Annotated in this window: 88 protein-coding genes (1 of these 88 only partly in view); 4 read left to right on the forward strand and 84 right to left on the reverse strand. The window is 67.6% G+C overall.

Annotated features, from left to right (window positions below):
* The 18 genes from ACZ6S0_RS47315 to ACZ6S0_RS47400 form a co-directional block, all read right to left on the reverse strand.
* The coding region (locus ACZ6S0_RS47315; RefSeq protein ID WP_465926660.1) for a hypothetical protein at positions 1–353 on the reverse strand (353 nt) is incomplete at its 3' end.
* On the reverse strand, positions 353–802 hold the full coding sequence (locus tag ACZ6S0_RS47320) for a hypothetical protein (protein WP_465926662.1): 450 nt from the start codon (positions 800–802) through the stop codon (positions 353–355). The genes ACZ6S0_RS47320 and ACZ6S0_RS47315, both read right to left, overlap by 1 nt.
* Before the next feature lie 86 nt (positions 803–888).
* On the reverse strand, positions 889–1629 hold the full coding sequence (locus ACZ6S0_RS47325) for a head-tail connector protein (RefSeq protein ID WP_465926664.1): 741 nt from the start codon (positions 1627–1629) through the stop codon (positions 889–891).
* 77 nt (positions 1630–1706) lie between these two features.
* Positions 1707–3260: a hypothetical protein gene (locus ACZ6S0_RS47330; protein WP_465926666.1), complete on the reverse strand. Its 1554-nt coding sequence runs from the start codon at positions 3258–3260 to the stop codon at positions 1707–1709.
* A 1-nt stretch (position 3261) separates the two neighbouring features.
* Complete coding sequence (locus ACZ6S0_RS47335; protein WP_465926668.1) at positions 3262–3558, reverse strand: hypothetical protein; 297 nt, start codon at positions 3556–3558, stop codon at positions 3262–3264.
* Positions 3558–4226: a hypothetical protein gene (locus tag ACZ6S0_RS47340; protein ID WP_465926670.1), complete on the reverse strand. Its 669-nt coding sequence runs from the start codon at positions 4224–4226 to the stop codon at positions 3558–3560. Before ACZ6S0_RS47340 ends, ACZ6S0_RS47335 begins: the two co-directional genes overlap by 1 nt.
* Positions 4227–4283: 57 nt before the next feature.
* A complete protein-coding gene (locus ACZ6S0_RS47345) occupies positions 4284–4592 on the reverse strand; it encodes a hypothetical protein (protein WP_465926672.1) in 309 nt (102 codons plus the stop codon).
* A 9-nt stretch (positions 4593–4601) separates the two neighbouring features.
* On the reverse strand, positions 4602–5018 hold the full coding sequence (locus ACZ6S0_RS47350; RefSeq protein ID WP_465926674.1) for a hypothetical protein: 417 nt from the start codon (positions 5016–5018) through the stop codon (positions 4602–4604).
* A 135-nt stretch (positions 5019–5153) separates the two neighbouring features.
* Complete coding sequence (locus ACZ6S0_RS47355) at positions 5154–6422, reverse strand: phage major capsid protein (protein WP_465926676.1); 1269 nt, start codon at positions 6420–6422, stop codon at positions 5154–5156.
* Positions 6423–6436: 14 nt separating this feature from the next.
* The gene (locus ACZ6S0_RS47360) at positions 6437–7537 is read right to left on the reverse strand and encodes an HK97 family phage prohead protease (RefSeq protein ID WP_465926678.1); all 1101 of its coding nucleotides are present in this window, start codon (positions 7535–7537) and stop codon (positions 6437–6439) included.
* Positions 7538–7540: 3 nt separating this feature from the next.
* Positions 7541–8833, reverse strand: a complete 1293-nt coding sequence (locus ACZ6S0_RS47365) for a phage portal protein (RefSeq protein WP_465926680.1) — start codon at positions 8831–8833, stop codon at positions 7541–7543.
* A 98-nt stretch (positions 8834–8931) separates the two neighbouring features.
* The gene (locus tag ACZ6S0_RS47370) at positions 8932–9168 is read right to left on the reverse strand and encodes a hypothetical protein (protein ID WP_465926682.1); all 237 of its coding nucleotides are present in this window, start codon (positions 9166–9168) and stop codon (positions 8932–8934) included.
* An 8-nt stretch (positions 9169–9176) separates the two neighbouring features.
* On the reverse strand, positions 9177–10670 hold the full coding sequence (locus ACZ6S0_RS47375; RefSeq protein ID WP_465926684.1) for a hypothetical protein: 1494 nt from the start codon (positions 10668–10670) through the stop codon (positions 9177–9179).
* Between the two features lie 119 nt (positions 10671–10789).
* Positions 10790–10981: a hypothetical protein gene (locus tag ACZ6S0_RS47380; RefSeq protein ID WP_465926686.1), complete on the reverse strand. Its 192-nt coding sequence runs from the start codon at positions 10979–10981 to the stop codon at positions 10790–10792.
* 234 nt (positions 10982–11215) lie between these two features.
* The gene (locus ACZ6S0_RS47385; protein ID WP_465926688.1) at positions 11216–12256 is read right to left on the reverse strand and encodes an HNH endonuclease; all 1041 of its coding nucleotides are present in this window, start codon (positions 12254–12256) and stop codon (positions 11216–11218) included.
* A 402-nt stretch (positions 12257–12658) separates the two neighbouring features.
* Positions 12659–12997 (reverse strand): HNH endonuclease, encoded by a 339-nt coding sequence (locus ACZ6S0_RS47390; RefSeq protein WP_465926690.1) that lies wholly within the window; start codon positions 12995–12997, stop codon positions 12659–12661.
* A 55-nt stretch (positions 12998–13052) separates the two neighbouring features.
* Positions 13053–13541, reverse strand: coding sequence for a hypothetical protein (locus tag ACZ6S0_RS47395; RefSeq protein ID WP_465926692.1), 489 nt, complete (start codon positions 13539–13541; stop codon positions 13053–13055).
* Between the two features lie 25 nt (positions 13542–13566).
* Positions 13567–13878, reverse strand: a complete 312-nt coding sequence (locus ACZ6S0_RS47400) for a hypothetical protein (protein WP_465926694.1) — start codon at positions 13876–13878, stop codon at positions 13567–13569.
* A gap of 134 nt (positions 13879–14012) precedes the next feature.
* Between ACZ6S0_RS47400 and ACZ6S0_RS47405 the strand changes: the two genes are divergently transcribed.
* Positions 14013–14492 carry a hypothetical protein gene (locus tag ACZ6S0_RS47405; RefSeq protein ID WP_465926696.1) on the forward strand — a complete coding sequence of 160 codons (480 nt, stop codon included), beginning with the start codon at positions 14013–14015 and terminating at the stop codon, positions 14490–14492.
* Positions 14493–14517: 25 nt separating this feature from the next.
* Here ACZ6S0_RS47405 and ACZ6S0_RS47410 read toward each other — a convergent pair whose 3' ends face one another.
* Complete coding sequence (locus tag ACZ6S0_RS47410) at positions 14518–14745, reverse strand: hypothetical protein (RefSeq protein ID WP_465926698.1); 228 nt, start codon at positions 14743–14745, stop codon at positions 14518–14520.
* Positions 14746–15116: 371 nt separating this feature from the next.
* On the reverse strand, positions 15117–15971 hold the full coding sequence (locus tag ACZ6S0_RS47415) for a hypothetical protein (protein ID WP_465926700.1): 855 nt from the start codon (positions 15969–15971) through the stop codon (positions 15117–15119).
* 135 nt (positions 15972–16106) lie between these two features.
* On the opposite strand from ACZ6S0_RS47415, the gene ACZ6S0_RS47420 reads away from it, so the two are divergent.
* Positions 16107–16256, forward strand: coding sequence for a hypothetical protein (locus ACZ6S0_RS47420; RefSeq protein ID WP_465926702.1), 150 nt, complete (start codon positions 16107–16109; stop codon positions 16254–16256).
* A gap of 379 nt (positions 16257–16635) precedes the next feature.
* Here the strand turns inward: ACZ6S0_RS47420 and ACZ6S0_RS47425 are convergent, their stop codons facing one another.
* The 25 genes from ACZ6S0_RS47425 to ACZ6S0_RS47545 all read right to left on the reverse strand — a co-directional run bounded on the left by ACZ6S0_RS47425 (position 16636) and on the right by ACZ6S0_RS47545 (position 25202).
* Positions 16636–16848 carry a DUF6011 domain-containing protein gene (locus tag ACZ6S0_RS47425; RefSeq protein WP_465926704.1) on the reverse strand — a complete coding sequence of 71 codons (213 nt, stop codon included), beginning with the start codon at positions 16846–16848 and terminating at the stop codon, positions 16636–16638.
* Entirely contained in the window at positions 16845–17243 is a 399-nt protein-coding gene (locus tag ACZ6S0_RS47430; protein WP_465926705.1) for a DUF6221 family protein, read from the reverse strand. The genes ACZ6S0_RS47425 and ACZ6S0_RS47430 overlap by 4 nt, the downstream gene beginning before the upstream one ends.
* On the reverse strand, positions 17236–17463 hold the full coding sequence (locus ACZ6S0_RS47435; protein ID WP_465926707.1) for a DUF2283 domain-containing protein: 228 nt from the start codon (positions 17461–17463) through the stop codon (positions 17236–17238). Before ACZ6S0_RS47435 ends, ACZ6S0_RS47430 begins: the two co-directional genes overlap by 8 nt.
* Entirely contained in the window at positions 17460–17885 is a 426-nt protein-coding gene (locus tag ACZ6S0_RS47440; RefSeq protein WP_465926709.1) for a hypothetical protein, read from the reverse strand. The genes ACZ6S0_RS47435 and ACZ6S0_RS47440 overlap by 4 nt, the downstream gene beginning before the upstream one ends.
* Positions 17878–18195, reverse strand: coding sequence for a hypothetical protein (locus ACZ6S0_RS47445; RefSeq protein WP_465926711.1), 318 nt, complete (start codon positions 18193–18195; stop codon positions 17878–17880). Before ACZ6S0_RS47445 ends, ACZ6S0_RS47440 begins: the two co-directional genes overlap by 8 nt.
* Positions 18188–18475 (reverse strand): hypothetical protein, encoded by a 288-nt coding sequence (locus ACZ6S0_RS47450; protein WP_465926713.1) that lies wholly within the window; start codon positions 18473–18475, stop codon positions 18188–18190. The genes ACZ6S0_RS47445 and ACZ6S0_RS47450 overlap by 8 nt, the downstream gene beginning before the upstream one ends.
* 28 nt (positions 18476–18503) lie before the next feature.
* Entirely contained in the window at positions 18504–18758 is a 255-nt protein-coding gene (locus tag ACZ6S0_RS47455) for a hypothetical protein (protein ID WP_465926715.1), read from the reverse strand.
* Complete coding sequence (locus ACZ6S0_RS47460; RefSeq protein ID WP_465926717.1) at positions 18745–19146, reverse strand: hypothetical protein; 402 nt, start codon at positions 19144–19146, stop codon at positions 18745–18747. The genes ACZ6S0_RS47455 and ACZ6S0_RS47460 overlap by 14 nt, the downstream gene beginning before the upstream one ends.
* Positions 19139–19378 (reverse strand): hypothetical protein, encoded by a 240-nt coding sequence (locus ACZ6S0_RS47465; protein WP_465926719.1) that lies wholly within the window; start codon positions 19376–19378, stop codon positions 19139–19141. Before ACZ6S0_RS47465 ends, ACZ6S0_RS47460 begins: the two co-directional genes overlap by 8 nt.
* A complete protein-coding gene (locus ACZ6S0_RS47470) occupies positions 19371–19790 on the reverse strand; it encodes a DUF4326 domain-containing protein (RefSeq protein ID WP_465926720.1) in 420 nt (139 codons plus the stop codon). The genes ACZ6S0_RS47465 and ACZ6S0_RS47470 overlap by 8 nt, the downstream gene beginning before the upstream one ends.
* The gene (locus ACZ6S0_RS47475) at positions 19783–20064 is read right to left on the reverse strand and encodes a MazG-like family protein (RefSeq protein ID WP_465926722.1); all 282 of its coding nucleotides are present in this window, start codon (positions 20062–20064) and stop codon (positions 19783–19785) included. Before ACZ6S0_RS47475 ends, ACZ6S0_RS47470 begins: the two co-directional genes overlap by 8 nt.
* Complete coding sequence (locus ACZ6S0_RS47480) at positions 20057–20296, reverse strand: hypothetical protein (RefSeq protein ID WP_465926724.1); 240 nt, start codon at positions 20294–20296, stop codon at positions 20057–20059. The genes ACZ6S0_RS47475 and ACZ6S0_RS47480 overlap by 8 nt, the downstream gene beginning before the upstream one ends.
* Positions 20289–20573 (reverse strand): hypothetical protein, encoded by a 285-nt coding sequence (locus ACZ6S0_RS47485; protein ID WP_465926726.1) that lies wholly within the window; start codon positions 20571–20573, stop codon positions 20289–20291. Before ACZ6S0_RS47485 ends, ACZ6S0_RS47480 begins: the two co-directional genes overlap by 8 nt.
* A gap of 103 nt (positions 20574–20676) precedes the next feature.
* Positions 20677–20910: a hypothetical protein gene (locus ACZ6S0_RS47490; protein WP_465926728.1), complete on the reverse strand. Its 234-nt coding sequence runs from the start codon at positions 20908–20910 to the stop codon at positions 20677–20679.
* Positions 20911–20981: 71 nt separating this feature from the next.
* Positions 20982–21431 (reverse strand): DUF6283 family protein, encoded by a 450-nt coding sequence (locus ACZ6S0_RS47495; protein WP_465926730.1) that lies wholly within the window; start codon positions 21429–21431, stop codon positions 20982–20984.
* Positions 21432–21434: 3 nt separating this feature from the next.
* Positions 21435–21587, reverse strand: coding sequence for a hypothetical protein (locus ACZ6S0_RS47500; protein ID WP_465926732.1), 153 nt, complete (start codon positions 21585–21587; stop codon positions 21435–21437).
* A gap of 3 nt (positions 21588–21590) precedes the next feature.
* Entirely contained in the window at positions 21591–21950 is a 360-nt protein-coding gene (locus ACZ6S0_RS47505) for a hypothetical protein (RefSeq protein ID WP_465926734.1), read from the reverse strand.
* 72 nt (positions 21951–22022) lie between these two features.
* Entirely contained in the window at positions 22023–22481 is a 459-nt protein-coding gene (locus tag ACZ6S0_RS47510) for a hypothetical protein (RefSeq protein ID WP_465926736.1), read from the reverse strand.
* A 274-nt stretch (positions 22482–22755) separates the two neighbouring features.
* Entirely contained in the window at positions 22756–23256 is a 501-nt protein-coding gene (locus tag ACZ6S0_RS47515; protein ID WP_465926738.1) for a hypothetical protein, read from the reverse strand.
* Positions 23257–23318: 62 nt separating this feature from the next.
* A complete protein-coding gene (locus ACZ6S0_RS47520; RefSeq protein ID WP_465926740.1) occupies positions 23319–23513 on the reverse strand; it encodes a hypothetical protein in 195 nt (64 codons plus the stop codon).
* A gap of 73 nt (positions 23514–23586) precedes the next feature.
* Positions 23587–23811, reverse strand: coding sequence for a hypothetical protein (locus ACZ6S0_RS47525; RefSeq protein ID WP_465926742.1), 225 nt, complete (start codon positions 23809–23811; stop codon positions 23587–23589).
* A 22-nt stretch (positions 23812–23833) separates the two neighbouring features.
* A complete protein-coding gene (locus ACZ6S0_RS47530; RefSeq protein WP_465926745.1) occupies positions 23834–24115 on the reverse strand; it encodes a hypothetical protein in 282 nt (93 codons plus the stop codon).
* Positions 24116–24160: 45 nt separating this feature from the next.
* Positions 24161–24451: a hypothetical protein gene (locus ACZ6S0_RS47535; protein WP_465926747.1), complete on the reverse strand. Its 291-nt coding sequence runs from the start codon at positions 24449–24451 to the stop codon at positions 24161–24163.
* 55 nt (positions 24452–24506) lie between these two features.
* Positions 24507–24728, reverse strand: a complete 222-nt coding sequence (locus tag ACZ6S0_RS47540) for a hypothetical protein (RefSeq protein ID WP_465926749.1) — start codon at positions 24726–24728, stop codon at positions 24507–24509.
* Positions 24729–24803: 75 nt separating this feature from the next.
* Entirely contained in the window at positions 24804–25202 is a 399-nt protein-coding gene (locus ACZ6S0_RS47545; protein WP_465926750.1) for a hypothetical protein, read from the reverse strand.
* A 155-nt stretch (positions 25203–25357) separates the two neighbouring features.
* Here ACZ6S0_RS47545 and ACZ6S0_RS47550 point away from each other — a divergent pair, with 155 nt between their 5' ends.
* Entirely contained in the window at positions 25358–25630 is a 273-nt protein-coding gene (locus tag ACZ6S0_RS47550; protein WP_465926752.1) for a hypothetical protein, read from the forward strand.
* Between the two features lie 4 nt (positions 25631–25634).
* On the opposite strand, the gene ACZ6S0_RS47555 is transcribed toward ACZ6S0_RS47550, so the two are convergent.
* From ACZ6S0_RS47555 to ACZ6S0_RS47630, 16 genes are all read right to left on the reverse strand, one after another.
* Positions 25635–26057 carry a hypothetical protein gene (locus tag ACZ6S0_RS47555; RefSeq protein ID WP_465926754.1) on the reverse strand — a complete coding sequence of 141 codons (423 nt, stop codon included), beginning with the start codon at positions 26055–26057 and terminating at the stop codon, positions 25635–25637.
* A complete protein-coding gene (locus tag ACZ6S0_RS47560) occupies positions 26054–26650 on the reverse strand; it encodes a hypothetical protein (RefSeq protein ID WP_465926756.1) in 597 nt (198 codons plus the stop codon). Before ACZ6S0_RS47560 ends, ACZ6S0_RS47555 begins: the two co-directional genes overlap by 4 nt.
* Positions 26647–27300 carry a hypothetical protein gene (locus ACZ6S0_RS47565; protein WP_465926758.1) on the reverse strand — a complete coding sequence of 218 codons (654 nt, stop codon included), beginning with the start codon at positions 27298–27300 and terminating at the stop codon, positions 26647–26649. Before ACZ6S0_RS47565 ends, ACZ6S0_RS47560 begins: the two co-directional genes overlap by 4 nt.
* Positions 27297–28151 carry an HNH endonuclease gene (locus tag ACZ6S0_RS47570; RefSeq protein ID WP_465926760.1) on the reverse strand — a complete coding sequence of 285 codons (855 nt, stop codon included), beginning with the start codon at positions 28149–28151 and terminating at the stop codon, positions 27297–27299. The genes ACZ6S0_RS47565 and ACZ6S0_RS47570 overlap by 4 nt, the downstream gene beginning before the upstream one ends.
* Position 28152: 1 nt before the next feature.
* Entirely contained in the window at positions 28153–28560 is a 408-nt protein-coding gene (locus ACZ6S0_RS47575) for a hypothetical protein (RefSeq protein WP_465926762.1), read from the reverse strand.
* Between the two features lie 132 nt (positions 28561–28692).
* Positions 28693–28974, reverse strand: coding sequence for a DUF397 domain-containing protein (locus tag ACZ6S0_RS47580; RefSeq protein WP_465926764.1), 282 nt, complete (start codon positions 28972–28974; stop codon positions 28693–28695).
* Positions 28964–29242 (reverse strand): hypothetical protein, encoded by a 279-nt coding sequence (locus tag ACZ6S0_RS47585; protein ID WP_465926766.1) that lies wholly within the window; start codon positions 29240–29242, stop codon positions 28964–28966. Before ACZ6S0_RS47585 ends, ACZ6S0_RS47580 begins: the two co-directional genes overlap by 11 nt.
* Complete coding sequence (locus ACZ6S0_RS47590; protein ID WP_465926768.1) at positions 29239–29637, reverse strand: hypothetical protein; 399 nt, start codon at positions 29635–29637, stop codon at positions 29239–29241. The genes ACZ6S0_RS47585 and ACZ6S0_RS47590 overlap by 4 nt, the downstream gene beginning before the upstream one ends.
* Complete coding sequence (locus tag ACZ6S0_RS47595; RefSeq protein ID WP_465926770.1) at positions 29630–29917, reverse strand: hypothetical protein; 288 nt, start codon at positions 29915–29917, stop codon at positions 29630–29632. The genes ACZ6S0_RS47590 and ACZ6S0_RS47595 overlap by 8 nt, the downstream gene beginning before the upstream one ends.
* Positions 29910–30122 (reverse strand): hypothetical protein, encoded by a 213-nt coding sequence (locus ACZ6S0_RS47600; protein ID WP_465926772.1) that lies wholly within the window; start codon positions 30120–30122, stop codon positions 29910–29912. Before ACZ6S0_RS47600 ends, ACZ6S0_RS47595 begins: the two co-directional genes overlap by 8 nt.
* Positions 30119–31129: a DNA-methyltransferase gene (locus ACZ6S0_RS47605; protein ID WP_465926774.1), complete on the reverse strand. Its 1011-nt coding sequence runs from the start codon at positions 31127–31129 to the stop codon at positions 30119–30121. The genes ACZ6S0_RS47600 and ACZ6S0_RS47605 overlap by 4 nt, the downstream gene beginning before the upstream one ends.
* An 82-nt stretch (positions 31130–31211) precedes the next feature.
* Positions 31212–31475: a hypothetical protein gene (locus ACZ6S0_RS47610; RefSeq protein ID WP_465926776.1), complete on the reverse strand. Its 264-nt coding sequence runs from the start codon at positions 31473–31475 to the stop codon at positions 31212–31214.
* Positions 31472–31807: a CHC2 zinc finger domain-containing protein gene (locus tag ACZ6S0_RS47615; RefSeq protein WP_465926778.1), complete on the reverse strand. Its 336-nt coding sequence runs from the start codon at positions 31805–31807 to the stop codon at positions 31472–31474. Before ACZ6S0_RS47615 ends, ACZ6S0_RS47610 begins: the two co-directional genes overlap by 4 nt.
* 30 nt (positions 31808–31837) lie before the next feature.
* Complete coding sequence (locus ACZ6S0_RS47620) at positions 31838–33181, reverse strand: replicative DNA helicase (RefSeq protein WP_465926780.1); 1344 nt, start codon at positions 33179–33181, stop codon at positions 31838–31840.
* Positions 33178–33768 (reverse strand): P-loop NTPase family protein, encoded by a 591-nt coding sequence (locus tag ACZ6S0_RS47625; RefSeq protein WP_465926782.1) that lies wholly within the window; start codon positions 33766–33768, stop codon positions 33178–33180. Before ACZ6S0_RS47625 ends, ACZ6S0_RS47620 begins: the two co-directional genes overlap by 4 nt.
* Positions 33765–34811 carry a hypothetical protein gene (locus tag ACZ6S0_RS47630; RefSeq protein WP_465926783.1) on the reverse strand — a complete coding sequence of 349 codons (1047 nt, stop codon included), beginning with the start codon at positions 34809–34811 and terminating at the stop codon, positions 33765–33767. Before ACZ6S0_RS47630 ends, ACZ6S0_RS47625 begins: the two co-directional genes overlap by 4 nt.
* A 172-nt stretch (positions 34812–34983) precedes the next feature.
* Between ACZ6S0_RS47630 and ACZ6S0_RS47635 the strand changes: the two genes are divergently transcribed.
* Positions 34984–35220 (forward strand): hypothetical protein, encoded by a 237-nt coding sequence (locus ACZ6S0_RS47635; RefSeq protein ID WP_465926785.1) that lies wholly within the window; start codon positions 34984–34986, stop codon positions 35218–35220.
* Between the two features lie 214 nt (positions 35221–35434).
* Here the strand turns inward: ACZ6S0_RS47635 and ACZ6S0_RS47640 are convergent, their stop codons facing one another.
* The 23 genes from ACZ6S0_RS47640 to ACZ6S0_RS47750 all read right to left on the reverse strand — a co-directional run.
* Positions 35435–36259: a hypothetical protein gene (locus ACZ6S0_RS47640; RefSeq protein WP_465926787.1), complete on the reverse strand. Its 825-nt coding sequence runs from the start codon at positions 36257–36259 to the stop codon at positions 35435–35437.
* On the reverse strand, positions 36256–36681 hold the full coding sequence (locus tag ACZ6S0_RS47645; protein WP_465926789.1) for a WhiB family transcriptional regulator: 426 nt from the start codon (positions 36679–36681) through the stop codon (positions 36256–36258). Before ACZ6S0_RS47645 ends, ACZ6S0_RS47640 begins: the two co-directional genes overlap by 4 nt.
* A gap of 147 nt (positions 36682–36828) precedes the next feature.
* A complete protein-coding gene (locus ACZ6S0_RS47650) occupies positions 36829–37311 on the reverse strand; it encodes a hypothetical protein (RefSeq protein WP_465926791.1) in 483 nt (160 codons plus the stop codon).
* Between the two features lie 312 nt (positions 37312–37623).
* On the reverse strand, positions 37624–37785 hold the full coding sequence (locus tag ACZ6S0_RS47655) for a hypothetical protein (protein WP_465926793.1): 162 nt from the start codon (positions 37783–37785) through the stop codon (positions 37624–37626).
* Entirely contained in the window at positions 37785–38147 is a 363-nt protein-coding gene (locus ACZ6S0_RS47660; protein WP_465926795.1) for a DUF6248 family natural product biosynthesis protein, read from the reverse strand. The genes ACZ6S0_RS47655 and ACZ6S0_RS47660 overlap by 1 nt, the downstream gene beginning before the upstream one ends.
* Positions 38144–38581, reverse strand: a complete 438-nt coding sequence (locus ACZ6S0_RS47665; protein WP_465926797.1) for a hypothetical protein — start codon at positions 38579–38581, stop codon at positions 38144–38146. Before ACZ6S0_RS47665 ends, ACZ6S0_RS47660 begins: the two co-directional genes overlap by 4 nt.
* Positions 38578–39408, reverse strand: coding sequence for a hypothetical protein (locus tag ACZ6S0_RS47670; protein ID WP_465926799.1), 831 nt, complete (start codon positions 39406–39408; stop codon positions 38578–38580). The genes ACZ6S0_RS47665 and ACZ6S0_RS47670 overlap by 4 nt, the downstream gene beginning before the upstream one ends.
* A complete protein-coding gene (locus tag ACZ6S0_RS47675) occupies positions 39401–39694 on the reverse strand; it encodes a hypothetical protein (protein ID WP_465926801.1) in 294 nt (97 codons plus the stop codon). The genes ACZ6S0_RS47670 and ACZ6S0_RS47675 overlap by 8 nt, the downstream gene beginning before the upstream one ends.
* The gene (locus ACZ6S0_RS47680) at positions 39687–40007 is read right to left on the reverse strand and encodes a hypothetical protein (RefSeq protein ID WP_465926802.1); all 321 of its coding nucleotides are present in this window, start codon (positions 40005–40007) and stop codon (positions 39687–39689) included. The genes ACZ6S0_RS47675 and ACZ6S0_RS47680 overlap by 8 nt, the downstream gene beginning before the upstream one ends.
* Positions 40004–40216: a hypothetical protein gene (locus tag ACZ6S0_RS47685; protein WP_465926803.1), complete on the reverse strand. Its 213-nt coding sequence runs from the start codon at positions 40214–40216 to the stop codon at positions 40004–40006. The genes ACZ6S0_RS47680 and ACZ6S0_RS47685 overlap by 4 nt, the downstream gene beginning before the upstream one ends.
* A 154-nt stretch (positions 40217–40370) precedes the next feature.
* Positions 40371–40574 (reverse strand): hypothetical protein, encoded by a 204-nt coding sequence (locus ACZ6S0_RS47690; protein WP_465926804.1) that lies wholly within the window; start codon positions 40572–40574, stop codon positions 40371–40373.
* A complete protein-coding gene (locus ACZ6S0_RS47695) occupies positions 40571–41533 on the reverse strand; it encodes a hypothetical protein (RefSeq protein ID WP_465926805.1) in 963 nt (320 codons plus the stop codon). Before ACZ6S0_RS47695 ends, ACZ6S0_RS47690 begins: the two co-directional genes overlap by 4 nt.
* Positions 41530–41790 carry a hypothetical protein gene (locus ACZ6S0_RS47700; RefSeq protein ID WP_465926807.1) on the reverse strand — a complete coding sequence of 87 codons (261 nt, stop codon included), beginning with the start codon at positions 41788–41790 and terminating at the stop codon, positions 41530–41532. Before ACZ6S0_RS47700 ends, ACZ6S0_RS47695 begins: the two co-directional genes overlap by 4 nt.
* Complete coding sequence (locus ACZ6S0_RS47705; RefSeq protein ID WP_465926809.1) at positions 41787–42191, reverse strand: hypothetical protein; 405 nt, start codon at positions 42189–42191, stop codon at positions 41787–41789. The genes ACZ6S0_RS47700 and ACZ6S0_RS47705 overlap by 4 nt, the downstream gene beginning before the upstream one ends.
* A 205-nt stretch (positions 42192–42396) precedes the next feature.
* Positions 42397–42756, reverse strand: coding sequence for a hypothetical protein (locus ACZ6S0_RS47710; protein WP_465926811.1), 360 nt, complete (start codon positions 42754–42756; stop codon positions 42397–42399).
* 79 nt (positions 42757–42835) lie between these two features.
* Positions 42836–43579 carry a hypothetical protein gene (locus ACZ6S0_RS47715; RefSeq protein WP_465926813.1) on the reverse strand — a complete coding sequence of 248 codons (744 nt, stop codon included), beginning with the start codon at positions 43577–43579 and terminating at the stop codon, positions 42836–42838.
* 83 nt (positions 43580–43662) lie between these two features.
* The gene (locus tag ACZ6S0_RS47720; protein WP_465926815.1) at positions 43663–43812 is read right to left on the reverse strand and encodes a hypothetical protein; all 150 of its coding nucleotides are present in this window, start codon (positions 43810–43812) and stop codon (positions 43663–43665) included.
* Positions 43813–43814: 2 nt separating this feature from the next.
* On the reverse strand, positions 43815–44336 hold the full coding sequence (locus ACZ6S0_RS47725; protein WP_465926817.1) for a hypothetical protein: 522 nt from the start codon (positions 44334–44336) through the stop codon (positions 43815–43817).
* Positions 44337–44354: 18 nt separating this feature from the next.
* Positions 44355–44789 carry a hypothetical protein gene (locus ACZ6S0_RS47730; protein WP_465926819.1) on the reverse strand — a complete coding sequence of 145 codons (435 nt, stop codon included), beginning with the start codon at positions 44787–44789 and terminating at the stop codon, positions 44355–44357.
* Between the two features lie 14 nt (positions 44790–44803).
* A complete protein-coding gene (locus ACZ6S0_RS47735; RefSeq protein WP_465926821.1) occupies positions 44804–45151 on the reverse strand; it encodes a hypothetical protein in 348 nt (115 codons plus the stop codon).
* Complete coding sequence (locus tag ACZ6S0_RS47740) at positions 45151–45813, reverse strand: hypothetical protein (RefSeq protein WP_465926823.1); 663 nt, start codon at positions 45811–45813, stop codon at positions 45151–45153. Before ACZ6S0_RS47740 ends, ACZ6S0_RS47735 begins: the two co-directional genes overlap by 1 nt.
* Before the next feature lie 113 nt (positions 45814–45926).
* On the reverse strand, positions 45927–46535 hold the full coding sequence (locus ACZ6S0_RS47745; protein WP_465926825.1) for a hypothetical protein: 609 nt from the start codon (positions 46533–46535) through the stop codon (positions 45927–45929).
* A protein-coding gene (locus ACZ6S0_RS47750) for a hypothetical protein (protein ID WP_465926827.1) crosses the window boundary here: on the reverse strand, positions 46519–47184 show its 3' portion. It continues 3 nt past the right edge of the window; the window shows 666 of its 669 coding nt (coding positions 4–669); its start codon lies beyond the right edge, outside the window; the stop codon is at positions 46519–46521. The genes ACZ6S0_RS47745 and ACZ6S0_RS47750 overlap by 17 nt, the downstream gene beginning before the upstream one ends.

Below are 47184 nucleotides of genomic sequence, written 5' to 3' on the forward strand. Positions count from 1 at the left end.
AGGAACGGGCGCGCGGGGTGGGCGTACCAGCGGGAGCGGTCGCCGAAGAACGGCGCCCGGAAGCTGCCGTCGCGGTCGTCGTTCTCGTACGGGCGAGCGTGCGGGGCGCGGTTCTTGTTGACCTCGATGGCGATGCCGGGATTCCGCTTCGACAGGCCGATCTTCAGCCGGGCCGCGGCTGGGATCCGCGTCGACCAGGCCGCCTGCGCGCGGACGCCGGCCAGCGCGGTGGAGCCGATCGCGCGCAGCTTGGGCCGCAGCTCCTGGCGGATCTCCTTCGGGAAGGTGTCGAACTGCCGGACGAACCAGCGGATCTCCGCCGCGCCCTCGGTGTACGCCCTGGCCTTGGCCATCAGAAACGCCCGGTGAACGCTTCGACGTGCACCACGAACCGCACCACCGCGGAAGCGCCCCGCTCGGTCTGCGCCTGGGCGAACACGTCGGTCGAGATCCGTGACCGGCCGACCGCGCCACCCAGAGTGGTGTCCGCGGCGAGTTCGGCGGCCAGCGCGTTGACGAACCCGTAGGCGCGCTCGCGTACCGGCTCAGGGTCGACGTCCTGGCCGCCCCACGCCGCGGACAGGCACGTCACGTCGTAGCTCTCACGATCCGGCGCGGTGGCCGGCTGCTGCTGAGAGCGGGCCGAGGTGACCGCCTGCTCGCCGGGCTCGCCGGTGAAACCGATCATCATCAGGTCGTCGGCGATGTCCTCGTACGGCTGGCCGTCCACCACCTGCAGGCCCGGGTTCGCTCGCCCGGCGGCGGCCACCAGAGCCTTCAGGGCGGCCGGAACCGTGCTCACGGTCGGCGGCATAGGGCATGTCCCTCTCGTCGTATCCGGTGTGAGGCACTGCCTCACGGCGTCTGGAGTGAGGCGGCGCCTCACGGTCAACCGACCAGCACCTCTTGCTGGGGCCGCTTGTCGAGGCCCAGGAGCTGGCGCACGTTGTAGGGCAGCGCGTACGTCACGCCCGGCACCACCGTCTCGTCCACGCCCAGCGACGGCCGGCCCGCGCTCGTGTTGTGCTGCGAGGTCCGCCACAGATGCGCGATCAGTTCCAGGCCGGCCAGCCGGAAGTTTCCCGGCAGCGGCGAGCGGCCGACGCGGACGGTGGCCCGCACCCGCCCATACGAGCGCGACAGCTTGAGCACCCCGGCGCCCGCCTTCAGGATCCATCCGTCGGTGCCCGCCAGCTCGTCGGCGGCCGTGATCGCCTCGCCGCCGGGCAGCCGTACGACGCTGGTCACGGAGATGACGGGCCGCTCCAGGATCACAGTCCGGCCGCAGCCGTCGACGGTGAGCGTGACCGGGGTGACGTGCCCCATCCGGTCCTCGACCATCTGGCACGCCGCCGCAATGAACCCGCGCAGCTTCTCGTCGTCGCCCGTGCTGGTCTTCTTCAGATGGCTGCGCGCGTCGGCCAGGCTGATGAACGCCCCGCCGTCAGGCGGCTCAACGTCGAACGCGTCCGTGTAGGCGGAGGCGTTCGAGCCAGTGGCCAGCCATCGGACGCTGTGCCGACCCGCCTGAACAGTGGCGTAGTCGTAGTCGTAGACGCCGGTCGACGCAGGCGAGATCGGGCCCTGTGCGACCGTGCTGCCGTCCGGCAAGGTGATCGTCAGTGACACCGAGCCAGCGTTGGCCAGAGCGCCGGAAGGATCTTTGATCGTTATGGACAGCGGCACTGAATCGCCTAGATCCCAGCTCACGCGCCCTCCATCCCCGCCGCCCAACGAGCATGCGTAGCCATCGAAGAGCCGGGCCGATCCTGCGGAAGCGCCATCGAGGCGGGCCGCTCACGGATAGACATGGACCCGACGCTCTGTTCAGGTTCAGCGGCATGTGCCGCGCTGACCGCCACGTACGACCTACCAAGGGTCGATGCCAGCTTCCGAGCACCGGCCAGCACCGCCGGGGTCAAGACGCCGCGACCGTCCACCGCGACCGTCTTCCGTACGTGAACACTGCCTGCGACCGCGACCCCGGATGCCGCCAGCACGGCCGTCCTGTGCCGAGCCGCCGAACCGGAGGACGCAGCAGCCGATGATCGGCCAGAGGACGGCATCGACTTGCGTGCCGCCACCGAGCCGACGAGGGCCGCCCCACACGCGCCCGTCACGAAGCGTGCCAACACTTGAGATCGGTACGACCAGGCAGCGACGTAGGAGGCGCTGCCTGCGGAGGCCACCTTGCGCGGCGCACCTGCCGCTGAGACAGCCGCCACGCCCCGGCCCGACGCAGCCGCCTGCTTCCGGCCTCCGGCGGTGGCCACCCCAGCCGTTGGCGCCAGGGCAATGGTCGGAGCCAGCTTGCGCACGGCCGAGACCGTGACTGCAGTCACGCAGGCGCGGCCAGTAGCGGGTGCAGCCTTCCGAACGGCCACCGAGGGTGCCGCCGCTGCCAGAGCGCTGGCCACAGCCGGTGCGGCCTTCCGCGCGGTTGCGCTCCCGGCCGCCGCCACGCTGGCCCTGGCGGACACAGCAGCGACCTTGCGTGCGATCCCGGTTGCGGTGGACGCCTGACAGGCGCGGCCCGCCCCGGGAGCGACCTTGCGTGCTGCGGCGAGCCCAGCAGCCGCCGCAGGTGCCAGACCGGTCGCGGCCACAGGGATGCCGCCGCTGACGCCCGCGATGACGATCGATGCGGAGGCGTACTGCGACGCCGCGCTGATCGTCGCCGTCCGGCTGCCCGTTGCACCTGACGCGGTCAGGACCTGTCGTGCGGTGCCGAGCCTGCTGAACGGGCCGACCGGGTCAGCGACCTGCAGCAGGTCAGTCATCCCGCTCGGCGCAGCAGTGAAGCTGGGTCCGCCATGCGGGGCGCCGGTCTGCCAGAAACACAACAGCAGGTCATCAGCGCCGACCGCCGTGGCGGACGGAGCAACCGGGCTCGTCGTAGCTGTCGCTGATGCGTTCGCCTGCGCGTCGTCGACCGTGGACCAGTCACGGATCACGTACACGAAGAGATACGCCTCTTCGCTGCTGACCGGCGCGACCGTGACAGTCTGAGCGCCGCCCGAGGTGACCGTCCGGGTCCACACCTTGAGATGGGCGGTGTTCGTGCCTGCGTCACCGAACGCCCGCTCGGTCCACGTCCCAGCTGTACCGGTCGGCGCGCTCATGCCGGTGCCGTTGAAGTAGTTGGAGCCGTGCGCCGCGACCAGCAGATCTCCGACCTGCGTACCCGCGCCTGTGACTACGGACGCACTGGCGCCGCTTTCGGCGTCTGAGAGGACCTCGACGATCGGGGGGGTGGCCACACTAGTAGACCCCCACTCCGATCAGCCTCCGGGCGAAGGTTCGGTAGTCGTATGGAAGGTTCCGCGCTGCCGCGCTGCCCTGGAACAGACCAGCGAGGTCGGCGAGGTCGGCGAATGCCGACTTCAACGTGTTCGCGTCCGCGTTGGAGAACCCGAGGGCCTCCAGGTCGCCGACGGTGACCGTGTCGAGCCACGCCTTGAACTCGGTCACGTCGCTCAGCGCCGCGAACACGGCTCGCGCGATCGTCCCCGCCTGCGCGTTGACTTCCGCTTGTGTGATCTGCAGACCTGCTGTCATCAGATCCCCGTCCCGTCGAGTACCAAGGCACCAATGGCCACTGTGAGCTGCCCCTGCGAGGCGAACACCTCGGGGATCACCTTCTGAAAGAAGCCCTCGCCACCGGCTACCGCTGTGATGTCCACCGCCGCACCGCCCAGCGAGTTCGACACCTTGAAGGAGTTCGTCGCTGAGTTCACCACGTAGTACGCCGCGCCCTCCACGAGCCCGGTCGGCAGCGACTCGGCGAACACGTTCATGAGAATCACGCGGTCGCCATCGGAGAGGCCGTGCGCCACGGAGAGAAGGGTGTCGTTGGCGAGCGTGGTGTCGACGGAGAAGAACCCCTTCACGCTGCCGTTGATCGGCGCCCAGCCCCGGTACTGCGTCCCGGTGTTGCCGGTCAACGCCGTCCAGAAGGTGAGAAACCCGTAGGTCCCGGCTGGCACGTCGAAGGTCAGCGCACCCGAGTTGGAGCGCTGCCCGGATGAGGCAGCAGCCCATGTCACCGGCTGGCGGGCATAGGCAGGGGAACCGCCCGACGCCTCCGTCGAGGCGGCCGTTGCGCCCGTCCCCGGTGTTGTGTCTGATGGCGGCCCGGTCACCAGCGTGTTCACACCGACATGCGTGATCGCGGTCCCGATGCCGCCCGACAGCGCATCGTTCTGGCCAGCGACGTTGAACGGCATGGCACCTCCAGGGCATGCCGACGGCCGCCCGCAGGCGGCCGTCGATGTGGTTCGTGGTTACTTGTCCGCGCCTCGGCTGCGGGCCTTATTCGCTGCCGGGGTGCGTGCCTTCGGCTCCCCGACAGGAGCCTCCAACTTTGGCTCGGGCTCTGGCTTGGGCTTTGGCTGGGGCTCGTCGAGCAAGCCGTATCGCTCAGCGTCCACCCGCTTGATCGGTGAGCCCGGCACGCAGAACAGCCAGCGCGCGTCCGGGTCGGTGTCCCGCACCAACCGCGCGCGGTCTTCGGTCAGGCACAGTCGCGCGGTCGCGATCATGTGGCCCGCGTCCGCGTCCTTGTCCTGCGGTCTCACGAACTGGAGAGCCATCGTCGCCTCCTACTCGTAAAGGGCCACGACGCGGAACTTGCCCGCGGTCAGCGCGGCCACGGCCACGGTGATCGCGAGGCTGCGCCGGGCGGTGGTCTTCACCGACGTGCCGACGGTGAAGACAGGCGTGATGGCCTTGCGGCCCGTCGTGGACCAGGGGGCACCCGACGTCACGGTGGCGGCCTGCATGTCCGCGGCGCCCTCACTGTTGACCGCGATCGTTCCCGTGTTGCCGCTGGCCGACGTCACCGCGGTGTCCACCTCGATGTAGCCGCCCATGATCACCGAGCCTGCGGGAATGTCGTTGCCGTTCGAGTCACTCGGCGCCGACCGCAGCGTGATCGTGCCGACCGCGCCGCCGTCCACGGCGAAGTCGTACTCCCCCACGGCCTGCTTGAGGCCGCGGGTGCCCTCCATGACTGGCATGTGTGGTTCTCCTTCAGGTGCGCTGGACCGCGAGCACGACGTCCGCGCCAGCGGATCGGATGGCGTACAGCACCTCACCGGGCGCGAGAGCCACGGCCGTTGCGCCGACCGTGACCCTCGCCGCTGGCTCTGGCCTCACAGGCCCGTCACGGTGCCGAACGCCTTGGGCCGGTAGTGGATCACCGCGCAGCGCACGTCCGCGCGGATGGCGAGCTTGCCCTCCACGAAGTACGTGCCGTGCGAGTTGCTGACCTGGACGTCGATGCCCCGGCGAACCGCCAGCTCCGAGAAGTTGGTGTAGTCGCCGGCAACGGCGGACGTGGCCGGTGCCGCCGTGGTCTCCACGACCGGGACACCCCAGATGCGGGCCGGTCCAGCCTCGGACGGGCTGCCCCAGATGTAGACGCCGTCCGCGGTCTTGAGCAGCCGCACCTCCTGCCACTTCGCCGGCCGGATGAACAGCACCGAAGGCTCCGCAAACCCGTCATCGCGGATCTTGGTGAACAGCTTGTAGATCGCGTCCGGGATCGGGTCCGCGCCCTTCGCCTGCGTCTGAATCCCGACCACCGAGGCGGTGCCGAGCAGGTTCACACCCGTGCCGTCGCCCACGAGGGCCTGGGAGTCCAGGCGCTGACGGAGGGTGAACGGGAGCCGGTTGTTGACGTACGCCTCGGCGCGCGGCTCATCCTCGAACTGCTCGTCGGTGACCGGCAGGAACACCGCGACCTTGCGGACCGGCTGGGTCCGCTCGGTCAGCGCCAGCGTCGCCTCCGGGTACGCGGCGCCCTCCGCCGTCTCCGCCGCGGCGGGCGTGTACGTGGTCTCCTCCATGTAGACCACGGCCGCCTGTGAGGTCGTGGTCTGCGGGATCCACTCGACCACGTGCGGCGCGGGCCGGGTGGGGAACATCTCCAGATGGCCGGTACGAGTCGTCTCCGGAGCCCAGCCGGCGGTGGTCTGGAACAAAGTCTTGAGCTCCAGGTCCAAACTCGCAGCCGGGCCGACGCCCTGGCCGGACCTGTACCCCTTCCACGCCTGGGACTTCACCAGCTGCTCGCCGAAGGACTGCCCCCGCCCATCCTTCGTGCGCCGCTCACCGTCGTCCTTGACGTCCTTGTCGCCGCGCTCAGTCTCCCCGGCCGCCTTCGCGACCGCGGCGGCACGCGCCACGACCAGCAGCTCGTTGACCTTCGCCTTGGCCTCGTCGATCTCGCCGTTGAGCTGGCCAATGAAGGCGACCTTCGCGTGCGTGTCGCCCTCGATCGACTTGACCTTGGCCATGTCGTAGTCGGCACCCGCCTCGGCGAAAATGTCCGCCAGGCTCTTCCTCTTGGCGTCGAGCTTGGCCTGCGCGTCCTTCAGCGCCGGGAACTCGACGATTCTCTCTGCTGCTTCGACCGTCATGGTCGCTCCCCCTCTTACAGGTTCTGGAGGCGAGCGATACCGGCCGCGATGATCGAGGCGATCGCCTCGTCATCGACTTCCGGCTCGGGCTCGCTCGTCGGAACGGAAAGCAGGGCCTTCAGCCGGCGCAGGTCGTCGTCGATCCAGTCCAGGATCTCGGCGTTGACCCGGCTCAGCGGCTTGCCCTTCTCGGCGCGGAGAGCGACCACCCTCGTCGCGCTATCGATGAGCCCAGAGAGCACGCCCATGCCCTCCATCAGCTCGTCGGAAAACTTCGTCGGACCACCCGGCTGCGAGCGCAGCTCAGGCACCTCCCGGTCGGCCTCACGCAGATGGGTCGCCAGGTGCTCGTACACGCCCTCGCGATCCGCATCGGGAATGCCGGCACCACCGCGCGCACCGTTCAGTGCGGCGATCCCCGCCAGGCAGGCCCGGATGTTCGCGGCCCCGCCGACGCCTTCGTGGTGCGGGAACTTGTAGCTCGACTTCCCCTCCGGGTCGCCGAGCGGATCCACCCATGCGAACACGCTCCGCAGGTGCGAAGGCCGGGCATCCTCCGGCAGATCGGACACCGTCTTCAGACCGTCCCACGACGTGGAGACGACCGCGGTTTCGTGCGGGGCGATCGTGCCCTTGAGATGAGGCTCCGGTGTCGCCGACTTCGCCATCAGCGTGCGCGTGTTGACCCCCGCGCCGAGCAGGACCGGGCTCACCTCATGCACCTTCAGCCGCTTCAGCAGCCGGACGCCCCTGCCGTCCCACTCCCCCGGCTCAGAGCTGATCACATCGAACCCGTAGGACCACTCTTGGAGCCCGGCTTCGCTCAGCTCCTTGACCGTGGCGAAGGTGTCCCTGCCGTGAGTCGTATTCATGAAGAAGCTGCCCTCCAGCCGGGCCTCGGTCGCCGTCGCGCGGATGACGCCCTTGCCGACCGGCAACTTGCCGTCCCAGCTCGTGTGGCCATAGGCGGAGATCACGACAGGCGCGCCCTCGTCGAACGCGCCTTCCAAGGTCACGTCGTTGTCACTGTCGATCGCGTTCAACGTGCTGAAGACCGCGACAACCTCGCCCTTGTCCGCATCCTTGATCTCGACGCGGAGCGCCTTGGTGTCCATTCATCACTCCTTCGCCGGATCGGATCCGGATGGGTCATCGGGCGGCGGAGGCCCACTCGGTGCGGCCGTCGTGCCAGGTGGTTGGAGCTGGACGCTGTAGAGCCCGGTATGAGTGAGCAGCGTCATGTCCTCGGCTTCGATCGCCGCGACCACACTCTTCGGGTCATAGCCCGCGTCCACGAGCTGCCGGATGGCCGCAGCCTTGGCCTGCTGGATCTCGGCGGCGTCCTTGCGGTCGTCCTGGAGGAAGCTGATGTCCCTCGCGTCGAACCACAGCTCGGCACCGCTGGGGACGTCGACCAGAGACGCCAGCGACCCGGCCACGTTGCGCCACAGCGGCCGCATCGTCGCGTCGGCAAAACGGCGCCTCGCCGAGCCGTAGTTCCCGGCGTTGAGCGAACTGCCTTGGAGTCCCTCGCTGAAGCCCACGATGGTGCTCGGCACACCGGCCGCGGCCGCCAACCGCGACTCGCCAGCACCCTGGATCGACTTGAAGTCCAGCGCGCGCAGGTCCATCGTCAGCGGCATCACATCTGCGCCGCCGCCCAAGTACAGGGTCTTGTACGCGTTGTCGGCGCCCTTGTGCTGCTCGTCCATCAGCGCCTTGAAGCGCTGGAACATCTCCGGGGTCACCGACGCGTCCAGCTTCACGGCCAGCGCAGGAGTCGCCCCGTTCTCGAAGAAGGCGAGCTTATGCTTGGTCGCGGCCAGGTCCGAGCTGATTTCCCGCAGCACCGGCGTCAGCCACGACATGCCTCGCCACGAGAACTCGGGGTCGGGGATGGGCGCGAAATGCGCCACCTGGTCCGGCCGCAGCAACGTGTCCGTTCGGACGCCGGGCGCCCGCGGCGAGTAGTAGTAGCCGATCACCTCGGCGTCCAGGGCAGCGCCGTACAGCTCGGGCTTGCCCTTCGAGGCGGAGACGATCGTCACCCAGTCCGGGCGCAGTCGACGGAGCCGCTTCGTCCCCGGCACGCGCGCGATGAACGCGTTACCCGCGAGGTCAGCGTCCTGGATCATCCGGGCAAGCAGGTCACCCGTCGTCCCGCCCGGCCATGGCGTCTCCAACGGGGCCAGCGCCGCCGTGCCGAACAGGTCGCCCGGGCGACCATTCCGCATCCTCCGGAACGTGAACCGTGCCTCCGAGAACACGGCCAAGCGCACGAGCATCAGTGCGGCGATGGGCCCGTTGCGCTTGTAGATGCCCTGGACGTAGCCCGGGAAGTCGTTCTCGATCTGCTCTCGGTCGGACGTCATCGACGACGAGCCGATGAACGGCCAGCGCAGCCGATCCAAGTCCCAGAAGCTCGGTTCCGACCAACTCTTACGGTCGCCGCCTCGGGCGCGCTGCCTCCGGCCGCGAGTCTCCGACGTAACCCTCTCCCACAGCCCCATCAGCTTTCAGATCCGCCCTCAGGCCGCCGAGGGCTGCCCGCGTCGCGCCAGCCAGCCGCCGCTGCGACCCACAGCATCGTGAGCGCGAGCACGACCACGCGCAGGCCCCACGCCACGCCATACGGGATCGCCAGCAGGCCCGTCCCCAGCAGGCGCACGAAGGCGAGGAGGCCCTTGCGCAGGTTGATCCGCCGAGCCTCGCTTGTGATTCGCTCCAGCGGCACCGTCAACGCCATGGCCCCTCCTAACCCCACACCGCGAACGGCTCGACCGACACTTGCTGCATCCACACGTCGTCCTCAACCGCCTTGCCACGGGCGTGGTAGGCGAGGATCGCAGCGACGAACGCATCGATCCAATGGCCCTGTTTCTTCTTCACGACCCGCAGATAGAACTCCGGAATGCCCGAGTCCTCACGAGGCGGCTTGCGCTTCCCCTTGGCGAGCGCCGCGTTGCCCGCGTGCCGCGTCAACAGCTCGTCGCCGTCGTGCGTCAGCTCCTTGTTGCGGTAGGCCGTCATGAACCGCTCGATCGCCCGGTCCATGCGAATCTCGACATTCGTCGGGAACTCCACGACCTTGTCCGGCCACAGCGCCGACCATGTGTCGATGTAGTCCTGCCAGCGATAGGGGTCTGCGTAGAGGTAGCCCACGTTGTACGCCTCGAACGCGCCGCGCACCGCCTCATCCACCTCCGCGCGAGGCACCTTCCAGTCCGGCTTCGCATCGCGAGGGCGCTCCCACGTACGAACCTGGAACAGCCGGCCGTCCTCGCGACACGCGATCAGGGTCGTTGCGTCCTGGTTGCGGGACCCGTCGAACCCGAGCGCCACCTTGGCGCCGGCGGCCAGAAGCTCGCCTGGCCGGGCCAGCGCCGCCCACTTGATGCCGTCGATCGCGTCCTGGGCACCGCCCTTGGTCTCGTTCAGGAAGTACCGGCGGGCCTCGTTCTCGCCCGTGGACTCATCTCGGATGTCGGCCAGGATCCGTCCCTCGCGCACCCAGCCGCCGCGCGAGCGGATGGAGTCGCCGTAGACGTACCGGATCTCCTCAAGGACTGCGGCGTCGTCGTCCAAGTCCACTTGGGTCCGCGGCGGCCGGTAGTCGATGTACACGCCGGGCGCCTTGGCCTTGTTGGTGCGCTGCGCTACGGACTGCTCGGTCGGGTCCCAGGCGTTGGTGATCTCGACCCAGCGTCCGCCCATGCCGGCGATGTTGCGCTTCATGTTCTTCGCCAGCAGCACGCCGCCGTTGGACTCGATCATTAGGTGCGACTCGGTGAACGTCGCCTTCGTCAGCCGGGCACCCAGCCGGGCACGGCCCGAGGACGTCGCTGGCTCGATCCAGCCGATGCCGGGCAGCTTCACCCGCGTCTCGCCCACGTCCAGGCCGGGCATGCCGGCGAGCGGCCCATCACGGAGCATCGTCACGATCGGGTTGAACGTGTTGGCCGTCTGGTCCTCCGACGTGGCTACGCACTGGATCCACGGCGACGGGTGCGGACGGCCAACGGGCTCGCCGGCGGCGTCCCACCCAGCGAACTGGTCCTCCCCGAGGGCGTGCGCGCAGATCAGCGCCGCGGCGAACGGGTCCTTGCCCCACTTCTGCGGCCGGACGAGTTGAGCACCGTAGTAGACGAACGCCTCCGACCCCATGTCAGCCGTGGCATCCGGCCGCAGCCGGTACAGCCGCAGCAGAAAGTGCCACATCTCGTCAGTGAGCAGATACGGCTGGCCCATCCGGTCCCCGTCGGGAACTATTAGACACTTCTCAATCCAGTCGCCGATGAGGTACCCGAGCGTCGGCCAATGATTGTTCTCGTCTGGACCCTTCCACGGCATCGCGTGAGAACACCTGCCTAGTCCACCGCACGGATGCGGCGGCCCTCCGACGCGGCTGGCCGCAACGTCCAGACTTCGGCATCCTGCTCACCCTCGATCTGCCACAGAAGCAGACGCATGGCCTTCGGCGTCAAACCAAGGCGGTCCTCCAGGGCGGTGGCCTGAGCGAGCAGTGCAGGGGAGGCGTCCTTGGCCTCAGCCGCGACCATCACACGGCAGTATCGCGCGACCGTACGCGCCCACCCCAGCCGCTCCCATTCCACCGCTTGAGGTGTCTTCCACAGGTCGTCCCAAGCTCGTTTCTCGGATGCGGTCTGACGGCCAGCTAGAGGCCATGCGGGGGAATCCCCGTTGCGCCCTTTGGCGGGCAGCGCCACCACGCCCCGGCCGCGAGCGCCACGCTGGGGGTTCAACTTCGGCGGGTTCGGCATTTATGCCACCTCCTACCCGACCAGCGCACGGTGCTGCCATCGGCCGTCGGACTTCGTGCTGTTGCACAGGAAGTGCGCGAGCTGGACGTTCGCTTTTGTGTCGTCGCCTCCTCTTGCGAGGGGGACGGTGTGATCAATCGTCGGCGCCTTCAAGTGCGGCACCTTCAACTGCATGTCCACCGCATCGCCGCATAATTGGCAGCGAAGACCATCCCGCAACGCGATCTCGATGAGTGTGTACGGCTCGGACGCGGCGCCACGCTTACGAGCCTTCCGGCGCCGCTTGGATGCCCGCCGAGTCTCAAGCACGCAGGCATCGCATTTCTTTCTCCCAAACGCGGGGAGCACCGCTCCACAGGTGCATGCCCGTTCAGCAGGCGGACGACGACGAGGGTCCCGGTCGATGATGCGGAGGCGACGACATTCGTCGCTGCACAAGCGCAAGCGACTGTTTCGCGCCGCGAAGACTCGTCCACACCGGACACAATCCGGAAACCAGACCCGGGTTGATGGTCCCGGACCATGGCGGTGCTTCGGTGGTGCCGCCCTCAACGCCGCACTTAAGGCGGCTCGACGGGCATTCTTCTGTTGCCAGCGCTGGCGGTTCCGCACGGACCGACATGTCACGCACAGCACAACAGGTCCCCTCGAAATGACCTCGGCACCGCATGCCTTACAGGACCGCGCGCGGGGCTCTTGCATCCACTCGAGGGCGATCCCCTTCCGTGCCACATATGAGCAGGCCAGCGAGCAAAACCGCTGCCCCGTGTTGCGCGTACTCGTGAACCCTTGGCCACAACTCGCGCAGGCCAACCCCACGCCCACATTGCCCGGTCGGCACGTCGGCGAGCAATATGTGCGACGCGAGCCACGCTCAACGCGCTGGCCGCATGTCGGGCATCGTCGAACAGGCAGAGCCCGGGCGCTCCGGTCTGCTGTCTTGCGCGCCTGGCGGCATAAATCGCACCGCAGCCGTGGGCGGCCCCGACCAGCACGACGGTGGCACTCCATCCCGCAGTCCACACACACGAATAGCAGCCACTCAGCTTCCATGCAGAACTCCCAGGAATGCGAAAGCCCCGGCACCTGGGATGCCGGGGCTTCCTTCCCTCAGGAGCTACCTGAGGGGCGTTTGCGTGTTCATGTGATCGCTCGAATGTGGGAACTGCCCAGACATCGAGACACCTGGGGGACGGGTCAGGAGCCCATGATCATCTCCCCGTGATCTAGGTGCCCCCCGGCCTCCCAGCCCTGGCCTTGACCTGCGCCTTTGCCCATGTTCGAGTGATGTTCGCGAACGTGGTTGTGTCGTTCATCGCTGTTGAGTGATCAACGTTCGTGATCGTGTTGCTCTGTGCGATGGGGTCTGGGCACTGGGGTGGGTGGTGGGGGTAGGGGCATGGGGCAGGCAGGGGGCAGGGAGGGGGCAGGGCAGGGCGGGGAGCGGGGGCTGGCCTATTCGGTGCGCCCTGTGCCTGCGCCCTTGCGGTAGTTGCAGCTCGCGTGTTCGGGCTGGTAGTTGGCGAGGTCGTTGCTGCCACCGTGGGCGCGTGGGATCACGTGTCCTGCGGTGAGCGGGTCGTCATCAGTGGGCGGCAGGCCACACACCTCGCACACGGTGGCCTCGGCGAGCAGTTGTTCGCGCGCACGCTGGTGGTCCCAGCCGAGTCCACGCTGCGTGGTGGTTCCACGCTGCTGGTCTCGCTGCTGCTGGCGTCTCCCGGTGCATCCCCGGCAGCGTGGGCCTGTCCCGGAATGCAAGCCCCGGCAGTCGAGGCACTCCCGTCTGGTCATGCCGTGCCCCTTCGCCTGCCCCGCCCGGATTGATGGTCCCCTGGGCCGATCGCTATCAGCCGTCTATCTCACCAAACGTGGGCGTGAGACTGGCCGCGGCAGGCAGGAACATCACGCGGTACGGCTCCTGCTGGGCAGCGCGGAACCGAGCCTCGAACTTCGCCAGGTTCTCGGCGCTCACGTCCTGGTCCAACGAGACCACTGCTCGTGGGCGCTCGAACGCGGTGTGGGCCAGGCGTCCATAGTCCCCGCTCCTCACAGCCCGGTAGGCGGAGGCGGGATCGAATCCCGCGGCCACAAGTTGTGCGACAGTCCCAGCACTCGGGTCTCTGGGCGTGCTCTTGAGCCAACCGCTGGTGCGGCAGTCGTTGCAGATGCCGAGCCCCGGCGGCTCGCTGAGGCTCGGTGTCTCGATGAAGTTCCTGTGCGGGCAGCCCAGGAACTCGGCGGGCATCTGGGCGTCACAGTCAGGGCAGAGCGCGGCGAGGACCTCCCCGGTAACAGCAGATTCGACAGGAACGGCCGACGCGTGTGCGCATCTCATGGGAGCCTCCTCATCGCGTCCACCGTCAGGCGGGCTGAGGTTCCGGGTCTGGGTTGTCGTCGCCCTTGCGGCGCTTCTCGTACTCCTGGATGGCCTCGACCACGCGTCGGCCCACCTCAGCATTGTCTGCCTGGTCGCTCTCATGCTCGCCAGCCAGCGGGTAGTAGCCGACCTCGATCGTCTCCCTGGGGAGCACCTCGTCCAGTGCTACAGACCACACGCAGTCGTCGGGCTCCGCGCACCTGGCCACCGCCTTCTCCTGGGTGGAGAAGACACCGCCCAGTTCCCACACGCTGACGTCTTGGCTCTTCACCATGCCCATGATCCAGAGCTTCACGTTTCCTCCCGGTGATCGCGAGAGCCCCGAGTCCGGGAGGGCCTCGGGGCTCTCTTGCCTCCCACCGAGAACGGGAGGATCTTGTTGTGAGTTGGGTCTGGCGCCTGCGGTGTGGAACGGTGCAGGATGCCCGCATGAAGCTGGTGCTGGCCGTGGCCGGAGTGGCGCTCGTAGTGTTAGCGGCGGTGGCCGCGGTGCTGATTGCGGTCTTACCTGGCCCCGAGGCAGAACCCTCTCCGCCACCTCAGGCACCTGTCGCAGCGGCAACGCCTCCACCGTTGACGATCAACGGTGAGGTGGTCCTCGACGTAAGGTTCCCGTCGGTCACCCGCAACTGGCCCGGTTGCACGGGTGCCGAGGCGTACGCGGACATCACGTCGGGCGCTCAGGTGGTGGTCACTGACGCGGCGGGTACGACGATCGCGCTTGGCCGCCTCGACGCCGGGGTGCAGCGCGAGAGGGGCTGTGTGTTCTTCTTCAAGGTGGCGGGTGTTCCGGCGGGCCACGAGTTCTACGGGGTTGAGGTGACGCGTCGCGGCCGGGTGCAGTACACGGCGGCGCAGCTCGGCTACCCGATCAGGCAGACGATCAGCGACGAGGGTCAGACGGGCTGAGCCGGGGGGCCGCGACGACGGGGCGTCAGGCTCGGGTGCGTGGCACTCTGCTGTAGTCCTCACCCTTGATGGGCTCTACCTCGTGGCCTCTCATCCAGGACTTCTGGGGTTCGAGGCCGCCCCTGAAGCCAGGAACGTCGAGAACGTACTCGACGAGGGCTTCCCACTCGCCGCTGCCGGTCTTCCGCCACGCCAGGATGTAGCCCGCTTTCGCTGGGTGGCCTGGTAGACGTACGGCGGGTGGCTCGTGCACGGAGGCGAGCCTACCCAGAGAGTCGAACGGCTATTCGAACGGGGTTCCGGGCGGCGGCCAAGCATGCGGCGTGCGGCTGGAAACCAGCCGCCCGGAGGTCTGAAGGGGGTGGCGGCCCGGCTTCCCCACCCCGGCGGACCCCTCACAGATCCCAAGAGGGAAGCCAGGCCGTCACGAGGGCTCCGCAGGGCCAACGGGGGGTGGGGCTGCGAAGCCGGGGCGCGTCTCCCAGCACGGGACGCGCGTCTGTGGGTTTCTAGCGGCGTATAGGACCGTGGAACGCGGAAAGCCCTCCGGTTTGGGAGGGCTTTCTCGCTGACTTTCGCCAAGCTAGCAGTAGGGATCATGTCAGGGTTTGGTTGTCTGCGCAACTAACCTGCTTTGCGTATCTCCGACGCGGTCATCAACTCGATGACGTCCCCCACGCGGAAGAGCATGCGCCCGCTCTCGTCGAGGCCGATCGGAAACAGCTTCTTCCGGGCCACCCAGGTGTGCAGCAGGGCGGGCTTGATCGGGCGGATCAGGCTGGTGAGAGCGCGGGCGATGGCCGGCGCGGGCAGTTCGGTGTGCTCCAGCGCGTCGAGCATCCACTTGCGGCGGGGGTACACCTCGTAGCGGAGTCGTGCGCCCTCCTCGTCGGTGCACCAGCGGCAGAACGCGTGCGAGGTGCCCGGGCGGGCGTATAGGTCTGCTTCGCAGCCGTCGCACGGTCCGACGTAGATGAGATCGCGAGGCGGCGAGTCGATCGCCCATCGGGCGTGACGGCAGGCAAGCAGCAGTTCCTCCACTGCGTCAGGTCCTGCCGGGTGGCGGATCAGCGCAGCCGAGTGGCGGCCTAGCCAGGCGGAGACCTGATCCGGGCGGCGGCCGGGCTCGCGCCCGAGGTCGGCGTACGTGCAGGATGGGTGCTCGCAGGAGGCACAGACGGGTCCGGCGATCGGCTGGACGGTACCGTTCAGGACGCGAGCCCAGCCGAGCAGTAGCACGGACAGGTGCTCGGCCGCTTCGGATGCCCGCTCATGCCACGGCAGGGGGCGTTCCGTGCTGTGTCCGCCGACCGCGCCGGCGCCCATCCGTGTCTGCCGGGAGATGGCCAGGTCGAGGTCTGTGAACAGGTCCGGGATGTTGCGGAGTTCCCGCTGGAGTTCGCTTTCGCAGGCTCCGCAGATGCGGGCCGAGCCGGGCATGATGCGGTCGCAGATCGCGACCGGGCAGTCCAGAGCCACGTGTCCCCCTGACGTGCTAGTACGCTTTTCGGGAGAACTGAGGCGATTTCGGTCTCGTGGGTTTGGCGAGGGTTGTGGGGTTGAGGGCGGTCCTCCATGGGGGTGGAGGGCCGCTTTCGCGTCTTACCGTCTTCGATGTTCGGAAAGCTGGCCGTGTTCGATAAGCCACTGCCCCACGTCCACCAGCTCGTCGCCCGTCATGCGGACACCGACTGCAACCAGATAGGACTCACCCGAGCGTGGTCCGTGCAGCAGTTCGACAGCGGGCAGGCGTGGGTGGCGTGAGACGAGGGCAGGATTCGGGTCGTACACAATGCCTCTTATTATCGCCGATACGCCAGCGGTCAGTGTCTCCGATGGCTGCGGAGTTTCTCCCAACCCCACGTGCAGGCGGCGAGCACGAGCGCGCCCAGGAGCAGTCCGACGGCTGCTGTGCGCATCCCGATCGACCAGAAGAAGGCGAGTGTCGCCGCGGCGCCGGCGACGCTCCCCGCGGTCGCGAGCCGCTGGCCCCAGGTGCGCCAACTCCCCGCCGTGCCGGCCGTTGAGGGCGTGGCGGGTGAGGGCTCCCACAGAAGGCCGCACTCGGAACAGCGCCACGATTCTGTGTGGGGTGTCTCAGGGCGGGCGCACTGGTGCGTGTTCAAGGGGCGACGTTCGCGAGTCACGTCTCCTCCAACAGATCGCCTTGTCCCTCGCAGTCTCCGCCGTCCCGCCTGGAGAAGCGCGGCTGCGACGGCGCGATGATGCCGAGCTTGGCCGCGCATTCCGGCCCGTACCCGAGGGCGCGGGACTTGGGATCGCGCAGCAGCTTGCCGCAGGCTCCCAGGCAGTACATGGGCTGGAGGGGTGGGACGGTGAGGTCGAGGAGGGTCACGGCCGCCACTCCTCGCGGTAGTCCTTGTGATCGGCGTACGGAAGGGCGAGCATGCGAAGAAGGTCATCCCAGACCCCGCCCGTAGCGGGTTGCACCGTCGCGCGGACGGAGTCGCCTCGCAACCTGAACTGCTCGAGAAGCCGCCGCTTGGCTTCGACCTCACGCAGCACCCGGGCCGGGTCGTGGCGGGCGATGTGGGCGGCATTCTCCTCACGGCCATCGTCGTTGAGGCGATCCCTGCCTGACCTCATCACGATGCGGCCGACGCCGTCGCCGTTCTCCACGTGGGTTCCCAGCGGATCGTGCGTAACCGTCCAGGGCCCCGAGGCCGCAGCGCGAGCCATCTGCTCGTCATCGTCGAGGCGCGCCCTCAGGAACTTGATCAGGTTATCCATTGGTCGCCTCCTCCTTCGGCGTGAGCGGCTCAGGCCACCACCCAGTGATGACCTCCACGCCGATCACTTTGCCGTCCTCGTCCAGGTCGATGTTCACCAACGCTTCCACGGGCAGCCGGTGGGCGCGTCTGATGTTCTCGCTGCCGGGGGTGAGGTGGAAGTAGGCGGCTTCGACTCTCGGGTCGAAGGTCCACGTTGCTGGGTGGCGTTTGAGGGTCACGTTGTCTCCTCTGTGGTGTCGTCGAGTACGGCTCGGGTCGGGCACCGGTCCCCTCGCTGCCCGCACGAGCACATGCCGTCGTTGACGCACGGGGTGGGGGTGCGGTCCAGCAGGTGGCCGTCGGAGCAGGAATGGACCTGGTGCTCGCCATCGATGCGGGTCAGTCGGGCTTCGGCCTTCTCGGCGCGTTCCCGCCACCCGTCACGGTCCTCGGCTGCTTCGGCCACGACTGCGAGAGCGTCCTCCTTGACCTGTTCCAGGTCTGCGTCTCGTACGGCTTCGCGGACTGCGAGCACCGCGTCCGCGCAGCACTCCCAGTCCCAGACGAACCCGTGGAGCGGGTCGTTGGCGTGTCTGTGCGCAGGATCCTTCATGTGGTTGGCGAGCGCTTCGGCGTAGCGCTGGCGGAGGTCTTCAGCCACGGCCCACCTCACGGTCGGCCATGGTGAGGTCGCCGTCTTCCCACCTGGCGTAGGCGAGCAGGCGATCCGGCGGCTGGAACGGGTCCTGGTCTCCGTACGGCGACTCCCAGATCTCCACGCCCGTTGACCACCTGCCGTGCAGGCGGTGGATGTGCCCTTGCCGCGCTCGGACCTCCCCCATGATGTGGCGGGCGAGGTCGAACAGGCCGGGCAGATCGTCGGGGTGTGTGCCCTTGCGGTAGTGGTGGCGCTCGTCGGTTCCGACCTTGGCGATGTACAGGCCGTACTCGGTGCGGAGATCGTCAGCCACGGCTATCCTCCTCACGGCCTGCAACTCCACCAAGCGACCAGCCGGGCGGGAGGTCTCCTTGTCGATCCACGGCGTCGAGGAACCGCATCACGTCCTCCTTGAGCGGGTCAGGTCGGTTGGAGTCGGCCTCAGCGTGGGCGCGCTCGTAGTCGGCCTGCACGAAGTACAGAGGGCAGCCTTTCCCGTCGGTGTGGAGCACTTGGCCCTTGCCGGTCTCGAACGTGAACGACACATGGGCGCGTTTGATCGCCCCGTTGTCGTCGATCCTGTCGGCCCACATGCGGAGCCAGGCAGCGAGGCGAGGCAGGTTAGGCATCGGTGGTCTCGTTCCTCTCGGCTAGTGCTGCTTCTGCTCGCCGGCGCAGCGTGTCTCGGCTGTCCGCGACGGCCGCCCACTCCCACGCAAAAAGGGGGCTCACGGTCAGGGCGGTAAGGACCTCTTCGGAGGAGACCACGAACATGCCCCGCTCTTCGAGGAGCCCGAGAACGGCTGTGGCTCCGTCCCCGGGTTCTTCGACACCGAACAGGCGGAGAGCCTCCTCGATCACGTCAGCGGGAGTCACGGGCCTCTCCTATCTGGCGGGCGGCCTCCTCTTTGTCGTCGCTCCACCACCAGGACGGGATGAGCCCCATCATGGCGAGGTCGTTCCCGTCCGCCACCTTCACTGCTGCGTCCAGCACATCGGCCTCACACAGCAGCAGGTGCCGCATGTCGTCGGGTGCGCTCTTTGCGTACTCGCGGCGGCCAGCGGCGAGGCGGCGGAGGCGCGCGAGGATCTCTTCGGCGGTCTTGCGGCGTTCGTCTGCTCGGGCGTGGGCGGCGAGGACAGGAGCAGCAGCCTCCAGAGCGGCGCGGGCGAACGCTTCAAGGTCCCACTCGCGGAGGCTCGCGTACTCCCTGCCGATCGCCTCGGCGGCGGCTTGTACGGCTTCCTCGGGGATCTCAGGCATTGGGATGCCTCACCTCGTGCAGGGCCACGCGCTTCTCCCACGGCAGCTCGTGCTCGAAGCAGGCGTCCCCGAAGCGGGCATTCCGGTCCTCAAGCGCCTCGAACTCGTCAGCGCCGTTGAGTCGCACCCACAGGGCCGTGCACCAGGCACCGTCCGGGAACTCTCTGGACGGGGTGAAGTAGTGGAGCCTTCCGTGGGAGAAGCACCATGCGTACCACGTCGTCTCAGGCATGCTCAGCCACCTCTCCGTTGGCGATGGACAGGAGAACGCGTGCGTGGCACCAGTCGGTCTCTCCCGGCTCTGGGAGTGGGCACCAGCAGGCGAGATCCTTGCCGGCGAGGTCGCGGCGGATCTCTTCCACGGACGGATAGTCGATGTCGCCCCACCTCAGCAGGTCGGCCTCGAACTGCCGTGTGGCTTCCGCGCGGGCAGTCTCTAACAGGTTGAACGCCGGGCCGTCCAGGTAGCGCGGGCTGCCGGTGACGTGCCACATCGGGTGCCGCTCGTCGTCGAACTTCCGCACGGCGATGCGGATGTGGTTGCCGAAGCGAGTCGGGCGTCCTACGTACACCGCACCCTCAGGCATCGTCCACCCGCGCTGCCGCTTCCTCTGGATGCGCTGGGGCTCTCGGGTGTCAGCCACGGCGGCCCTCCAAGACTGCAACTCGGTCGCTGATCCTGCCGAGTTTCGCCTCGAACACTGCGTGCGGATCGTCGGCGACGTCGCCCACTGTGTGGGAGGTGCCCTTGCGCGGGTTCTGACCGACCACACCGATGCGGGCTTGGATGGACTCTCCCAGCTCTTCGCCGATCTTCATGATGCGGAGCGTCACCTCGTGGTCGTCGCGCCCGTTATTGCGGTCCAGCCACGCCGCCAGTTCGGCGATCGTCGCCCACGTCTCTTGAGTGTCAGCCACGGTTCGCCTCCCGAACCCGGTGCAGCCACGAGCAAACGGTGGCCACGGTGGTGGGCTCGTAGCTGGACAGCCACTCCAGGATCGCCTCATCGTGGGCGCCCAGTTCGACGCCGGCGAGGGCCGCGCGTAGAGCCGTCTCGTTGACGGGCTGGGCGGGCTCTAGCGGTTTCTTCCGGATCGCCTCGAAGGGCGGGGAGTGGATCGGGCCCTGCGGGATATTGATCTCAGCCATTGGTGCTGCCTTCCTCGGTCTGGGAAGCGAGCCTGCCGCGAAGGGATTCGATCCATGCGCCGAACGCGGCGGGTGGTTCCGCCATGCTGTCGAGCAGGCGCTGGGCAGCCTGGGAGGGCGTGTAACCCATGGCTTCCAGGTGGGCCTTGTCTTTGAGAACCCACGCCACGGCGAGTTGCTCCCCGGTGGACCACGCGGGGTTCGGGTGGCCGTCGTTGTGGTCGAGCGCCCACTGGGAGCGGCGAAGGATGTCCTCGGTGAAGTCGTCGAGGGTCACTGTTCAGACCTCCTCTTCGCCTGTCGGGTGTTCGGGGCAGTCGAGGTCGTGGTCTTCAGGCTCAGCGTCCTCGGGGGCGAAGCAGGTGCACTCGCTCATCCGGTCAGCCCTTCTCGGGTTCGGTCACGACAAGACGGGAGGCGAACCGTCCGGGATCGTGGGTGACGATCCAGCCGTCCACCTCCAACACCGCGATCAGCGAGGCGGCGGCAGGCGACTCAGCGCGCGGGTCGTCGAACTTGCCGAAGAAGACCACCACTACCTGGTGGCGTCCGTCGTCGAGTTTGCGCGTGTCCCCGACGATATGGATCGCCGCCCTGGTCTTTGTCTCTCGCACGGCCTGCTCCACAGCAGCGCGGGAGAGGCGGCGAGGGCGAGGCTCGCGAGGCATGAGGACAGGCATCCCGGTCAGTCCTCCTCATGGGGCAGGTACTCGACAGGACGGTCCCCGCGACATGGGCGCAGTGCGGGATCGTCAGGGTCCACGCCGTTGGCGACGGCCATGTCCCGGTAGTCGTCGTAAAGATCGACGGTGGTGTGCACGCCGGAGTAGTCGGCGACGCTCATTCGGACGGCCAGGTTGTCGGACGCGCCACGCAGCAGGAACCCAGCGCACGTCTTGGGCCGGTCGCGGCCGGACATGTGGCAGCCGAACTTCTCGGTGGCCAAGTCGTAGGCGGTCCTCGCCGAGTGGCGAAACACCTCAGCGGGGAACGCGCCGGTGGGTGCGTCCCGACGCCACGGGCAGGATGGGCACGGGTGGGTCTGGTGCGCTCTGCCGCCGCCCAGAAGGGCAATGACGCCCCACTCTCCGTCACCGCCATCGTGGACGCCGATCACCTCGGGCTTGTCGGGCATCACTCAGTCCTCCTCGGAGGTGGCTTGCGACCAGGTCAGGTCCTTGTCGGAGTCTCGATGAAGGCCGCCGTGATGCTGCCGCTCATCAAGGTCGCGATCACATGCCACAGCGATGCCGCAGATCGTGGAGGTGGTACCGCACTTCGGCTTGGCCATCGGTCAGCCCTCCCTGGAGGTGGAGTCCGCCTTGCGGCTCGGACGCTTCCCGTACGCCTGCCCGTAGCTGCGTCCCTCGTCGGTGAGGCCGACCTTGTACGCCCCTAACGCCTTGTCGTTCTTGGCACAGCGGTAGGCGGGCACTTGGGCGTCCAGCCACTCCAAGGTGATCAGCCCTGCGCAGCTCATCGACAACAGCGTGTTGTCGCTGACGCCCTCCAGGCGTGCCAGCGGGTTACCTTCCAGCATCGAGGGGATCACGAGAGCACACACGCCGATGCCTTCAGGGACTGCCCACGTCTGACCTAGGCCCTCTCGGAAGACCAGGATGTTGCAGATCTGTCGTTCGCGCTTGCTCGGCATAGCACCTTCCTTGATCGTTGGGGTCTTGGTAGCGCCCTGTCCCGGCCGTACCGGGAAGACAGGGCTGGAGGGTCAGCGGCGGACCTCGCCGAGCGCCAAGTTGATCCGCTCGACACGAGCACGGTCCTCGTCGCGTTCGTTGAACCGGTAGCACGCCAACCTCACCCACGCACCGCCGCCCGCGATCATGTCCGGCTTGAGACGCCAATTGCCTTGCTCGTCAAGCAGGCACTCGAACGAGGAACTCGGGGTGATTCGCTGCTGCTGGATCGCCTCGCCGATCACCTGGGCAATGTGAGGCTTCTCCAGGTCCGGGAACTCGGGACGCAAGACCTCGATCGTCGCGGCGGCGTACTTGCCGAGGACGCCCTTCGGCGGGTAGCCCGCGCCGTGACAGCGGGCGCTGGTCGGGGCGAGAAACGAACTGCCCTTGCGTGCGGCGTGGACGTGCATGCGCAACGTCCTGTCCGCCTTCAGACCAACGTCTGTGCGGCTGCACACTCGGCAGCCCTGGTGCGTCTCGTCGCTCATCGGTCGGGTTCTCCCGTTCAGGTAGGGGCGGGGAAGCGGGGGTGTGTGCGGTCAGCGTGCGGCGCGGTCCAGCGCAGCCTTCGCCTTGGCGATGTGTTGGCGCGCCTCGTGAAGGGCGTCCGCCTGTTTGTCGGTGGGTTCGGTACCGGGAGCCCAGGAGTCGGTGGGCGTTGCGGCGCATCTGCTCGAACGCGGGGAGGTCCTGCTCTCGCATCTCGGTTCTCCGTTCAAGGGGTAGGTGGGGCGGCCCGGTAGGGACCGGGCCACACGGCGACTAGCTGTAGTAGGCGCAGAGGAGCCAGGACGGGTTCTCCTGCTCGGGCGTGATCCCAAGTGCTTCCAGCGCCGCGTTGAGCGCGTTGTTCCACCTCAGGACTTCGCCGAGATCCGGGGTCAACTCCTGAGGGTTGACCATAAGTGCCTGGTCATCACCGACTTCGATCACCTTGGCTGCGAGGACATGCATCGGGTATTCGCCGTAGCTGTAGGTGTCGAACGTGACGCCGACCCGCGCCTTCGCCGCCTTCTCCCGGTCGAAGTAGCCGCCGTCCTGGTTGTCGCCCCACTCCTCGGTGAACCCGGCGATGACGGCGAGCAGGCGGCGCTCGGCCTGCTCGATGAAGCCGTCCGCCTCGTCGCCGTCGTCGTACCAGGCGAGCGTGCTGACGTTGCTCGCGTCGATGCCGCCGTACTCGTCGGTCTCGCGGATCTTCCATTCGTCGCTGCCCCCGAGGTCGTAGCCGTATGCGAGGAAGGCGCTTGGGGATGAGCCCATGTCATGTCCTTGTCGTCGAAGGGTTGCGGTTGGGGAGGAGTCCCGGAAGGGACTCCGGAAGGTCAGCGGGCGGCGCGGTCCAGCGCCGTCTTCGCCGCCGCGATGTGCCGGCGTGCCTCTGCGGCTGCGTCTGCCTGCTCGTCGGTGGGGCCGGCGCCCGGTCCCCAGTCGGAGCGCAGCTCGTCCTGCGCGTCGCCCAGGAGGCGGTGAACAGTCCGGCGCATCTGCTCGAAGGTGGGGAGGTCCTGCTCGCGCATTGTGGCTCCTTGGTCGTCGAGGGTTGTGGGGGTTGTCGCTCCCCGGTGGAAGAGACACCAGGGAGCGGGAGGGTCAGCGGCGCGTGTGCTTGGGGCAGAAGTCGAACGGGGAGCGGGAACCCTTCCCGCGCGACGGCGGGACGTCCCAGCCGGCGTCGGCCGCGGCCTGGCGAGCAAGGTGGCCAGCACGGCCGTACCAGTCGCCTGGTGGCTCGAACTCGGTGCCGCACTCCACGCCGTCGTCCTTCGCGTCACAGCGGACGCGGTGGATGGGCTTCTGCGCCTCGTAGGTGCTCATCGTGCTTTCTCCAGTCAGGTGGTCAGGCGCTCTCGAACGCTCGGGTGATCTGCTCCCACTCGGCCTTGTCAGCGAGGATGAGCGTCTCCATCTCGCCGTCTTCCAGCCACGGCCAGACGCCGAGGAGGGAGCGGCGGGAGAGGTCGCGCATGAGTACGCTCGCGGCCCACTCCTCGCCGCGCTCGCGCAGGAGCTTCTTCGACTTGGCGGCGGCGCACGGGTCCACGAAGCGGCTCTTCGCTGCCACCGCTTTCCCTTCGGCGGCGAGGGCTGCGAGACGTTCGGGCGAGAGCGTGGTCCTCATCGGGTCTCCTACGTCGAGGGCGGGTGTGAACGTCAGGGAGAGGGATCACGCGGAGGAGTGAACGCGGCACCCGCCAAGGAACCCGCCCCGCGCCAGTAGGTCGGGCGGGCAGATGCAGGGGTTCCAGCGCGGGTCCGGGAAGAGGAAGTCCAACTCCTCGGCGGGCAGCTCGCCGATCTCGATCCGCAGGGCTGCCATGGCCGCGCCTACGGTCGGGATAGCGTCCTCGCCAGAGCGGATTTGGGTGATCGCCTGGTTCAGCAGGTGGACTGCTCGCGCCTGCCACATTCGGGCCGTTTTGGGCTGCTCGCGCCCGAGCCGCTTCTTGGCGGTCATGAGCATCGGGTCTCCTACGTCTGGGGGCGGTGTGCATGTCAGGGAGAGTGGCGGGTCAGATCGCGTACCACTCGCTGACGGCCACGGTGCGGGAGACCAGGACGGCGTCCGGCGCGATGCCGACGTCGGCCTGCCACGCCCGCACCTGCTCGGCGCGCTGCTCGTTCCAGGCGCGGTCGGTCTCGTGGCCCGGCGCGGTCTCGACGACGACCTTGTGCTTGCCGTGACGGAGCTGGGTGGACTGGACGGCGTACTCGGTGCGTGTCTCGGTGGCCATGAGCGGGTCTCCTGGGGGAGGGTCTTCAAGATCGGTCGGGGAGGGTGTGAGGCCCTCGCAGGGCACTGAGGTCTGCTACAGATCGGCGTGGTTCTCCGCCAGCCAGCCGTCACAGACGCCAGCGATCGTGACAACGTCCTCGGGATATTCGCTGGAGATACGCGCCACGAGCTTGCAGAGCTGGTAAGGGGTGTACGCCTGGATGCGGGTGGACGAGACCGGGTGCATCCGTCCGGTGCTGATGCTCTTGTGCAAGGCGGTGGCCACCAGGCGGATCCGGAACGTGACGTCGCTGACGTCTGAGCGCATCAGCGAGCACAGCACCTTGGCGTACCGCGGAGTGCCGGCCTGGCCGGTGACGTAGTAGCCGTCTCGGTCGTGCATGTCGAACTTGCGGGTGCGGGTGCCGACTCGGATGGCCTTGGCGATCTCGCGGGCGGTCATCGTCTCGCTGGTCGCGATCGTGGTGGTCATCTCGTTCTCCCTGGGCGGCGTCCCTTGCTGATAACTCCAACGTATAGGCCAACGTGTTGGCCAGTCAATAGGCCAACACGATGGCCTCATACATCCTCTTCTTAGGCCAACTCCTTGGCCTTCCTGATGGCCAACACCTGTGCGAACATGAACCCATGACCAAGAGCGACTACACCCCACCCGACGACGCAGCCCACCTCTTCGGCCGCTTCAAGCGCGCCAACGAGACGGTCAAGAACCTGCTGCCCGAGGTGAAGGACCTAGCCGCTCGCGAACTCAAGGCTGGAGCCACCGTTCGCGACCTCGCGAACCTCACCGGGCTCACCGACGAGCTATTCCGCCGCATCGCTCGCGCCGAAGGCGTTGAGCGGCTGCGCGCGCCGACCGTTGGCCGCGAAGCCCAGCAGCCCGCTGGCGACTCCGAGTAGCCCTTCACCAGGACATCTCCCCGGGCTGGTCGGCCGGCTCGTTCGCTTCGACGCCCAGCTCGCCTCGTAGTCGCCGCAGCCGCTCCCACGACCAGTGGGCGAGCCGGGGCTCGCCGGCCAGCGTGCGCATGTTGTCGGTGCCGGACTGGTGGACAGCGGCGAGGATTCGCAGCCATGCCACGTCGGCCCACTCCGTGACGGCGTGCGGGTAACAGCGGTGCCGGCTTGCCCGTTCGGGGCCGGTGGTGGGCGGGCAGCCGACCTCGATCAGCGGGTACGAGTAGCGGCCGATCAGCAGGTCACAGTCCGGGTGACCATCGAGGCCCGCGGCGATCGCGGCGGCGGCGGTTTCGGGGCGGTCGTACTCGGCCCCGGTCGTGATGGCGGGGTCATGGGTGAGGCAGAGAACGCGGTAGACACTGCTCACCGGGATGCCTCCCCGGGCTGGTCAGTGGCCTTACGCATGGCCGCCTTGATGACCTTGTCCAGCGCCTTGCTGATCTGGGCCCCGGACAGTTCTTGCTGCGCCTCGGCCGCTACGGCGATGGCGTACTTGACTTCGCCGATGCCGCCTCGGAGCGAGATGGCGACGCGCTCGGCCCGTTCGACCTCGCGCTGGTTACTCCACGCCTGCTGGCTACCCTCGGTACAGCGGGGGCACACATCCTGGTGGCGGGCGCACTCGATCTCCCGCTCACTCCACGAGGCGTTGATCCGCTCGCGGTCGGCGATCAGGTATTCCTCGTGGGTGGCGAGTTTGTTGCGCACCATGTACAGGACTGACTGCATGCCCGACATGCGGTGATGCGCCTGCCAATACGGGGTGCCGCGGCGCGAGGAGCCGTCCGGGTTGAACATGTACTCCCGCTCGTCGAAGGCGGGATGCTCGCGTTCGATGGCGTCCTCAAGGCTCAGGATCAGCCCCGTGAACAGCAGCTCGCGCAAGCTCTTCGGCGTGTACTCCTCGCCCGGTTTCGCAGCCAGGTCGTCGAGGTCGAACAAGGTCTGCTCGGTGGTCATGCCGCCGCCTCCCGCTTGGCTGCCCGCCGCTTGCGCTGCAACGTCCGCTCGTGGAAGACCTGGGCTGCGGTACGCCGATCCGACCGGCGCCGGTCGGCTTTGCCCCAGATCCGCGAAGGTGCCTCGCCCTCATGCCAGAGCGCGAGGAACTCGCGGCGGGCGTTCTTCAGATGGGTGTTGAACGTGCTGTACGCCTTGCCCACCGCTTCGGCAGCGGCCACGTTGTCCGCGTGGACGGCCATCGCGGTCAGCACCAGGCGGTGGGTGTCGGACAGGCGGGGCCAGATCTGGTGGAAGGCGAGACGCTCCACCACGCCGTCCTCAGGCGAGCCGGAGGCCCTGCGGAACAACTCCCAGAACCGCAGGAAACGAGCCGCCCCCTCGAAACCGGCGTCGGGGTTACGCCGGTCCACGCCCCAGTGCCGCCCCCGGTCCCGAGCCAGCCGGTTGACGGCGTTGCACCCGACCGTCTTCAGGTCGCGTTCGGACGGGACGTCGCCGTCGGCGTAGAGGCGTTCAGCGATCGCCGACCATGCCGCCTCGTAGCGGTCCTGGTGGTCCATGGCGCGCGGCCACGCCATTCGCACGGCGATGCGCGCGATCCGGTCCAGGTCGGCCAGCGTGAAGTGATAGCGAACCGCGTCGCTCATCCGGACGCCTCCCCGGACTTGTGGTCGCACCCGCATCCAGCAGGGCACTTACAGACGAGTCGCTCCTGCTGCTCGGCAGCGATCGGTTCGAGGTAGGAGATCGGCTTGCCCTGCTTGGTGGCGTACTCGATCTCGCGGCGGGTGCTTTCGCCGATGTAGCCGCCGACGTTCGCCCCGTCGTGGTCCCTATCGTCAGCCAGCGGCACCGCCTCGATGTCATGCGACCCGCAGCCGCGACACTGAAGCACAACACCCTTCCCGTGTCGACCCGAACGCAGTTGCAGGTTTTCGGGGCGGTTGTCGGTCTTCACTCCATTGATGTGGTGAACCGTCTCCCACTGGGCTAGCGAACGCCCTAATTGTTCGGCCATGACCAAACGGTGCTCTGGTATAGCACTATCGTCGCCGGCCATTTCGGCGAACCTGTGATCCCTTGAGACGCGGATCGTGATGTATCCACTGCTTGTGACGCTGCGACCTCCACGCCAGCTCGGATGCGTCTCTCGGCTTCTGAACCGACTGACAGTCCCGTCGAACCCGAGCTGCACTGAGAGCACCCGACTGATCGTTTCGATTCCGCAGCCGTGTTTGCGCGCGATGGCCGTACGCGCGGCTCCTGATTCCCACATCTGCTTGATGTCTGCGAGTTCTTCGGGCGTCCACTCGCGAAACTTTGCGCTGTTTCGCTGTGACTCGCTTCGGGCGTCTACACCATGTCGAGCCAGAACGTTCAGAACCGTCTGCGGGTGGCAGCCCCACTTCTGTGCGAGCTTCGTGGACGAGCTTCCAGCCCGATACTCGGCCACGACCTCGGCGGCCTGCTCCGGAGTGAAGAACGGCGGCATGGGCATTTCAGATCTCCTCGCTCGCAGGAACCAGAAATTTGACCGGCTTTCCGAGTGACCGCGCGTAAGCGATCTCGCCCCGCGTGGACTCGCCGTAGTAGCCACTCTTGTCACTCACGATGACCACGCGGTCCGACAGGTCGATCTTCCGCCAGTGCAGTTCGTCCAGACGGACCTTGTCGTCATCGGTGAGCGCGTCCCCTGAGTGGGCGAACACTCCAGGCGCTACGACGATCGCGCCGGTGAGGGTGAGTTCCCGGTTGACGCGGGTGAAGTCGTCGCGGAACCGGGTGGAGCCGCACAGGCAGACAATCTCCGGGCGGTCGCCGTTGAACTCCCGCACCAGCACCCGCACGGGGTTGGCGGCACGGAGGCGCTCTTCGGTCGGGGTGAGGTTGGCGGTGAAGTAGCTCATGGTTCGTTCGATTCCTTCCTCGATCAGGGATCGGCATGTAGCCGATCCCTGTAGACAAACGATCACCAGTTCTGGTCTCGGAGTGCTGAGAGCCCTCAGGATCGACTCTCAGCGCCTCTCGGAGCCCGCCCGCTACTCGGAGACCGAGACGACCTTTACGTCCGCGAGGGGCGCCCTTGAGGCCCGCTTGGTGCCATCCCCGTGCGAGCCGTCCCCCGCCTCCGCGATGAGGGCCGCCGGATCGAACTCTCCAGCCCGAACCCCCGCAGTGAAGGCCAGCCATTCGGCTTCGCTGAAGATGAGCACCGGCCCGTCCTGCTCTTTCGCATCCCGAACCGCCACCCAGCCGTCAGGGAGTGAGGCCACCTCGACGCATGTGGCGGCACCGTTGCAGAAGCTGCTCCTACGCCACATACGGCGCCTCCTCGACGGTCGGGGTGAACAAGCGCTGGCATGCCTCCAACGGAGACAGCCCTTCGGTGAGGTCGGCCAGACGGTCCACGACCGCGCCCTCTTCGGCCTCCACCGCAGCGGCGGTGTCGGCGTACGTGGTGTGCATCGGACCTGGAGTCTGGTGGCCGACCTCCACCACGACCGCGGCGGGGGCGGGCGTTGTGGCAGGGGTGTCGGCGTAGATGCCGAACCCGGTCAAGCGGGCGGCCCAGTCGTCCAGGCGGCTCATGAGGCGGTTCCGTTCAAGACCCGAGCCACAGCCAGCGCGTGGAACGTGTGACCATCCGCGCTGTTGCCGCGCTTCTCCCACATGTGCGCCTCGTGCTCCAGCCAGGAGGCGAGAGGCTCCGCCAGGTCGGGGTTCATCAGGGCGATCCACTGCGCGTTGCACGGATTCCGCAGCCCACCCTTGCGGTAACGCTTCTGACCAGAGGCGACCACCTCGGACTCCACGGTTCCGGTCGGGTAGGCGTGGGAGTAAACGGCGCTAGTCGAGGCGGAGTCGGGCGACCAGACGGGGGCGGCCTTCCACGGACCAGCAGCGGCTCCTCGGGCGTTCTCGCGAATGTGGCGGGCAGCTTCGCGTAGCTCGTCGGCGACGGTCTTCTCGGTGGTGTCAGGCATGGTCGCCCCGCTCCGGGTCGCAGGCGTTCGCCGAGGCGGGCAGTGCGAACTCCCGCTTGCTCAGCTCACCGGCGACCGGCAGTCCGGTCACCTCGGACAGCACCTGGCACATCTCCGTGGCCCGCTCGAACCTAAGCGCGTCTCCGAGCCGGTACGCCTTCCGGTGCCCGTCCTTCAGGTAGACGACGACGGTCTGCCAGCCCTCCTGGTACTGGTCGAACCAGCCCAGGTACGGCTTGTCGAGGTCGATGACGGTCGCGGTCGTCGTGGTTTCAGTCATTGCGGTTCTCCTCGCTGATCTCGGTTCTGGTTAGGTATCGGTGCTGGTGTTCTCGGGCTGCGCGGATAATTTCGCCGACCGTCGAGTGCCAGCCGTCCGCCACCGTCTGCCGCACCTCGCACGGCAGGTCGGGGCAGGCGATGACGAGGGTGTCCTGTTCGGCGACCACCTCGAAGTCGTCCACGTCGGTGATCTGTTCGGTCACGCGATCTCCTCAAACAAGCGCTCCTGGTCGGGGTTCTCGGGAGGCGGTTTGGGCAAGCCCAGCGCACGGGCTCGCTCTCCCGGGTCGGTGGTGCGCCAGGCGGCCAGCCGGCTGTAGCCCGCGGAGCGGTCAAGGGACAGGCCGGTTCGCCCCAGCGTTGCGGCCGCGAGCGCGGTGGTCCCTGTCCCGCCGAACGGGTCGAGCACCACCCCGTCAGGCGGACACCAGCCTTGGATCAGGCGGCGAGGCCACTCCATCGGGAACGCCGCGTGATGCTCGATCGCCAGATGCGCCGGCGCGTGCAACGGCTGCGCGGCGACGGTCCACACGCTTCCCGGGACCTTCCCCAGCAGGTTCGGGCCCTCGTAGTCGCCCGTACCGGTACGGATGATGTTCGCGTTGCGCGCCCCGAAAGCCGTCACTCCTGCGGCTCGCCGCGGCGCAGCGTGCTGCTCCCGGATCTCGTCGATCGACGAGAAGTACCGCTGCTGCCGGGTGAAGTGGAACCAGTACTCGTGGCTGGACGTGCACCGGTCCGTCACGCTTTCGGGCAGCGGCGTCGGCTTCTCCCAGATCAGGTCACGTCGCAGGATCAGGCCGAGTTGGTCGATGCAGCCGACCGCGTACCGCCATGGCAGCCCGATCAGGGACTTCTCCGGCAGGTCCTTCGGCCTGACGTACCGCGGGGAGTCGCCCCGCCACGTCAGCCCGTCCGACGAGCCCCGCCACGCCCCACGGGTCCGGTTCGCGTATTTGTCGCCCAGGTTGACGAACAGCGACCCGCCCGGCTTCAACACCCGAACCCATTCGGCGGTGCACTCCCACAGAGACCCGAGGTAACCCCACGGCGTGGCCTCATTGCCGATCTGACCGGCGAGGCTCTCGTCCCCGTCGCGGTAGTCGCGAAGCTTCCAATACGGCGGCGACGTCACGATCAGATCCACGCTCTCGTCAGGCAGCGGCAGCGCCCGGGCGTCTCCGCGTAACACGATCGCTCGTCCTGTCACGGCTGCTCCTCAAGATCGGGCCGGGAGAGGTCCGGTATCGGCTCCTCCCCCGGAACGGGGAGAGGAGGAACGGGGAGCCGGGTCACGCGATCTCCTCCACCGCTGCGTCCACAAGCTGGGGACGGCCGGTCTCCGGGTTGAGCGGGACCCCGTACGGCATGCCGTCAGCGGCGAGCGCGGCCTCGATCTGCCGTTTGAAGTCGTCAGCGTTGTGGCGGGCATCCGCAGGGTTGGCGTAGCCGCCGTCGATGACGAGGGCGACGTCGTACCCGCCCCACCGGTTCGGGACGACGACCACACGAAAGTGGTCCTCGCGGCGCTTGAACAGGTCGGCGGTGGCGCTCATTCGTCAGCCTCCCCCGCGAAGTCGAGACCGGCGCGGTCGGCGAGGAACTTGAACGCATCGGCACGCCACAGTCCGAGGTGCTTGTTGACGAAAATCATCACGTCGCCTGTCTCGAGGCATTCGAAGCAGTTCCAGCGGCCGGACCCTGGCATGACCTGGAGCGTGCCCGAGGGGCAGAAGGGGCAGGCGCCAGCGTGGGTGCCGTCCTGCTGCTGGGCGATGGGGGTGTGTTCCCCGACGACATCCGCCACCGGGGAGTGGCGGAGGATCTCGGCTTCCTGCGTGGCCGTGTACTGCGGGAACGGAGTCGTTGCCCACTCGTCGTTGTTCATGCCGGTTCCTCTCGAGGGTTTGAGGGGCGGTCAGTAGCGGGAGGGTCGGGCCAGATCTGCGAAGCGGCTGTAGTGGAGCTGGTGGGCGAGGGTGACGATCCCGCGCCGGCCGCCACGGTTCTTGTCGACGATGAGGTCGACTTCGCCTGCTCGCGGGGATTCGGGTTCGTAGAAGTCGGGTCGGTGCAGGAGGATGACGATGTCGGCGTCCTGCTCGACGGCGCCGCTTTCGCGGATCTCGCTCATCCGGGGCGGGGAGTCGTTCTTTTGGGCTGCTCCGCGGTGGAGTTGGGCCAGGACGACGACCGGCATGCCGAATTCGCGCGCCATCTGCTTGAGGGCGCGGCTCTGAGCGGCGACCTGCTGCTCGCGAATCTCGATCTTCGGTGAGGGGTCGAGGAGTTGCAGGTAGTCGATGATGAGCATGTCGATGGGTCCGCTCCGCAGCAGGGTGCGGAGCCTGGACCGGATGTGTTCGACGGTGCAGTGCGGTGAGTCCTCGATGATCAGCGGCGATGAAGTGACCCGCCACGACGCCTTGCTGATCTTCTCCAGGTCCTCAGAGGTCACCTTCCGGTCCACGATCTTGCTGTAGAGGACCGTCGCTTCCGCCGCGAACATGCGGGCGAGGATCTCTTTCTTCGACATCTCCAGCGTGAACAGCACCGTCCGCCGACCATCCCGCAGCGCCGCCGTCCGGGCGATGTCCGCGGCCACGAGCGTCTTGCCCACCGAAGGACGTGCCGCCACCACCACGAGCTGACCCGGCTTGAACGCCGGAATCAACTCCCGCTCCAAGTCCAGATACGGAGGCGTCACGCCGACAATGGGCGGCGGGTTCTCCAGTTCATCAAGCAACTCGTTGACCGCATCGACCAGGTCGACTTCCTGATAGGCGTTCCGCTCGACAGCGGCCTCATCGATCAGCTTGCGGATCAGGTCTATGTCCGCCTCGGGATCCCACGCCTGGCTCTCAGTGACGCTGCGAGCCTTGGAGAGCGCCAGATGGATGCGCCGCCGCCGGCCGTCGTTGGCAACTTTGCGCGCATGCCAGGCCACCGACGGGACGGGAGCGGCATGCTCCATCAGCGTCGCGAGGTACGCGCCGCCGCCAACCCGCTCGAGATCGCTCGACGTGCCGAGCTCGTTCAAGATGGCGGCCGGGTCCAAAGGACGCTCATTCGCTACGGCCTTGCAAGCCGCGGCGAACACGATGCCGGCGATGCTGAAGAAATCGTCCGCGGCGACCAGCTCAATCGCCTCGTCGAACGCCTGCCGGGACTGAATGGCGGCACCGACGACAGCCATCTCGGAGGCGACGACACCCGCGTTCGGTTCCCAGCCCTCGAGCTTGAAGTCTTCGCTGATGGTCACGGCGCCCTCCGCAGGTCCGTGCCGGTCATCTTGATCACCGTCGCCCCGTCTGCGAGACGGGAGGCGACCCGCTCGCCTAGCAGGTCCCGCAGCTTCGGGTTGTTCGAGGTGATGACGGTGGGCCGCTGGTGCTTCCACCTGTCGTCGACCAGCGCCATCAGGTTGTCGGCGTCCCAGTCCGAGACGCGGATCGAGCCGATGTCGTCGAGCGCCATCAGGCTGGCCTGGTTCAGCAACTCGAGTTCGTTCTCGTCCACAGGCGGCGCCGTGATCCTCTTCAGCTCGTGTGCGGCCCGGATCTCAACAGGTCGCAGCCACCCGGCCTTGATCAACGTCTCCTTGAGCTTCCACAGGGACCAGGACTTGCCGACGCCCACGTTCCCGACCAGGATCAGGCCGGCGCTCTCGCCTGCGAGAAACCGCTTCGCCCAGTCGGCGATGTCCCCGTGCAGTTCGCCTGGCTTGTCGAACACGGGCGGGCGCTGGGCATAGAAGCGCTCAAGCCGCTCCTGGATCTGCTCACGCAGCCACAGTTCGCTCGCGGCCCGGCGGGCAGCGTCATAGTCGTACGGCTCTCCGTCACTCATATGTCGATCTCCGTTTGTTCGAGTTCTTCGGCGGAAGGCGTGTGGGCTCGGGCGCCCGTTTCCGGCGCGAAACTGGAGCCAGCGCTAGGTTTCTTCTTTTCGTGCTGGTCAAGAGCTTGCAGGCGCATGGAGTCGTAGACCTTGCGCAGTTTGGGCATGGCCATGACGCGCGAACGCCACCACTCGTCCGCCTGGCACCAATCGATCATGTTGTGGACTTGCCGCTCAGTGCGGCCGTCCTGGTCTATGAGCAGCCGGGCTGCGTCGCGCCAGCCCTTGTTGATGCTGGGGCGCTTGGAGCCGTTGGCCTCAACGCGGTCGGCGAGGTGGACACAAATCCGCTCGACGTCTTCGCGGGTCGACTCGTCCTCGCCGCCTTGGTCCTCTTCGCCGTGCGCCTCGTCGGGCTTGCCCGAAGAGGAAGAGCTTGAACCTGTAGGGGTTACGGAGGGAGAGTTCTTCCCCTTACCCCTTACCCCTTTCCCCTGGGAAGGGTCAGCGGGCCCCTTCCCCGAACCCTTCCGGGAACCCTTTCCCTGACCCTTGTCCGTAGGGTCTTCGCAAGGGAACCAGGGCTCTTCCCCGAAGTCTTCGAGGAAGTCCCGCAAAACCCTTCGCGCCCACCACGAGTCAGTTGTCTCGATCGGGATCCGCTTCAGCTCCTCCACCAGGGCAGATCGGATTGCCGGTGACTCGATGAGCCTGGCCGCCTCACGTGCCGCCTTTAGCAGGTTGGGCTGCTTCCAGATCCCGTCCCTGCGGATCAGGGATCGGACGAAAACTTCCTCCGTCTCCTCGTCGACGACCACGAATGGCTTGGGTTCGGCCGTCGACAGAACCTTCAGGTCCGCCATGATGTCGGCGTCCGTCAGGCCGGCCGCAGTCCGCGCCCATTTGCGCTCCCTGAGCGCCAGAAGACCGCAGTACGACAGGTCTGACTGGGAGAGCAGGAAGAAGTAGAGGCGCTGCGCGGTGGGCGGCAGCGCAAGGAAGTGCTCGTCCTTCCACACCGCCGCGAAGATGCGCGCCTCGTCTCGTGCCACGTACGTGCTCCAGGTGGTGAGTAGTTCTTGGTCAGGTCCAGAGCGGGACCTGTCTTCCCGATCCAGCATAGCCAACTCGATAGTTGGCCGAAAAATTTGTTTGCCAACTTGGAAGTTTGCCGTACAATGAGGTTGCCATCTCGCATGTCACAATCGGAAGGTGACTGATCCCATGGCCCCCCTCGACAACGCCCTCGAAGAGATTGAGCGGGCCGAGAAGCAGGCTGCCGAGATCGTCCAAAGCGCGCGCCTCAACCTCGGTAGGACCATCCGCAAGATGCGGGCGGACGGCATCAAGCAAGTCACCATCGCCCGGCACACCGGCTGGGACCGCGAGTACGTTCGCCGCCTCCAGGAGGCCGCCGACATCGCGGACGGACTGAAGCCGGCACGCTCCTCCGACTCCTGAGGTTCGGCGAGACGCCCTTACGACGACTCCCCCGCCGTTCACGGCTTCCTCCGCCCTGGCCGGTGACCAACGTGGTAGGAGCCGCACTCGCACCGATACACGTTCAGCCACTCGGCGGCGGCGCCGGCACGGACCATCGCCTGCATGTGGCTGTTCGCCGCTTCCCGGGAGGGGTGGCGGACCTTCTTCCCGCACTTGCGGTTCTTCGTCTCCGTCACGACGCCTCCCCCAGGTCCTGCTGGGCTCGCCGGCGCCGCTTGTACTCCCGCACCGCCTCCAAGGTGAGGGGAGTGTTGTCGCCGTGCCGGTGTCGGGAGTTGTGCGCGGCAGCAAGCTCTTCACGTGACATCTGCTGCGCTTGTCGGCGCAGCGCCTCTGCCAGAGCCTCATCCGTGAGGTCGATCAGGTCGTCGTCCCACGCAAGCGGCGGAAGCCAGCCACGCTTGGCTGCGTAACGCCGGGTCCGCTCCGACATCCACGTATTCGGCGGCGTGGTCATCGACCACCGGTCGTACAGGTCGCGGACCGCGCGGGCGACCTTGGCCGACACATACGGCTGACTCAGGACCGTCCGGTGGTTCGTCGGGATCCTGCCGACCGCTTCGGCCTGCATTGTCAGCGTGAACCCGAGCGCTGCAAGGGCCTGGACGCGACGGCGAGTCCCGGCGGCGTCCACGAGCGCCGTGTCGGACAACTCGTCCAGGTCGGGGCGGACGGCCAGGATCGCTTTCGACGTCTTGACCATCACCCGCGATGACGGCTTCCCCCCGTTTCGGGAGTTGCCCATCATGAGCATGCGCAGCGTGTATAGGGTCACCCCGGACAGCACCGAGACTCGGCCGAGCGTCAACCCGGACGCCAGGAGCGTCTTCACGTGCTCCCGGACCGGTTCGGCGTCCACGTAGGACTCCCACCGGCCGTAGGCGATCATCCGGGTGCGGTGCCGCGAGTAGGCGTTCTTGGCGTCCTTGCATGCCCGGCAGCGGCACTTGCCGAGCTTGTACCGGTTGAGGGTTCCGTGAGGGTGCTCGGCCATCACGCCACCGCCTGCTTCGCCTCGCGCCGACGGCGGCGAGCGGCTTCGTTCGTGCAGCCGCGGCAGTGCTTGTTCAGCCCGTCCTTCTGCAGACGGTCCTTGCCGAACGCCGCGGCGGGCTGTATGACGCCGCAGCAGCCGCACATCTTCTCCACCACCACGGGCGGCTTCGAGGGCGGAGGCAGAGCCTCGCGCCTCGACAACTCGCGCGCCCGCTGGCTGGGGTTGAGGCCGCCCCAGATGCCGTTGCGGTCTTCCCTGGCGAGCGCGTACTCCAGGCAGTCTGCCTGAACCTGGCAGGGGGCGCAGACCTGCTTCGCCTTACGCTCCCGCCACTTGCGCTGCCCCTCCCGTTCCCCATCTGCCGGGAAGAACAGGCGCGGGTCCGCATCGCGGCAGGCAGCCTCGTCCGTCCAGTCACTCACTGCTCTGCTCCTCTCGGTGCAGGTCCGGCGTTCGTAGACGTCCGGTCGTGTCCGGCAGCGTCCGGGACCGTCCGGGGCGGGGTGAGGCAGGAGGGCGCCCAGCAGCGGGAAGGAGCGTCCCTGCACACCTCGCGGTCGATCAGGCAGTCAGGCATGGGGTGCCTCCTCGGGAGACTTCTGAGCGGGAAGTGCAGCAGCGAGGCGGTACCGACGTACTGGCACGCGGTGGTCCGTCGGGTAGCGCATGCCATCGACGACCTCGACGAGGCTTTCGGCAACGAGCTGCTTGAGGACGCGGCGCACGATCGGGTCGCTGAGACCGAGCGCGCGGTGCAGGTCCCATGCGGAGAACCACGCTCGCGGCCAACGGCGCAGGTGCGCGTCGATCGCCTCCCTGGCCATGTCGCGCCTCGCCTCGCGTGGCGGCTGGCCGGGCTTGGGCTCACGCGCTGGAGGGAGGTCTCCGGCCTCGCGCAGGTGCTTGGCGTACCAGCGGATCGCGTCCCGGGACACGTTCATCACTTCGGCCGCCTGGTCGTACGTGAACCGCCGGTCGCGGAGCACCTTGTATTCGGCGGCCCGCCGAGCCAGGCCGGGGCCGCCGCGCGGGCGGCCGGGACGGTTAGGCATGCGACACCTGCTCTCGCAGGGCTCGGTCATACCGCCGTGTGGTCTCCTCGCAGACGCCCAGCCGTGCGGCGGCCTGCTCACGTGACTCGCCCCACGACAGAAGGTCCTGGTAGTCCTCTCGGCGGCCGGCCACCACAGTCTGGTAAGCGGCACGTGCCTGCGCGGCACACTCATCCCTGGTCAACGCCTGGGGCGGCCCACTGGCGGGGCGTCCGGCTCTCTTCCACCGCTGGTAGCAGGCCGAGCACCAGCCGAACCCGCCGTGAAGCCCGAAGCGCGAACAGCATGAGCACCTGACCGTCTGGGAGCTGGTCACGGCGTCGGCCCTCCTTCCGTGGTCTCAGGGGCGGACAGGTCGAACAGCGCGGCTGGCTGCGGTCGCCGCCCTGCGGCGTACGGGCAGGTCGCTTCGTGTTGGACCTCGTAGCCCTCGAACGCGGCGATCAGGCAGCACCAGGGGGCGGGAGAAGGCATCACGCCACCTCCTCAAACAGCGCTACCGACTCGTAGCTCAGGCGGCGAGGCGGACCCTCGGGGCAGCACTGGCACAGGGAGCGGCAGGCGCGGTCGGCGTGCCACACGGCTGTGGGCGGAATGTAGTCGAGTGGGCGATTCTTGATCCACCACTCAGGGTGCGGCTTGATCGTCCGGGTGTGGCAGAACTCGTGCCGCCCATCACGGCAATGCGAGCAGACACCCACCATGCAGTCACACAGGCCGACGGCCAGGGCGTGATCGTAGGTGGCTGTGCCGGTGCCGGGGATCATGTAGGGCTGGCGGCGCATCGCAGGTGTCCACGCGTTCTCGCGCACCCATACCGCCTCGGCCGGCGTCATGATGCACCCACGAGGCCGAACAGAGGAACACGCTCGTACGTGACCGGCCGCATCGGGTTGCGCCCAGGCGCGTGCGCCAGGTCCTCGCGCGGATGGCCGCAGTCGCAGATACACCGCCAGCCGCAGCGGCGATCAGCGAGCCAGACGAACGCGATGCGCTCGCGGCGCCAGCCGGTCGCGCTCGCAGTCGGGTACCGGTACGACTCCTGGAACGCGGCCGTACCGTAACGGGTCCTGATCATCGTCTCGTACCGGTACAGGGGGTGGCGGCCGACGTGGCATCGGCCGTGCCTGCCCGGATCCTTGGCGTTGATGCAGGGGCCGTTGTGCTGGCACGCGCACGTCAGGTAGAAGTCGGGCAGCTCTCGGTACTGCCCGCGCATGTCCGGCGTCCACACGTGTTCGCGAACCCACGCGGCCTGATTCGGGGTCATGACGCCACCGCCTGTGCTCGCGCCTTGCGGCGGTGGTTGTGCTCACGCGCCCCGGCCACGATCAGGGGCGAGCGGTCACCCTTCGAGTAACAGGCGTTCCAGCACGCCTTCACCTCGTCGTCGTCCATGGCGGCAACTCGGCGGGATAGCTCGGTTTCGAGCTCGGGGTCAGGGACGTCGATGAGGTCGTCATCCCACGCTTGGGGCGGGAACCAGCCCTGCTTGGCGGCGTTGTTCCGCGCCCGGCTGGCGGCGATCCTGTCCCGGTGGTCGTCCTCGGGTGGCGCCTGATCCCACAACTCGTCGTACAGGGCGCGAACCTTGCGGGCGGTCGCTACCGTGGTGCGCGGCTCCTTCATCAAGGTCGTGAAGTTGCCGGGCGTCCACCCGAGCCGGGCGGCCAGCTTTGCCTGAGACCAGCCGAGCCTCACGAGGGCTTGCAGGCGCCGACGGGTGCCCATCGCATCGATGACCGTCTGAGCGCCGAGCAGATCGAATGACGGCTCGACGGCCAGGATCGCCGCTGCCAAAGCTGGGCGGATCTTCTCCTGCGGGCCGGTGCCCCGCTCGGAGCGGCCGTTCAACATCGCCTGGAGGCGCTTGCGGTCCACGCCGGCGGCGTCGGCAATCCGCCGCAACCCGAGACCGCACCGTTGCAGGTCGCGGGCGTGCTGGCGGACTGGTTCGGCGTCCACAAACGGCTGCCACGTCCCGTAGGCGATGGCGCGCTGGCGCCGCTCCTCGTAGACGGCCCTGGCGTAGCCGCAGACGTAGCAGCGGCATCCGTCCAGCCGGTAGCGGGCGTAGCCGTGCTCACGCTCAGTCATCGTCGCCTCCGAACACGCCACGCTCCTGCCTGCGCTGCCACTCCGCCGTCATGCGGTCGGCCTCAGCGGTCAGGGCCTCGGTCATGGCGCGCTCGGTGCGGTCCAAGGTCGGGTTGTAGGCCGCGTCCGCCATCTCCTCCACGGAGGGGCGGCGGCGGACCATCCACGAGATGCCGCACAGCACGAGCACGATCAGCAGCAGCGCCACGACGGGCAGCAGTGCCCCGCCGGTCACCGCGTTGGCGATCTGGATGAGGGTGGTCAGGTCCTCGAAGTAGTCAGCCACGCGCCCCACCCCCGTCTGGCAGGTCGGACACGGGGAGGGAGATGCCGCCCACGCCGTTCACGTAGTCGCGGTACCAGTCGAGTTGGGCGTTGAGGCGGTCCACCTCGGCGAGAAGGTCCTCAGCACCCTTCAGCGCGTCCGAGATGATGAGGTCTGTGTCGCGGCTTGGGTCGGCCGGGACGCTCATCTTGAAGCGCTTGAGAGGGCCTTCGGCGCACACCTCGCCGATCTCGGTGTAGGCACGTGTCACCTTGGCCTTGATGTCGGCTCGGCGCTCGGTGGACAGCGGGGTGTTCTGGTCGAGGGAGGTCACTTCGTCAGCTCCTCTCCGGCTGCCGAGAACCCCTTGCGGATGGCGAGGAAGACGCCGAGCGTGAACGCGATCGGCAGAGCGTCGGTGTAGCCGATGGCGGGGATCGCGGGCGACAGTTCGTGGTGCAAGACACCGACCAGGAGCATCAGCGTCCACGCGGAGGCGAGCACCTCGACGACGCCGAGCAAGAGCAGGAAGAACCACTTCACTCCGCACCGCCTCTCGGGTTGGAAAGCATGGCGTCCCACAGCTCGGCAGGGCTGGACTCTCGACTGGTCTCAGCGGGCTTGTCCGACGCCAGGAGGGCGTCCCAGGTGGGTGCGGACTCCCGCACGGAAGGGGTGGCGGGGAGGACGTGGCGGGTCACTGGGCACCCTCCTGGGCCGCCTTAGCCGTCACGGTCGCGGCCTCCAGGCCAGCGGACAGCGCCTCAAGATCGGCGATGCACTCGCGGACAGCGGACACGGTCAGGGAGCCTCGAAGGCGCTCCAACACCACCGCCCGCAGCACCGCAGGATGGTCCTCCGGCAACTGATGGAGAGCCGCTTGTAGGGCGTAGAGGGTCACGACCGGCCCTCCTGTCGCTCTGCCTGAGCGGTCTCAGCATGCGCAAGGCGGTATTTGGCGTACTCCGCGAAATATCGGTGTCGCAGCATGTTGTCGGCCGGGCGGAAGACCTTCCAGTTGCGTTCGCGCTGCTCCAGGCGACGGAGTCGCGCCCTCTCCGTGAGGCGTAGCCTGACGTGCACCAAGAAGGTCAGGCGCGCCGCCCACACCGTCCTGGTCGCGTGAGAAACCGGCTCCTGCGGAAGCCATCGATCCTGGACATCGAAGTGCCCCGGCCCGACAATTCCGTTCAGGTGAGACAGGGGAAGATCGAGCGCCTTGAAGGTGTCCGTACCGAGAGCGATCAACACTGCTCGCCATCGAGCACTGACAGCCTCGTGCGACAAGCCCGGAACGGTGATCTCGCCTTTCACATCCCGCACCACAACGGTGCGGAACTCCCCGTCAGTGAGTGCGAGGAGCCGCCCAGTGTCAGCGTCCAGCGGAGCTACTTCGGGCAGCCTGTGTTTGGTGCGCAGCTTTGCCACTGCCTCGCTGTACTCGGCGAGATGGGCGTTCCTGAGCTGCTCCAGGGCGTCGGCTTCGGCTCCCTTCACGCTGAACGCCCGCATGTGCAACTTCTTGGTCGAGCGAGCCTCTGGGAGGCGGGCACGAATAGCCAGAAGTGTCTCTCTCGCCCGCTGCGTGATGTCCGCATCGGAACCGTGCTTCGCGCTGCGTGCCCACCAAGAGACTTGGTGAACGCCCTCAACGTGCAAAAGGCACTCGACCCACTCGCTGCACATCTCCGGCTGACGGAGCCACGCGCCAACGCCTGGCGGCACGCGCCGTTGAGCAGCCTCAGCGACGACAACCTTGCTGAAAGCGTCGAAGTCGTCGCCGAAGCGCCGCTCCAGTTCGGACGGCGTGATCTTGCTGGGGAGGTTGGATACGTCCGCAAGTGTGCCGATGCTGCTCACTCGGCACCGCCCGTCTGAGCCTGAGCGGCCTCAGGGGTCTCCAGCGGGAAGCCGGCGGCCGGGCTGAACGGGACCGCGCCCACCACGGGCCAGTCCATGACGACGATCTCGCTCTCGTAGCCGCACGAACCCCAACGGTCGGCGGTCATCCAGCGGGCAGGCGAAGGGCCAGAAGGCCACAGGACGGCGATGAAGCGTCCGTCAGGGCTGCGCCGGACCGTCCCCAGCAGGTTCTCGGCGGGGGTGATCTCGCTCATGCCGCACCCCCGAAGAGGTGGTCGGCCAGGGCGAGCTTGAACTCCATCTCGGTGGCCGGGCGGATCGTCGGCTGCCTCTGCGCGTACTCGTCGGCGGCGCTGAGGGTCAGGAACAGATCGGCCGCCTCCTCCGCGTCCAGCAGCCCCGACGGGCGGTCCGAGCCAGGCAGAATCGGGGCGCGCTCTCCGTCCACCTCCACGACCCACTTGCCGTGTCCAGTGGAGCGGGGCAGCACGATGAGGTCCTCATCCATGAGCGCGTCCTCAAGGGCCTCGGCGTTGGCGAGCGGGCTGTCGTTCTCCGGATCCGCCGGATCGTCCTGCCACGCCGCGATGGCGCGGCTGAGCGCCTCACGGCGGAGCTGGTAGGGGCTCTTCGTCTCGGGGGTTTCGGTGCTCATGCTGCGTCCTTCGGGGAGTAGGGGCGCCGGTAGTCGGCGAACGGGATCACGTCGTCACTCACAGGGCAGAGCGCCAACGGAGTAGAGCGAGAGCGGGACACGTCCTCGGCGGGCAACATCTGGGCGAGGCCAGACCAGCCCGTGGACGAGCCGTGCGAGGCCCAACGGCGGCGGCAGCGGCGGCCCGTGTGGCGGGCGAACAGACTCACAGCTCCCTCACGCCCTCTCTGGCGTCCTGGGCGTCGTGAGCGGTGTTGAAGTTACGGATGTTGCTGTCCGGGTCCTTCGAGATGTCGTCGTGCCCGGGGAAAAGCTCCCCCCGCTGGTCGGCATGCGGCCTACGCTCCTCCGGCAGGTACGGGGCGAACGTTGGCGGCGGCAGTTCCGCCCGGGAGGCGATCTCTTGCATGGCCTGGTTCAGCTCGGCGATGTCGCGCTTGGCCTTCTCCTCGATCCCCCGAATCTCGGCCTCAACGAAGGCGCGCATCTTGGTCACCATCTCCGCGCTGTAGGTTCGGGCGGGAGAGGCGGGAGGCTGCTTTAGAGGCTGGTTGAACTGGGACACTGCGGTTCTCCTGTTGCTGAAGAGGTTCGGTTGGTGCCGTGCTCCGCTCCCCCTCGCGCGGGGAGGAGGTAGAGGAAGGTCAGGCGGGCGGGTTCTCGTCGAGCGGAAGCTCAGGCCAGCCGGGAGGGTCGAGCGGGAGGGAGCGTTGCGCCTGCATCTCCAGCCGGATCTTCGTGGCCTCGTAGAGCCTGTAGATCGGCTCGATCGCGTGCTCGAACACCTCGTAGGTGCCGTTCTTCTTCAACCAGAACAGGTGGCTGTAGTCCGCTGATGGACGCCCGTCCTGGCGAAGCACAGACCCCTGCCGCAGCACGCGAGTGAGTTCGCCCACGGCGACGTTGACGCCGAACCTCTGCCGCATCAGCACCCGCACATCAACCAGCGGGTACGTGGCCGGCTCCTTCAGCTCAGGCGCGGACCTGGCAGTGTCGAGCATCTGCCGGGCCTCTGCCTCGCGCGTCCGGATCGCGAAGTAGACGCGGGCTCGGGCCACAGCAGGCTTGGTGTCGTCGCCCGCCATCGCCGTCAGGTAGGCGGCGAACCGGGTCAGCCGGTAGTCGCATCTTTCCTGGTCACCTAGGTTCCCCGCATGGGCAATCTGGTTGACCTGCACAAACGCAGCCTCCGCGGAGGCGGCTCCGTGCACCAGGGCGAGCGACGTCTTCGCCTTCTTAACCACCGTCTCAAAGCGGGCCCACCGGCTGTACTCCATAAGCGGCTGGAGTTCACGGCCCAACCAGTACTCGCCGTCACCGTCTTCACGACGGATGGCGTCGAACGGGGATGATCCTTCGTCGGGTGTCCCGACCAGGGTCAACGACATTGCGATCTCCTCGTTGAAGGGATGGGAGGGGGTACGCCGCCCTGTGCTCGCCCCCGGTGGTCGAGCACAGGGCGGAAGATCTCCTAGGCGGTGAAGAGGGTGACGAGCACGATCACGGCCCAGACGAAAACGGCCATCACGACAACCGCGACGGCGGCGACGACCCCGAACCAGACGTTGAAGCAGCCGTCCGGCTCGCCATCGGGGCCTCTGCTGGGAGTAGGCATGATCACGGCTAGTCCACCCTCGCGACCAGCGAGACGGGCGTCTTCACGTCCAGCGGCCGGTCCGACTGGATGTAGTCGCCCGTCCAGGTGACGAGCGCCCCGTCCGTGGTGAAGAAGAAGACGCCCCCTTCGTTGCCGCCGTACGTGCCGTCGTCGCCAGCGGAGTCCACGACGTACTTCTCGCTGCAGGACGCGCAGGTGGAGTCGGCAAGGTCGTCCTGCGGCAGGAGTTGCGAGGAGACGGACGTCACCTTGCCCTTGATCGAGTAGTAGGCGATGACCTTCGCGTCCATGCTCAGCAGGTAGACGTAGGAGACCCGATCCGGGTCGTTGCTGCGCTTCAGGTACTCGGCGAGGTTCGCTCGGTCGAGGGGGTGTGTGAGGGCGCTGGACGGGAATGGGACGGCCTGCTCGTACTTCTTCTGCTGGTCGCTGCTGGCCTTCTGGGCGGCTTCCCGCTCCGGGTTGCCCGTGCACGCGGTGAGGGCAAGGACAGCGACTGTGGCGGTGGCGATGAGCTTGGTTCTCACGGCGTATCTCCTGAGGGGTTAGTTGCAGACGGGGGTGTCGTCGCCGAGCAGCTCGGGCAGGCTGCGGTCCTTGAACAGGGCGCGGTTGGCCTTGGCGGAGTCGGCGTTGTACTGGGCGACCTGGTCGGCTCGGAACTGCGTAAGCCCGGTCAGCTCGGTGTCCAAGCGGTCACGCTTCGGCGCAGCCTGGAACTGGTCGGACTTGTCACCGTCCGGGTGCCGCTTGTCGTACGCCTTGATCTCGGCTTCCTTCGCCGCGATCTTCTTGTCCGTCGCGGCCACGGCAGCGCACAGGTCGTGGAAGTGCTCGTACTGGTAGAGGACGTTGTCCGGGTTGCCGACGCGCTCCCGGACACCGGTAGCGGTCCGGACGGGCTGGGTCAGCCAGCCAATCAAGACGACGGTCAGCCAGACGGCCAGAGCACCGCCGACGATGGCGAAGAACCACTTCACGGGGATCATCCCTTTCAGGGACTGTCGAGGTCAGACGGGGAGCCGTGCTCGAACTCGGCACGGCGGCGGGCAAGGTCCCGCTTCTGCAGAGCAAGATCCGTAGGGCAGATGCCGCACCGGTCCGGGTACAGGTGAGCGCGAGACTCACACGACGGCTCGTCAGGGCGGCACGTGTGTGAGGCCGGCAACGTCTCCCGACACCAGTTGCAGAACTCCATGCCGAGCACCGACGCGATTAGCTCCGGGTCGAAGTCGCGAGGTGTCCCGCACGCCAGGCAGGCCACCTCATCGCCGACGTAGCGGTGAGGCCCTTCGACTCCGCAGGTGGTGCAGTCGTAGATGAACTCGACGAGGGCGGCCATCACGCCACCTCCTCCACGTAGAAGGGCGTGGAGCCACACCCGCACGTGAACGGGCCCTCGATCGGGGCAGACCAGCCGGGACACTGGAGGTGCTTGTAGCGCTCCATCGCCTCGATGAAGGATCCGTCCTGCTGGATCAGCTCCCACACAGTGCAGGCGATGACCGGGATAGGCCGCTTGCCATCCAGGTGCGATGCCACCGGCGCGGGCCGGTGTCCGCCGGCGTGGTCGAGCAGCACCCAGCGCAGCCGCTTGTGCAGGACCGGGATCTCCCACGGCCGGGCGACGCCAGCGCGGACCTTCAGGCCGAGCCGCTCCGCCCTGGCGGGCTGCTTCTGGTCGATGAAGTCGTGATCCGCCCTACACGCCCAGAGGAGATTGCTGGCCAGGTTCGACCACCACTTTTCCGTGCCGCCCGCCCCTTTGCCCTCCCGATGCGCCGGATCCACACCCAGCGCCGCGCCGCCGCACACCAGGCCGACCTCACACAGGCCGCCGCTGCGCTCACGAATTACGGCCTTCGCGCCCTCAGGAACCAGCTCTGCCCTGCCCTGCTTCTTCGACTTGCTCCGCTTCATCGGCTTGCGCGGCTTCACCTCCCGCGCGGGTCGCGGGAACACCAGGTGCCAGCCGAGGTAGCACATCTCCACGTCGGTGGGCATCTGGTGTTCATGCCGGGCGGCCCGCTGAACCATGCGGTCCCAGTGGAGGCGTGCCGCCTCCTCGCTGGGGAAGGTGGCCTTGTGGCAGCAGGTCGGCTCCCTCGTGCGCACGCTCACAACTGCTCACCCGCCTCAAGGGCAGGCTGGACCAGGTCGGTGATGGACATCTCGCCGGACTGCCAGGCATTCCCGATCTGATCGCGACCCCCTGGCTTGCCCTTCTTCGCCGACTCGAAGGTGAGCATGAACGCGCCGGACGGCTGACCCTTGGTCACCTTGCGGACCTGAACAAGTTCGCCCGTCGTCTCGTTGGCGAGCTGGCCGTCCTCGTCGAGCAAGGCGAGCAGTTTCGCCTTGTACGCGGGACGGATCTTCTTTCCGACCAGGTCGGGGTGCAGTTTGCGGACGTAGGCGATGACGTCGGGCCGGGTAAACGCGGATGGGGAGACGGCGTGTTCGATCTCCTCCGGCTTGTTCGCCTCCACCCAAGCGAGCAGTGCGTCCTCATCGTCGGTGACGGTGTCCTGCCCGGCCTTGATGGAGATGGTCCCGACGACATCACCGTTCGGGAGCGCCACCTCAAGTTGTTTGACACCGGCGACGCGCATGGCGGCGAATCCTGGTTCAGCCTCCCGGCGGGCGTTCGCCAGTGCCTTGTTCACGCGTTTCGACAACTCGTCTAGGGCAGCGACACGCAGCGGCAGGTTAGGCGGCGTTGTCATGGTTCTCCTCGCCGGCCATCGCCTGCTTGAGCGCCTCAGCGAGGGCGGCGGCGGGATCCTCAGACTTCGTCAGCGGGTCGAGCTTCTCGATGAGCTGCTGCGCCTGAGCGTTCGTCAGCTCCTTCGTGGACGACACGGTCACGCCGGTCAGCGCGCCGATCGTCATCAGCCCTTCGTCCCGGCCGGCGACGCCGAGTGTGGCGAACTGTGCCGCCAGGCGGGACAGCAGAGCCTTGGTGACGAGTTGCTCGCCCGGGTCCTGCCACTTCTGTTCGCGCGGTTGCTGCTGCTGCCGTTCGGCTTCGCGGTTGCGCTTCTCCAGCGACGTGGCGATGCCCTTCTTGGCGTCCGCGGCGAACGCCGCCACCAGAGCCCTACCCCATGCCGACGTTTCGGCGTTCATCAGCTCTGAGTTGCGGGTGAAGTTCGTGGCACCAGGAAACGGCTCCCATGCGGTTCCGATGCCAGGCATGGAGTCGTCCGGTGTGCGGTAGAACGCGGCTACGTAGACGATGAACGTCTTTTCGCCGATGACCTCGATCTTGTACGGCTGCGCCGGGTCGAGCGGGCGCAGGATGCCCTCGGGATGCTTCTTACGGGCCTCGACGATCCTGGCCGCGACCTCGTTGTACTCAGGGCTGATACCGCC

This window comes from Nonomuraea sp. NPDC051298 (genome assembly GCF_055586305.1).

Bases quoted from the DNA above. Each gene is read 5' to 3' on its own strand.
- ACZ6S0_RS47735 (WP_465926821.1), bottom strand. From the start codon at position 45,151: ATGGCCGCCCTCGTCGAGTTCATCTACGACTGCACCACCTGCGGAGTC.
- ACZ6S0_RS47705 (WP_465926809.1), bottom strand. From the start codon at position 42,191: ATGAGCACCGAAACCCCCGAGACGAAGAGCCCCTACCAGCTCCGCCGT.
- ACZ6S0_RS47580 (WP_465926764.1), bottom strand. From the start codon at position 28,974: ATGTGGCGTAGGAGCAGCTTCTGCAACGGTGCCGCCACATGCGTCGAG.
- ACZ6S0_RS47665 (WP_465926797.1), bottom strand. From the start codon at position 38,581: ATGACCCCGAATCAGGCCGCGTGGGTTCGCGAACACGTGTGGACGCCG.
- ACZ6S0_RS47650 (WP_465926791.1), bottom strand. From the start codon at position 37,311: ATGCCTAACCGTCCCGGCCGCCCGCGCGGCGGCCCCGGCCTGGCTCGG.
- ACZ6S0_RS47530 (WP_465926745.1), bottom strand. From the start codon at position 24,115: ATGAGGACCACGCTCTCGCCCGAACGTCTCGCAGCCCTCGCCGCCGAA.
- ACZ6S0_RS47520 (WP_465926740.1), bottom strand. From the start codon at position 23,513: ATGCGCGAGCAGGACCTCCCCACCTTCGAGCAGATGCGCCGGACTGTT.
- ACZ6S0_RS47610 (WP_465926776.1), bottom strand. From the start codon at position 31,475: ATGAGCGCCACCGCCGACCTGTTCAAGCGCCGCGAGGACCACTTTCGT.
- ACZ6S0_RS47635 (WP_465926785.1), top strand. From the start codon at position 34,984: ATGGCCCCCCTCGACAACGCCCTCGAAGAGATTGAGCGGGCCGAGAAG.
- ACZ6S0_RS47370 (WP_465926682.1), bottom strand. From the start codon at position 9,168: ATGGCGTTGACGGTGCCGCTGGAGCGAATCACAAGCGAGGCTCGGCGG.
- ACZ6S0_RS47515 (WP_465926738.1), bottom strand. From the start codon at position 23,256: ATGGGCTCATCCCCAAGCGCCTTCCTCGCATACGGCTACGACCTCGGG.
- ACZ6S0_RS47615 (WP_465926778.1), bottom strand. From the start codon at position 31,807: ATGAACAACGACGAGTGGGCAACGACTCCGTTCCCGCAGTACACGGCC.
- ACZ6S0_RS47360 (WP_465926678.1), bottom strand. From the start codon at position 7,537: ATGGACACCAAGGCGCTCCGCGTCGAGATCAAGGATGCGGACAAGGGC.
- ACZ6S0_RS47430 (WP_465926705.1), bottom strand. From the start codon at position 17,243: ATGGATAACCTGATCAAGTTCCTGAGGGCGCGCCTCGACGATGACGAG.
- ACZ6S0_RS47350 (WP_465926674.1), bottom strand. From the start codon at position 5,018: ATGCCAGTCATGGAGGGCACCCGCGGCCTCAAGCAGGCCGTGGGGGAG.
- ACZ6S0_RS47715 (WP_465926813.1), bottom strand. From the start codon at position 43,579: ATGTCGTTGACCCTGGTCGGGACACCCGACGAAGGATCATCCCCGTTC.
- ACZ6S0_RS47450 (WP_465926713.1), bottom strand. From the start codon at position 18,475: ATGTGGGCCGACAGGATCGACGACAACGGGGCGATCAAACGCGCCCAT.
- ACZ6S0_RS47625 (WP_465926782.1), bottom strand. From the start codon at position 33,768: ATGAGTGACGGAGAGCCGTACGACTATGACGCTGCCCGCCGGGCCGCG.
- ACZ6S0_RS47460 (WP_465926717.1), bottom strand. From the start codon at position 19,146: ATGCCTGAGATCCCCGAGGAAGCCGTACAAGCCGCCGCCGAGGCGATC.
- ACZ6S0_RS47465 (WP_465926719.1), bottom strand. From the start codon at position 19,378: ATGCCTGAGACGACGTGGTACGCATGGTGCTTCTCCCACGGAAGGCTC.
- ACZ6S0_RS47550 (WP_465926752.1), top strand. From the start codon at position 25,358: ATGACCAAGAGCGACTACACCCCACCCGACGACGCAGCCCACCTCTTC.
- ACZ6S0_RS47345 (WP_465926672.1), bottom strand. From the start codon at position 4,592: ATGGCTCTCCAGTTCGTGAGACCGCAGGACAAGGACGCGGACGCGGGC.
- ACZ6S0_RS47660 (WP_465926795.1), bottom strand. From the start codon at position 38,147: ATGACGCCGGCCGAGGCGGTATGGGTGCGCGAGAACGCGTGGACACCT.
- ACZ6S0_RS47700 (WP_465926807.1), bottom strand. From the start codon at position 41,790: ATGAGCGAGATCACCCCCGCCGAGAACCTGCTGGGGACGGTCCGGCGC.
- ACZ6S0_RS47595 (WP_465926770.1), bottom strand. From the start codon at position 29,917: ATGACTGAAACCACGACGACCGCGACCGTCATCGACCTCGACAAGCCG.
- ACZ6S0_RS47535 (WP_465926747.1), bottom strand. From the start codon at position 24,451: ATGACCGCCAAGAAGCGGCTCGGGCGCGAGCAGCCCAAAACGGCCCGA.
- ACZ6S0_RS47565 (WP_465926758.1), bottom strand. From the start codon at position 27,300: ATGAGCGACGCGGTTCGCTATCACTTCACGCTGGCCGACCTGGACCGG.
- ACZ6S0_RS47505 (WP_465926734.1), bottom strand. From the start codon at position 21,950: ATGCCGAGCAAGCGCGAACGACAGATCTGCAACATCCTGGTCTTCCGA.
- ACZ6S0_RS47545 (WP_465926750.1), bottom strand. From the start codon at position 25,202: ATGACCACCACGATCGCGACCAGCGAGACGATGACCGCCCGCGAGATC.
- ACZ6S0_RS47560 (WP_465926756.1), bottom strand. From the start codon at position 26,650: ATGACCACCGAGCAGACCTTGTTCGACCTCGACGACCTGGCTGCGAAA.
- ACZ6S0_RS47340 (WP_465926670.1), bottom strand. From the start codon at position 4,226: ATGCCGTTCAACGTCGCTGGCCAGAACGATGCGCTGTCGGGCGGCATC.
- ACZ6S0_RS47405 (WP_465926696.1), top strand. From the start codon at position 14,013: ATGAAGCTGGTGCTGGCCGTGGCCGGAGTGGCGCTCGTAGTGTTAGCG.
- ACZ6S0_RS47670 (WP_465926799.1), bottom strand. From the start codon at position 39,408: ATGACTGAGCGTGAGCACGGCTACGCCCGCTACCGGCTGGACGGATGC.
- ACZ6S0_RS47740 (WP_465926823.1), bottom strand. From the start codon at position 45,813: ATGCCCACCGACGTGGAGATGTGCTACCTCGGCTGGCACCTGGTGTTC.
- ACZ6S0_RS47375 (WP_465926684.1), bottom strand. From the start codon at position 10,670: ATGGGCCAGCCGTATCTGCTCACTGACGAGATGTGGCACTTTCTGCTG.
- ACZ6S0_RS47390 (WP_465926690.1), bottom strand. From the start codon at position 12,997: ATGACCAGACGGGAGTGCCTCGACTGCCGGGGCTTGCATTCCGGGACA.
- ACZ6S0_RS47585 (WP_465926766.1), bottom strand. From the start codon at position 29,242: ATGAGCCGCCTGGACGACTGGGCCGCCCGCTTGACCGGGTTCGGCATC.
- ACZ6S0_RS47540 (WP_465926749.1), bottom strand. From the start codon at position 24,728: ATGGCCACCGAGACACGCACCGAGTACGCCGTCCAGTCCACCCAGCTC.
- ACZ6S0_RS47385 (WP_465926688.1), bottom strand. From the start codon at position 12,256: ATGGAAGCTGAGTGGCTGCTATTCGTGTGTGTGGACTGCGGGATGGAG.
- ACZ6S0_RS47575 (WP_465926762.1), bottom strand. From the start codon at position 28,560: ATGAGCTACTTCACCGCCAACCTCACCCCGACCGAAGAGCGCCTCCGT.
- ACZ6S0_RS47495 (WP_465926730.1), bottom strand. From the start codon at position 21,431: ATGCCCGACAAGCCCGAGGTGATCGGCGTCCACGATGGCGGTGACGGA.
- ACZ6S0_RS47510 (WP_465926736.1), bottom strand. From the start codon at position 22,481: ATGAGCGACGAGACGCACCAGGGCTGCCGAGTGTGCAGCCGCACAGAC.
- ACZ6S0_RS47355 (WP_465926676.1), bottom strand. From the start codon at position 6,422: ATGACGGTCGAAGCAGCAGAGAGAATCGTCGAGTTCCCGGCGCTGAAG.
- ACZ6S0_RS47500 (WP_465926732.1), bottom strand. From the start codon at position 21,587: ATGGCCAAGCCGAAGTGCGGTACCACCTCCACGATCTGCGGCATCGCT.
- ACZ6S0_RS47420 (WP_465926702.1), top strand. From the start codon at position 16,107: ATGTTCGGAAAGCTGGCCGTGTTCGATAAGCCACTGCCCCACGTCCAC.
- ACZ6S0_RS47745 (WP_465926825.1), bottom strand. From the start codon at position 46,535: ATGACAACGCCGCCTAACCTGCCGCTGCGTGTCGCTGCCCTAGACGAG.
- ACZ6S0_RS47380 (WP_465926686.1), bottom strand. From the start codon at position 10,981: ATGGTCGCGGCTGAGGCCAAGGACGCCTCCCCTGCACTGCTCGCTCAG.
- ACZ6S0_RS47395 (WP_465926692.1), bottom strand. From the start codon at position 13,541: ATGAGATGCGCACACGCGTCGGCCGTTCCTGTCGAATCTGCTGTTACC.
- ACZ6S0_RS47525 (WP_465926742.1), bottom strand. From the start codon at position 23,811: ATGAGCACCTACGAGGCGCAGAAGCCCATCCACCGCGTCCGCTGTGAC.
- ACZ6S0_RS47335 (WP_465926668.1), bottom strand. From the start codon at position 3,558: ATGACAGCAGGTCTGCAGATCACACAAGCGGAAGTCAACGCGCAGGCG.
- ACZ6S0_RS47655 (WP_465926793.1), bottom strand. From the start codon at position 37,785: ATGCCTTCTCCCGCCCCCTGGTGCTGCCTGATCGCCGCGTTCGAGGGC.
- ACZ6S0_RS47590 (WP_465926768.1), bottom strand. From the start codon at position 29,637: ATGCCTGACACCACCGAGAAGACCGTCGCCGACGAGCTACGCGAAGCT.
- ACZ6S0_RS47570 (WP_465926760.1), bottom strand. From the start codon at position 28,151: ATGCCCATGCCGCCGTTCTTCACTCCGGAGCAGGCCGCCGAGGTCGTG.
- ACZ6S0_RS47480 (WP_465926724.1), bottom strand. From the start codon at position 20,296: ATGGCTGAGATCAATATCCCGCAGGGCCCGATCCACTCCCCGCCCTTC.